Genomic DNA, 57,671 nt, shown 5'->3' with positions numbered 1-57,671 from the left:
GCCATCGCAGTCAGATTAATGGTATTGTACATTGCAGTGGTGGTGCACAAACCAAGGTATTACATTTCATCAATGATGATATCCACGTCATCAAGAATAACTTATTCCCTATCCCAACTTTATTTAAATTGATACAAGAGCAATCGGGTACCGATTGGAAAGAAATGTACAAAGTATTTAACATGGGGCACCGCATGGAGCTTTATGTTCCTCAGGAGATTGCCGAAAGCATTATCGAAATTTCTAAAAGCTTTAATATCGATGCGCAGATTATCGGTCGCGTAGAAAAAGGCGATCAGAAACAGGTGACTATCGAAAGCGAAAAAGGAACGTTTGTTTATAACTAAGAATTAAGATACAATTTAAAAAGGCTGCTGAAAATTAAATTTCAGCAGCCTTTTATTTATTACTCACGCGCTACAAATTTATAGAAGGTACTCTCCTCTCCATCTGCTTTTTTATCCTGATGCAAAAAATCGAGTTTATTGTCATCAAAGGTCTTAAAAAAAGTATCCCAATCCGTTTCCTTTAAATCTGAGGAACTGTCGCTATGCTTTGGAAAATGAATTCTTAAAATACCACCACCTTTGCTTTTTGCTGTATCTGCAACTATTGCCGGTACACCGCCATGTTCCTCTGCCCAGGCTTTTATTGTAGCATGATCATGGGTCTGTTTCGAAGTGCTCATTGTTTTAAATATTAGTTTTAAATAAATAGACTAATATTAAAATTATTTTTTGGTAGAAATGGTTTTAGTTTATTGCAAAAAAAGACGATCAAATGATCGGGGATTTTCATTAAATAACGACCAATTGATATTTTACCAAAGGATCACTTTAAACCAATTTGAGCTACCCATATATTAATTTGTAATCAAAGTTTGGAATTAATACTTGTACCCTATTCCTGATGAAAGTGTAAAAGATGATGAATTATAATATCTATAATTACCATATTCCGAACTATATTCAGTCAGAGCTGTTCCTAAATATACTGAGTGACTTCCAATGGGTGCTATAATTTCACTAGGATATCCCCCATTGCCTTCAAGACTACCAAAACTATTAATATATCTTATTCTAACGGGATTAACTAAATCGATTGGGGTATTAAAACTTGCATCGTTATAAAATTCTAAAGAGATAAAGTATTCAAATCTTGCGTCTTCATTTGTAATACTACTATTATAATATGAGCCATCTTCGTTATAGACAGATACAAGTTTGACATAAATTGGTCTATACAAATAATTCACCCCATCAATATCGCCTTGTGAAAGAAAAAAGTGATCATTCCAGGTAGAGCCATCTTTTCGGGTCATTTGGGGTGAAGTATTTCCGTTTACGCTAGCCACAGAGGCATAAGAGCGATATAACATGATAGAATTAAAATCAAAAGTTCCTATTTGAAATCCAGATCTACCCTGCACATTATAAGTAGCATATTGATAAGTCCAATCAGAATTGATGTTTGAAAAATCTATATTAATAAATTGATCCCGATCAGCTCTGGTCTGCTCGTGCATTAAACCAACTGCATGTCCTATCTCATGAACTATAGTGGTAAAACTAGCATTGTCCTCTAATTTAATCTCCTGTCTACCTCCAATCATACCTAATTGAGATGAGCCAGATCCCTGGGCTGGTGCGCCAGTAAAATCAACGTAATTAGCTTGGTTTGTACGTTGAACAAAACGAATTGGTGTGTTAGACTCCCACTCATTTATTGCTAATCCTATATTAGTACTATTTATGGTATTACTGATACTATAATAAATAATCCCACTTGGCCATAACTTTTGATACTCAGCCGTAAAAGTACTTCTAGGTGTCGTTTCTTTGCCATCACCAACTTTATTGTATTCTAAATAAGCAATCTGGTCTTTTGATAAAATAACATCACCCCCAACAACATATTCTCCTTTTTTGTTAATTGCTACAGTTACTTCTCCACCGTTTTTTAAGTGATAGGTAATGGTTTTTCCAGGAGCTTCTAATTGCTTCCCCTTAATTGATGCTTCTTTTTTACACGCACTCACAAAAATAAGGAGCGCAGCAAAAATGTAATAGATTTTTTTCATGTTAAGATGTTTTTAGCGTTTAAATCAATATTTATTATTAGCGTAAACAGTTACCATTAACAATAAAAGCACGGGTTTGGGATCGATTTAAATTAGAAATTAGGCAGGGAATCGTTTATATAAGACGAAACGTTAATATTCTAATAAAGGAAGAGGGTTGTTTTCCAAAGAGAGCGTGCATTTTTCATAATAGTTTTTTGTTTTCCATTATAAAAGTACACATCAACTATTAATCAATTATTATTTTTACATGAAGTAGCGGTTTTATTACATGAACTACCACTTAAAACATACAAAGTGGTTTATTTAAAAACGTTGTTAAAAACAAAAGCCCCGATCAAATGATCAGGGCTTAACAATAAATTTATTAAGTATTAGTTAAAGTTATAACGAACTCCAAACTGCATGTAATAAGTAGACAATATAGTTTGGGTTGTACCAAAAGTTTCCTTAACAATATCACCCGATGAATTCGCCAATCTAAAAGTTGGTTTAGTTCCGGCAGCAATAGATGAAATATTTTGAGGAACAAGAATTGCAGCATTATTTACGAAGTTTTGATTACCCCATTTACGGTTCAACAAGTTACCAACATTAAAAATATCAACTGTAAATTGGAAAGAGTTTTTGGTTTTTCCAAAATCCTTGAAAACCTCTTGTGTTAATCTAAAGTCGAATTGGTTTCTCCAAGGAGAAGCCCCACCATTACGCTTTGCATACTCGCCTCTATGTTTGCTTAAGTACTTGTCTTGACTGATATAAGACTCAAATAAATCAGCTTGCTCTTGCGCACTATATGCCCTAGCATAGCCATTCGTATTTGCAGGTATGGCTGAGAAGTCAGTTGCAGTAAACTCACCTTGTTTAGGAATATAAATTAGGTCATTTCCAGATACACCATCACGATTGTAATCACCGTTATATGTATAAGAGAATCTTCCTTGTTGAGTACCTTCGTAGAATAACGAAAATGATGTTGCTAAATTACCAAAGTACGCTTTTCTATATGAAATATTAGCCACAATACGATCAGGATTCAAGTTGCTTGAATAACTTAAAGTAGGGGTATTGGGATTACCGGAAGTTTGAGGTAATGACCACAAATTAGCTAGCTGGTCACCACTTTGATCTCCATAATTGCGTTGATCTGAACGGGTGTAAGCAATCATTGCCGATAAACCACTTCTAAACTGCTTAGTTAATTGAGCTGTTACCATCCAGTTATAACCACCTTTAACATTGGTCATCTGAATTGCATTGAACCCTGTAATTGTCCCATTGGCTCCACCACTTGGGGTTCCTTGAGTAACAGGTAAACCAGATGCATTGATAGGGTTATAATATTTATCAGTATTTGCTGCTGGATAGAATAATCTAGTATCTCCGTAACCAGTAATTTGGATACCTGGATTAACCAAATTTAAGTTTTTAGCAAAAGCTACGTTAAGATCACGACCATAAATTCCTTCCAAAGTTCCAACAACACCCCAAGGTAACTTAACATCAAATGCTAAACTTGATTTCCATGTTTGCGGAAATTTAAGATCTGGAGCCATCACACTAATACCAGAAGAAGGGATTGAACTTCCCGCAGGAGGAGCTGTTGTAGTTAATTGAGGCGCAATACTTTGATTAAATAATGGAGCCGCGTTACCTACATAGCTTTGAGTATATTGCAATAACCCAGCATCACCCGATTGAGATACAATCCATACAAATGGAATTCGACCTGTAAAAATACCAGTACCACCACGTACCTGGAATGAACGGTCACCCATTACATCCCAGTTAAAACCGAAGCGAGGAGAGAAAGAAATTTTGTTTTCAGGTAAAACTCCTGTATCGACTTTTTGACCAGCGAAATTCAATCCAGCTACCAATGGGTGCGTTTTGATTTCTGTCACATCAGGATAGCTAGCTCTCTCCACTCTTAAACCTGCCGTTAATTTTAAACGGTCTGTTACAGTGAATTCATCCTGAATGTAAGCAGAATATTGTGCGAATTTAAAGCTTGGATAAGCTTGAGAACCATCGGCAGTTAAAGGGTAAGTAACAGTGTATTGAGCTGGTCTCTGATTTGTAATGAAATCATTCCAAGATCTGAAAGTATAAAAACCAGTTCCAAAACGTTGGAAACCATTTTTCGTTGTACTATATTCAGCCTGAACTCCCAATGTTAAATTATGTTTACCTAAAGCTAAACTCAAATCATCGCTATAAGTATATGAAGTTACATCTCTTAAATTGCCGTAAGAAAACGGCTCATAACCAAAAGAGGTTAAAACATTACCCAAATTTGCACTTGTTCCTGTACCATCTAAGATGTCAACCAATGGAAATGGAGAACTATCTGTGGTACGAGGGTCATTTTGGTGAGAATATGTAGCTCTTAGAACGTTGGTTACTTTACTACCAAAATTAGAGTTCAACTCAGCAACACCAGAATATAGGTTAGCTGCCTGAAAATAATTAGAATTTGCAAAAGGTAAACCAGCATTTCTAACTGTACCTGACCTTGCGTTTAGATAAGAATAACCAGTAACGGTACCAATTGGCGAACCACCTGTAGAGGTACTAGCAGAAGCAGGAGTTTTACTTTCTACTTGGTTGTAACGTACACTAAAACGGTGGTTTTTAGTAATATTCCAATCTAAGCGCGCAAACATTTTTTCATTGTCGCTTATATTTGAATAACCTTGATATGGACCGGTTACATAGTTATACCTTGTCAAAAGGTAAGAACTAACTTGGTTTAAAAAGCCTTCCGTAGCCTGTACAGTGTTTGGATTAGCAGGACTATACGGAGTAGCTGCAGTTGCTGCAACACGTTGGGTACCTGGCTGAATAGTATGTTTCTTTTCATAATTTACGAAAAAGAACAATTTATCCTTTACAATTGGCCCACCTAAACTAAAACCATAATTTTTCTCGTCAAGTCTTTGTAAAGTAGGGATCCTGTATGTTTCGCCTATCCTTTTCCCCTGTTGCTCTTCGCCACGCATCGTATAAAAGGCATTACCCGAAAAATTATTAGTACCAGACCGCGTTACTGCCGTAACCGAACCGCCGGTAAAACCTGTTTGACGAGCGTCGTAAGGCGTTACATTGATCGAAATCTGCTCTAACGCATCAATTGAAATTGGAGAACCACCAGCAGGAATGTTCTGACCAATACCAAATTGGTTATTAAAATTAGCACCATCAACAGTAAAGTTGTTTGAACGGTAGTTACCACCACCAATTGACGTACCGTTAGCTTGTGGCGTTAAACGGGTTAAATCGTTAACACTACGAGTAATCGTTGGAAGAGATTGGATTTGATCTTTATTAATTACGGTTGAGGTTCCATTTTTATTAGAATTCAATATGCTACTTGTGCTTTGCCCCACAACTTTCACTTCTGCAAGGGTTGCACTATTATCAACCAATGTCAAATTCAAAACATAAGGTTCACCTAATTTTAAATAAACTTCAGTTTGTTTCTCTGGTCTGTAACCAACAAAACTAACTTCAATGGTATAAGGACCACCAACCCGCATACCACCAATGGTAAAACGGCCATCGTTATTTGTAGATACGGAATAAACAGTCCCAGTTGGTGTATGTGTTGCTTTAACACTCGCACCAGGTAAGGCGCCTTTGGCATCCTTAATCGTTCCTGTCATTGATGATGTGGTTACCTGTGCATTTGCACCAATGGTAAAACCTACAAACGCAACAATAACCAGTACTAATCTTAAAAGTAAAGATTTCTTCATACTTTGTTTTTTAAATGTTTTTTGTTGTTGAATAATAACTATTAGGGATATTAATGCTGCAAATGTACCCAATAAAATTTAACACATTTTAACATCCAATGTTAAATAATCATTAAGTCAGGCAAAACTTTTCAACATTTAACACATATTGCATGGATTATAACTTTCAGTTTATCAATACTTTGATAAAAAAGCTAAATTTTTAATAACGAAACAATCAGTTGATTATAATTTAAGCATAAAACTTATGTTAACATTGGTATTTTTCAAATAATACATACTAACAACAATTTTTAAGCCTTAAACATCTTGATTATTTAACTTTTTGTTAATTAACCAATATATTATTCTGCAAATCAACCAGATTATAATTAATATTCTGATGCAGAATTGCTACAACAATATTCAATCATTGTAAATTTTAACAGCTATCTCAATATTGGCTTAGCCAATTGACATTTTTTTTTTAGTTTTGAGCGCTTGTTAAAGGAATATGGTCTTTTAACTTTTTGTAATGTGAAAATAGGAAACTATAGCCACGAGATTAATCTGCTCAAAGCAGAGACTCCTTTACCCGAAGATTACAGTAATACAGAACAATTAAAAACAAATCTCTTTAAAATTAGATATGAACCGTCCATAATTAAACATCTATAAAATGATGATCTAATTATGGTAAGCTCCATCTGACAGATAAATAACAAATTAAAAAAAACAGATGAATTACGACGTTATTGTGTTAGGCAGCGGCCCAGGTGGTTACGTAGCTGCAATCAGAGCTTCTCAATTGGGACTAAAAGTTGCAATTGTTGAGCGTGAATCATTAGGTGGTATTTGTTTAAACTGGGGCTGTATCCCTACTAAAGCACTTTTAAAAAGCGCTCAGGTTTTCGAATATATTAATCATGCTGCTGATTACGGAATTACTACTGCCGGAGCAACTGCAGATTTTGCTGCTGTGGTAAAACGCAGCCGTGGTGTGGCTGATGGCATGAGTAAAGGCGTTCAATTTTTAATGAAGAAAAATAAAATTGACGTAATTATGGGTACTGGTAAAGTAAAACCAGGAAACAAATTAGAAGTTAAAGGTGCAGATGGTTCTCAACAAGAACTAAGTGCTAAAAATATCATCATTGCTACAGGCGCACGTTCAAGAGAATTACCTAACCTGAAACAAGATGGCAAAAAAATTATCGGCTACCGCCAGGCAATGGTACTTCCTGAATTACCAAAAAGCATGGTAGTGGTAGGTTCTGGTGCTATCGGTGTAGAGTTTGCTTATTTCTACGCTACCATGGGTACAAAAGTAACCATCGTAGAATTTATGGATAACGTGGTTCCTGTAGAAGATGAAGACGTTTCTAAACAATTGTTACGCAGCCTGAAAAAAGTAGGTATCGACGTAATGACATCAGCAAGTGTAGAGTCTGTTGATACAAGCGGTGCAGGCTGTAAAGTTTCTGTTAAAACAGCTTCGGGCATGCAGACCATCGAAGCAGACATCGTGCTTTCAGCTGCTGGTATCGTAGCAAACATCGAAAACATAGGTTTAGAAGAAACCGGTATCAAAACGGAGAAAGGTAAAATCGTTACCGACGAATTCTACAATACTTCAGTTAAAGGTTATTATGCAATTGGCGATGTAGTAGGTGGACAGGCACTTGCACACGTTGCTTCAGCAGAAGGTATTATCTGTGTAGAAAAAATTGCTGGTCAGCATGCAGAGCCATTAGATTACAACAACATCCCTGGATGTACCTATTGCACACCAGAAATTGCTTCAGTAGGTTATACTGAAAAAGCAGCAAAAGCAGCAGGTTACGAATTGAAAATCGGCAAATTCCCATTCTCTGCATCAGGTAAAGCAAGTGCTGCCGGCGCTAAAGATGGTTTCGTAAAATTAATTTTCGACGCTAAATACGGAGAATTATTAGGCGCACACATGATCGGTGCCAACGTTACCGAAATGATTGCCGAAATCGTAGTGGCACGTAAATTAGAAACTACTGGTCACGAAATGATTAAATCTGTTCACCCTCACCCTACCATGAGCGAAGCCATTATGGAAGCTGCAGCTGATGCATACGGAGAAGTGATACACTTATAAGGTAGAAGGTTTAAAGGTGGAAGGCATAAGGTGCCACATCGATAAGTAAAACCAATATCATTTACAAAAACCCTTTAGTTAAAGCTGAAGGGTTTTTGTATTTTTAGCCAATTCCAGTCTTGATACTCGATACTAATTACTCGATACTAATTACTTGATACTACAAAAATGAAACTCCACACCATAAACACAGGCTTATTTAAATTAGATGGTGGCGCTATGTTCGGCGTTGTACCCAAGGCCATCTGGCAAAAAACCAACCCTGCTGATGCGAATAATCTTTGCACCTGGGCCATGCGCTGCCTTTTAATTGAAGAGGGTAATCAATTGATTTTAGTGGATACCGGGATTGGAAATAAACAGGATGAAAAGTTTTTCAGTCATTATTATTTGCATGGGGATGATTCGATGGAAAAATCGCTGGCGCATTTGGGTTTTAGTACAGCCGATATTACTGATGTTTTCCTTACACACCTGCACTTCGATCATGTTGGTGGGGCGATAGTAAGAGAAAACGAGAAACTGATACCAGCCTTTAAAAATGCACATTATTGGAGTAATGAAAAACATTGGCAATGGGCGATAGAACCAAATGCAAGGGAAAAAGCCTCTTTCTTAAAAGAAAATATCATGCCGATCCAGGAAAGCGGGCAGCTTAAATTTGTGGAGGAAAAAGAAAATATCGAATGGCAGAAAAATATCAATATCAGTTTTGCCTATGGTCACACCGATGCCATGATGTTGCCCAAAATTAATTACAAGGGGAAAACCATCGTGTATATGGCCGATCTTTTACCTTCAGTAGGCCACCTCCCCCTACCCTATGTAATGGCCTACGATATGTTCCCATTAAAAACATTGACCGAGAAACAGGCATTTTTAGAAGAAGCGGTAAACAACAACTATATATTATACCTCGAGCATGATCCAGTTAATGAATGCTGCACTTTACAAAGAACAGAAAAAGGAATCCGCGTAGCAGATACCTTTAACCTAAGTGATATTTAAATGATCAGACCAGCCAAACCTGCAGATGCAGAAGAAGTGGTACCGTTGATTATCCAGGCGATGGGCAAGCTGGCTAAGAAATTAACCAATGTTGAAGATGATGAAATCATTAATCGGATCTTTAAACATTTTTTCCAACAAAAGAACAACCAATACAGTTACGAAAACACCTTGGTTTTTGAAGATGAGGGCAAAATTCTAGGATCTTTAAATGCCTATGATGGCGGAAAACTCTTAAAGCTTCGCCAGCCATTTTTAGCGTACCTGGCTGAGCATTACCAGGCCAATAACAACAATCCAGGCACCGAAACCCAAAGCGGGGAATTTTACCTCGATACCATTAGTGTTAATCCGAATACTCAGGGGAAGGGAATAGGAAAACAGCTCATTAAAGCAGGAATTGATTGGGCTAAACAACTTGGCCACCACAACATCGGCTTATTGGTAGAACAAAACAATGACCGGGCATTAAAACTTTACCAGAATATGGGCTTTGTTATTCAAAATGAAAAACAATTTATGGACGGTTTGTATCACCACATGGTTTTTAAGATCAATTGTTAGCGAATAGCTTATACATGAATAACCTATATAAATCGGCTTGATGTTCTGCCTAATGACGCCTTATATTTCCTTACATTGCTTATATGGTTCATTATACTTTCTGACAACTAAGTTATGTACCCGATTCAGCTGTTTACCATTTAAGGAATATAAGATCATTGTAGCTCATTTCTTTTAAACGGGCCATTTATAAATTACTACGTTCTAACAATTAAACCACTTTTTTTTCTTCTACCAATAGCAAACTAATGCATATAATGTTTTTATAGCTCTTTTATTTTGGATCCACCAAACGCTCTACAACAAACCCTTTTCAAATTTATTTTCGTTTTTATTTGTATTTAATCTAAATAATGCCAATTTTTGTAACCGATGGAAAAAGCGTGTATCGATATTAATGAACTGGTTAACGTATTCTCAAATACCCATGGTTCTATTTATCAATCAGATAAATTAAACTGCTTTTATGTAGATTTTGGCGGTAAGTTTGCACGCTTTAATTGCCTGTCGCTTCAAAAATTAAAAAAGGTTGTAGAAGATATTGATATTGAAGCACTCCTTTTAAACACCCACAAAGCCGATTTCGAACTGGTTACCTTTAATGGTTGCGAGCACATCTATTTATTAAGTGCCTTAGAAATTATCGCTTTAAAAGATTTGTTGCAAGGCACTTTTACCATGTTCAAACTAAATCACCTCATCAGCGACTGTCTTTATAGATTAGTTTATTAGTTTATTGGCCATTAGTTTATTGGTAAGCTCAGATTGGTTAATCGGTTAATTGTGTTCAAATCGCCTAAAGGATTGTAATTTGATAATACATGGTTTATGTCCACAATTGCACATAAACATCGCTCAAACCTTAATTTTCTTAACTTCTTAGGATCAAGCGGAAAAGTTGGGGGGAATCGAATAATTTGTTTCTTTTGTAGTTTATAACAATTGCAAATTCCCTTGAACCAAGCCGAACAAGCCCTTATCAGTTTTTTATTACCAGAAGGCATTCTGGATTATTTCGAAATACTCAAAGTCGAAAAAGAGTCAAAAGAGCTTCAGATCTATCTGGAAGAGAAGAATATAGCTCCCTCTGGCTACCAGATAACTGAGCTCGAATCAAAGGGCTTTCTTCCGGAAGTTGCCATCCAGGATTTCCCTATCCGTGGACAAAAAGTTGCCTTACGTATCAGGAGACGTAGATGGACCGTAAAAAAGACTGGCAATATCATCAGTAGAGATTGGGATTTAGTAAGAAAAGGGGCTCGGATGACTACGGAATTCGGTCTTTTTTTAAAAGGAATATTTGGATAACCATCCCATTAGCTGCTATCATTTAGGGCATTATTTCCAAATAGACGGCAAACAGCTCCAGGAGCAATATAAAGAGCATATCAGTGACTATAGTAGTTGGGATCAGAAAGCGCATGCGAATGATTGGATGCTTTTTGTAAAGAATGTGAGCCCCAGGCTCAGTATTGATGAAACAGCTTTATCCAATGGAGAGCTTTATACTATTGTAACCAATAAGGAAGCCAAAGGTAGAAAGGGTGCTATTGTAGCGATGATCAAGGGTACGGTGGCCGAAAACATTATATCTGTACTGAAAAAGATTCCCGAAAGACTGAGAAAACGGGTACGGGAAGTAACCATGGATATGGCTGCCAACATGCAATTGGCCATAAAACGGTGTTTTGTAAACGCGCATCGGGTAATTGATCGTTTCCATGTTCAGAAATTGGCTTATGATGCGGTTCAGGAAGTTAGGATAAAGTATCGTTGGGAGGCTATCGATGCAGAAAATGAGGATATTGCAACGGCAAAAAAGAACAAAACTGCTTACCATCCTGAAGTGTTGGCTAATGGAGATACATTAAAGCAATTGCTGGCGCGGAGCAGGTATCTTCTGTTTAAGCATCCCTCGAAATGGACACGGAATCAAGAACTTAGGGCAGAGCTACTTTTCCAAAGGTATCCCAAATTAAAGAATGCATATAATATTGCCCAAAAATTGGGAGATATATTCAGGGGGTGCAAAAGTAAGGAACAGGCCTTTAAAAGATTGGCAATCTGGTATAATCAGGTAGAAGCATGCGGAATTGATTCCTTTAGGACTGTTGCCAGATCAATTCAATCGCATTACCTGTATATCCTTAACTTCTTTATTAACAGGGCTACAAATGCCGCTGCAGAATCTTTCAATGCCAAGATCAAAGCCTTTAGAGCAACATCGAGAGGTGTAAGGGATATTAAGTTTTTCTTATTCAGATTATCGAAAATATATGCCTAGAGTTTAACTCCCCCAACTTTTCCGCTTGATCCACTTCTTAATGGTCAGAATAATTGGTTAACCGTAGAAATTGGTAGGCTATTCCATTCGGTGCGTCATACTGAACTTGTTTCAGTATCTATCATGCCGGGAAGATCCTGAGATAATCTACCGTTGACAGATTCTTATAGAAGAATCGTCATTGCGAGGAGGAATGACGATAATCTGAGGAGATTTATTTCCTTGAAATTCACTGATAGCTGAAAACTCTCAACTCCTATCGCTATTGATACATTAGTTATTCAATATCTTCATTTGCAATTTTTCTATTTCGCTATTCGTCATTGTTTCATTGTTTATTAATTATTGGCAATGAACCTCCCATTATCCTTCTGATCCTCAAGTACTATCCGTTTCGCGTTATTTATACATTTCCCATCATCCATCTTAAATCCTCCACTCTTCTTCCCAGCTTATTTAAACTGATTACAAATAACTAATTATCAGCAATTTAGACTAATTTCATATAGCAAATAAATCACACAATATGGTTAATTTGATGTTACCTTTGTATCATTAGTTAAGCAAAGAAAATTATGAAAGACTTAATGCGCATTAAATGTTTAATATCACAGGATATCGAAACATTATTAAATCAGCAGATCAAAAAAGAAGCTCACTCTTCATCACTATATTTATCAATGTCATCTTGGTGTGACCAAAATGGATTCGATTTTTCAGCAGATTATTTCTTAAAGCAATCTGAAGAAGAAAGAGTACACCAATTAAAATTGTTCAAATATGTTTTGGATATGGGCGGAAACGCAATATCCCCAGAAGTTTCTGGCATCAAAACTGAATTTGCAGGATTTAGAGAAGTTTTCGAAGATGCTTTAGAAGCAGAAATCGCCATTACCCAAAGTTTTAAAAACCTAGCCTCTAAATGCCATAAAGAGCAGGATTTTGTAACTATGGAATTCTTGAACTGGTTCTTGAAAGAGCAACGCGAAGAAGAATACAAAGCACGCAGGGCATTAGAATTATTCGAAGTAATTGGCGAAGAGGGAACAGGAAGATGGGAAATTGATAAACATGTGAACAAAATCACCTATTCAGAAGAATAACAACAACAAAACATATATTAAAAAGCTATCCCGATTAAAATCAGGATAGCTTTTTTTTATGCACTTAGAATTTCTATGAGGGATCGTCATTGCGAGGAGGAACGACGAAACAATCTTACGATCGCTACAATCCATAGTTGTAAGATTGCTTCGTCGGCTGAAAAAGCCTTCTCGCAATGACGACTTTTCTTTAAGAACGCTGCATTTTACTACGCTTCATCCGATTGCTATCGGATCGAGATTGAGGACCAATAATAAAAAGAAAAGCTCCAGTTTTTACTGAAGCTTTCTGGTTTGGATTGTTTAGTTTATGTTGATTATGAATAAGTCTTGATGTTTTCGTAAAAAAAGCGCCGTTGCCAGCGCTTTTTTTAAACCAAATATATAATAATAATTAACGAGCATTACAAAAGTACAAACTTTATTCATATTAGCAAGTATTTTTATTAAAAATTTTAAATATTTCAATAAAAAACACATAAAACACTAAAATACATACGTAAAAAATTAATTAAACAGATATAAATCATATAAAAATTAATTTTTTATACAAAAACATTAGTTTTTTACTTACAAAATCATAATTTAAGGAAATATTTAAGCAAAATGATAGAAGATTTTATAAAAAATTACTTAAATCATCCCAAAACTTATGATGAAATGTTCTTAAATAGCGATCGTTACCGGGATCATTATTCAAACTTCATCAATAATTTCTCTAAAGAATCTCTCGATAACCTGAACAAAAAGGAAGAATTGGCTAAAAAGCTGTTCATGAGCCAGGGCATTACCTTTACGGTATATGATAGCGGCGAAGGCATCGAAAAAATCTTTCCTTTTGATATTATCCCGAGAATTATCACTTCAACAGAGTGGAGTTTTATAGAAAAAGGAATAAAACAACGACTAAAAGCGCTGAATCTTTTCTTAAAAGACATTTATAGCAATCAATTTATCTTAAAAGACCAGATTGTACCTATAAATGTAATTTATTCTTGTCCGCATTTTTTAAGAGAGATGCACAATGTAAATGTATTACACGATATCTATATCCATATTGCAGGGATAGACCTGATAAGGGATCATGACGGAACATTTTATGTGTTGGAAGACAACCTGCGAACACCTTCGGGGGTGAGCTATATGCTCGAGAACAGGGAAATCACCAAAAGGTTATTTCCCGACCTTATTCCGCAGTGCGGCGTAAGAAGTGTAACCGAATACCCTGCCATATTATATAAAAATTTAATGAGCCTCTCTCCCAGAGCCGTTTCGAACCCAACCATTGTACTGTTAAGCCCGGGCATGTATAATTCTGCGTATTACGAACACACTACCCTTGCCCGTTTAATGGGGGTGGAACTGGTAGAAGGCCGTGATCTGGTGGTTAAAAACCAAAAGGTGTTTATGAAAACCACCACAGGCCTGCAGCAGGTTGATGTGATTTATCGCCGTGTAGATGACGACTATCTTGATCCACTGGTTTTTAATCCGAACAGCGTTCTGGGCGTTGCTGGCCTAATGGGTGCCTATCGCAAAGGGAACGTAGCCATTATTAATGCAATAGGCAATGGCGTAGCCGACGACAAAGCCGTTTATACCTATGTACCAGATATGATCAGGTATTACCTGAACGAAGAACCCATTCTAAAGAATGTGCCCACCTACCAGCTCAGCAATAAAGATGAGCTGGATTATGTTTTTGCGAACATCAATACGATGGTAATTAAAAAAACCAATGGAAGTGGTGGATATGGCATGTTAATGGGGCACGCTGCCAGCGAGCAGGAAACGGAAGAATATAAAATTGAAGTATTGAAAGATCCACGCAATTTTATTGCCCAACCTACCATCAGCCTGTCTTCTGCCCCGTGTTTTATTAACGGAAAACTGGCTCCGCGCAGAATCGATCTTCGCCCTTTCGCTTTAAACGGACCAGATGGCATTTCAATTGTGCCGGGCGGCTTAACCAGAGTAGCTTTAAAAGAAGGTTCGCTGGTCGTAAACAGCTCGCAGGGTGGCGGCAGTAAAGATACATGGGTTTTAACTTCTTAGAATACAGAATATGTTAAGTAGAGTTGCATCAAGCTTATATTGGCTAAGCAGATATGTTGAGCGCAGTGATGGTATGCTGCGCATGTTAAAAACAAATTATGCTTCCTCACAAGATACCATACAGGAATTTACATGGAAGCCCGTAATCAGGATTTTTTCGTCGGATGACGAAAATGAATTATTGAATATCCAGCACGATAGCCGTGCCGTAATAGAATACCTCTTGTTAAACCGCGAGAATCAAAATTCAATTTTAAACATCGTTACCCTAGCACGGGAAAATGCTCGGAGTGTTCAGGAACACATCCCTAAAGATTTATGGCAGTGTTTAAACGAATATTACCATGCGGTAAAAGACGAGAAATTATTGTGGTACGTACAGAAAGATGACCCGGTTACAGCCTTCGATGTCTTGATTAAACAGGTAATGTTATACAACGGAACTGCCGACAGTGTGATGGAGCGCGGAGAAAGCAGAAGTTTTATGAATATTGGCAAACACCTGGAGAGAAGCATACAGTCAGTCGATATTCTCGATATTAAATTCAGTTCGATAAGCAGCAATCCAGATCTGCTGACGGATATATCCTACTGGAAACATTTATTGCTATCATTAGGTGGGTATGAACTATACCTAAAAACTTACAGGCAAGGTTTCGATGCAAAAAACATCATCGAATTAGTGATGCTCAACAATGATTTTCCTCGGTCGGTACTGTATGCCATGAACAATATTGAAAGATATTTTAACCGGTTAAAGAGCGAAAGCAATATCGAACATTACAACAACTTATCTTTTAAAATAGGGCGTTTAAAAAGCATGATTACCTATAGTTCGGTAAATACCATGAACGAAGAGCAGTTGCACCATTACCTTACAGAGATCAGGGCTGAACTTTTCGGCATCGGAAACCTGTTAAATGAATATTATTTCGCAAATTCATAAATTTTTAACCACAGATGAGCACAGATCAACACAGATACTATTCTTTTATTGATTTATGATCTGCACTTATCTTTTCACCTGCTGTAACCTATAATAATAAAAACCAATATGCCAATTTTCAAAATCAAACATATCACCAATTACAAATACGAGTTGCCTGTTCGCGATAGTGCAAATCAGATTATTTTATTCCCGATTAAGGATGATTTTCAAAAGGTGGTTAAACACGACCTGAATATCTCCGGAAGCCCGGAAATTGAAATCTTTATCGATTATTACGGCAACGAGGTAGGCACTTTTACCCAAAATGAGCCGCATACCCAACTGAAAATCTTTTCGAAAGTAAGCGTAGAAACCTTCCCGAAGCCATTGCCGCAAGACGATATGTTTAGCAGCGAGCAGTGGAACAGTTTAAACGCCCTAAAATTTGAAGTACCATATATTGATTATTTAAGACAGGAAAGTTTTGATGGTATTGTTCAATTAAAAGAAACAGCTTTGAACATTAAGAGCACTGAAGATACGCCTTATCAAACCGCTATAAAATACTGCGCTCATGTGTTCAATAATTTCGAATACATTAAAGGAGTAACGGCAGTTGATACCACTATTGAAGAAATTTTAAAGCTTAAAGCTGGAGTTTGTCAGGATTTTGCCCATGTATTAACCGCGATGCTGCGTTTAACCGGTATTCCTGCGCGCTATGTAAGCGGCTACATCTGCCCCAATAGAGATGGTATGCGAGGTGAAGGGGCAACCCATGCCTGGGCCGAGGCATATTTACCCGAGTACGGCTGGCTGGGCTTAGATCCTACCAATAACTGTATAGCCAACGAAAACCATGTGCGCCTGGCAGTAGGCCGCAATTTTACCGATTGCTCGCCAGTAAAAGGTGTTTACAAAGGTGGTTTCGAGCATATTATGGAAGTTAACGTATCAGTAGGTTATAATGATGAAGATTTTAATGATAATGAAACTTATTTTCAGCCAAAAGAAGTGAATTACACTAAACCATCCGGAACAATAACCACGGCAAGAACACAAAATAGCTATCAACAATATATGGAAGCCATCCAGCAGCAACAACAGTAATAGTTCGGAGTTAAGCGTTTGGAGCTTGGAGTGAGCCGCTAGCTAAAAAACTGAAAACTGTGCACTGAAAACTGCCAACTGATACATTTTTTTTTCTAAATTTGCGCCTTTTACAAATAACAATATGATTAAGAGACAGCAAATTAAAGATTTATTAAAGTCGACAGCATTTGACACAGAAGTAACGGTTATGGGATGGGTTAGAACTTTCCGTAATAATCAGTTTATTGCATTAAATGACGGGTCTTGCATGAGCAATATCCAGGTTGTGATCGATTTTAGTAATTTACCTGATGAGCTGTTAAAAAGAATAACTACTGGTGCGGCCATTTCGGCAACAGGTAAATTGATCGAATCGCTTGGCAAAGGACAAACTGTAGAGATTAAGGCAACAAGTGTAGAAATTTTGGGTGATAGCGATCCTGAAAAATTCCCATTACAACCAAAGAAACACAGTTTAGAGTTTTTACGCGAAATTGCACACCTGCGTTTCCGTACCAATACTTTTAATGCCGTTTTTAAAGTGCGTCATGCTTTGGCATTTGCCATTCACCAATTCTACAACGAACGTGGTTTTGTGTATATGCATACGCCTGTAATTACCGCAAGTGATGCAGAAGGTGCCGGCGAAATGTTTAAAGTAACCACTTTAGATTTCGACAATACACCACGTACAGAAGATGGTAAGGTAGATTTCTCGCAAGATTTCTTTGCCCGTGCAACCAACTTAACCGTATCTGGTCAGTTGGAAGGTGAGTTAGCGGCAATGGCTTTCGGACAGATTTATACTTTCGGCCCTACTTTTAGGGCAGAAAACTCAAATACAACACGACACCTGGCCGAGTTCTGGATGATTGAGCCAGAAGTTGCCTTTGCCGATTTAGAAGATAACATGCAGCTTGCAGAAGATATGATGAAGTATGTAATTAAATATGCTTTAGACAACTGCAAAGATGAATTAGAATTCTTAAATACCCGTTTGGCTGAAGAGGACAAACAAAAACCGCAGAATGAGCGCAGCGAATTTAGCTTATTAGAGAAACTAGATTTCTGTTTAGCCAATGAGTTTGAACGTTTAACGTATACGGAGGCGATCAGGATTTTAAAGTCTTCTAAGCCGAACCAGAAGAAACAATTTAAATACCTGATTGATGAATGGGGTGCTGATTTACAAAGTGAGCACGAACGTTACCTGGTAGAAAAACACTTTAAAAAACCGGTAATCTTAACCGATTATCCTGCTGATATTAAATCGTTCTACATGCGCCAGAATGAGCCAGATGCTGAAGGCAGAAAAACTGTTGCCGCAATGGATATCTTATTTCCGGGTATTGGCGAAATGATTGGCGGATCGCAACGCGAAGAGCGTTTAGACCGTTTAACCAAACGCATGGAAGATTTAAACATTCCACAGGAAGAGCTTTGGTGGTATTTAGATACCCGCCGCTTTGGATCAGCTCCGCACTCGGGTTTTGGTTTAGGTTTCGAACGTTTGGTATTGTTCGTAACCGGCATGACCAACATCCGTGATGTAATTGCTTTCCCAAGGTTCCCGAAAAACGCAGAATTTTAGAAGGGTTTAGGGTTTAGGGTTTAGGGTTTAGGGTTTAGGGTTTAGGGAAAACAAATAGCCCATTATCAAAGAAGTCAAGTTTTAAAAAAAACTTGACTTCTTTTTTTGCATTATTAAGCCCCTGAAATAAACTCAGGGTGACGATCGAGGGAACGAATCCCGTCATACTGAACTTGTTTCAGTATCTATCATGCTAGCTTATTATTACCAAGCCCCTGAAATGAATTACCTTCGGTGAGCTCGCTTAAGGCCCGGTTTACTATGTAGCTTTCCGCTGCGCTACAGGTCAAGGTGACGGATCGAATGGATGAGTTTGCTGATTAATCCGTTAATACCTGTTCATTACTGGCCACCTAAACCTGATTGACGCGGAAAGCCCGCATCCCGATTCTTCATCACTGTTGTCCGGAGAAATCTTTTAATAAATTTTAACCGGACAGCCGATTTACAAATGGCTGCAATATTCAGGGACTGAAATATTTTTTTTATGAATATTGAAGCTACGACGAGTTTAAAAAGCTAAAATTAGGATTATGATCAAATTTTCTCCGGACAGCCGGATTTGATTAAGAATTTTAAAAATGAAGAAATAAGGGGGGCTTGCCTTTTTAAAGTCCTTTAAAAAGGCTGTTTTAGCTTAATTCAAATGATTTTATAGTACGTTTAGGTTTTAACCGGACAACAGTGATTCTTCATCGGGAGAGGACTTGTAGCAAAAAGCAGGGCTGAACAAACCTAAGCACTACCGCCCTTGCTTTCCAAAAAACTAATGAGTTGCCATATGATAGACTTCCGAAGTTCTGCCGACGCTCAACCTATTGAAACTTCGTAAGTCATCTTTCGCTGTTATCGCCCATCATCATGCATACTATCTCCATACGGATTGGCATGTGCATAATCTACCGCCGAAACCTTATAATCGGTTGGTGCAAAGCTGGCCGAAGTGCTTAGCGCCATACCCAGCTCGTAACGTGTTGGATACGGCGTTTTTAACAAACTACCTGCCGGGATATATGGAAAACTCTCTAAATAACTTTGCATTACACTCGGACTCACCCGCCTATTGATATACGCCCGGCTTAACTGATGCGTTTCTCTTAAACCCGCAGCCCCCAATAACTCTACAGCACTCGCCACAGTTAGGTTATGAAAGTTTTTAACCCGAACGGTTTTATCTTCTACCACAAGGCCTTTCATTAAACTCTGATCTTGTGTGGCTACGCCTGTTGGGCAGGTATTGCTGTTACATTCTAAAGCCTGAATACAGCCCAAAGCGAACATCATTCCGCGGGCGGCATTACACATATCGGCACCCAATGCAATATTTTTAACCAGATCGAAACCTGTTGCCACTTTACCCGAGGCGATAATTTTAATGTGTTTTTTAAGATCAAAACCATTCAAAACATCATATACAAATGCCACACCTTCGCGCAAAGGCATGCCTACAGAATTCGAAAATTCCTGTGGAGCAGCACCTGTTCCGCCCTCACCACCATCAACAGTAATAAAATCAGGGTAAATACCTGTTTCTACCATGGCTTTACAAATGGCGTAAAACTCGCTTTTACGACCGATACAAAGTTTAAACCCTACTGGTTTACCATCAGATAAATCGCGGAGTTTCTTAACAAACTCCAACAAACCGATAGGTGTATTAAATGCCGAGTGTGCAGGAGGCGATAACACATCTTTACCTTCGGGCACTAAACGGATCCTGGCGACCTCTGGCGTTACCTTTTTGGCAGGCAGCATGCCCCCGTGACCAGGTTTAGCACCTTGAGAAAGTTTAATCTCGATCATTTTCACCTGATCGGTTTTGGCCCGCTCGGCATAGGCATCGTAATTGAAAGTTCCATCGGCATTACGGCAACCGAAATAACCTGTACCAATCTGCCAGATTAAATCGCCACCCGGCTGACGGTGATAATCGCTGATGCCACCCTCACCGGTATTGTGTGCAAAGTTGCCCATTTTAGCACCGCCGTTTAAAGCTAGAATTGCATTCTGACTTAATGAGCCAAAACTCATGGCAGAAATATTATAAATACTGGCCGAATAAGGTTTTTTGCAATCTGGTCCGCCTACAATAACACGTGGATCTAAATTTAACTCGTGGTGCGAAATAGCGGCTATACTATGGCTTAACCACTCGTAACCATTATCATAAACATTTAACTGCGTTCCGAAAGGAATGGTATCGTTATCTTTTTTAGCGCGTTGGTAAATTAATGAACGGTTTAACCTATTATATGGGGTACCATTGGTATCGCTTTCTACGAAATATTGATACACTTTCGGCCTCAACTCTTCCATAAAATACCTTAAACGGCCAAAAACCGGATAGTTCCTTACAATACTATGCTTGGGCTGGTATAAATCGTAAATACCAAGAATTACAAAAGGACCAGTAAAAATGAATGTCCACCATAAGAAGGGATGGTACAGGCCCAGCATAATGGTTAGGGCAATTAAAAATGCAGCAATTGCGACGAAAGCTTTTCTCATAATAATAGATTAGCGTATGTTTTGTTAGTACAAAGATTAGGATTATTAAACAACTGACACCATTAATTTGTTATTTTTACGCTATGCTTATTAAGATTTATCCAGAAAACCCCAACGAAAGAGCCATTGAACAAGTTGTTGAAGTGTTAAAGAAAGGTGGCTTGATCATCTATCCAACGGATACAATTTATGGTTTGGGTTGCGATATCACCAATCCGAAAGCCATCGAAAAAATCTGCCGTTTACGCGGCATAAAACCCGAAAAGGCGAATTTCTCTTTTATTTGCCACGATTTAAAACACATTTCGGACTACATTAAACCGATTGACAATACCACCTTTAGGGTGTTAAAAAAAGCTTTACCAGGTCCGTTTACCTTTATTTTTAATGCGAATAACAATGTACCCAAGTTATTGAGTTCCAATAAAAAAACAGTGGGTATCCGTGTACCCGATAACAATATTGCACGCTGCATTGTGAAAGAACTTGGCAATCCTATCCTATCTACCTCAATAAAGGATGATGATGATGTAATTGAATATTCTACCGATCCGGAATTGATCCACGAAAAATACGAAGACCTGGTTGATCTGGTAATCGACGGTGGTTATGGCGATAACGAAGCCTCTACCGTAATCGATTGTACTACGGGCGAGTTTGAAGTGATCCGTGAGGGTAAAGGAAATATTGAGGAGTATTTGTAAGATCTTCTACATTATAAAGCCATATAACGTTTTTTATCAGGCATATATTAGAGTTCTTTTTTTGAAGTGAAGGTTCTAGTTCGCTGTGGCGGCCTCCTGCCCTGCTTTACACTTTAAGTCCTCCCTATCGTGCAGACATAATTCCATTCTTCTTGCGTCATTCCCGTGAAAACGAGAACCACAAAGTGCTCAGCGAAACTAATCTTAAAGCTTCACGCGTACCCCATTAACCTTTCTTCTTGCATTAAGATTGCCAGTCAAGCTGGCAATGACAGCCAATGCTAAGGATATTGCAAAAGATAGGTCGACACTAGGTTTTCACATCGGGATTTTGGGCTTTCCGTTTCAATAGTACTAGCGATTTTCTGTTCCTAATCTGCTAAAAGATCTCTCAAAGCAGGCACTAACGTCTGTATAAACAAAAAATTACCCTATATTATATTTATTTTTCCACAATCATTCAAATTAACATTAAGTTAATCTGATAATTAGGCATTTGCATATACATTTGTTGTAAAACAAAACTTATTATATGAAAAGACCTTTACTTCTCATTTTACTTTTTCTGGTTTTCTCCAATTATTTATCTGCCCAAGTTTCATTAACGGCATTAAATACAGCTAAATCAGAAAATTTTGACGGTATGACTGCAACAGGGACTTCAACAGTTGCTGGATGGAGTGCCGTTAAAGCTAGTGGCACAAACGCTGCAACCGTTGGTTCGGCATTATCATTAACGGTTTACACTAGCTCATCAAATGCTGGCGCCGTTTACAATGCAGGAACAGCTGGAGCAGCTGACCGTTCGTTAGGAAGCCTTGCCTCTGGTTCGTTGGTACCAAGATTTGGTGCTGCATTCCAGAATAACACCGGTGCAACCGTAACTTCAATCGATCTATCGGGTGTGATGGAACAATGGAGAACAGGTTCAACAGCTACGGTTAACGAAAAACTAAATTTCGAATACAGTTTCAATGCCACAAGCATTGCCGATGTATCGGCCACCTGGCTACCACTTACCGGCATGGACATTAACGAAAAGCTAACCACAACTACCGCAGCAGCTGGTATTGATGGAAACTTAACTGCAAACCAAACCGCTATTTCGGGGAGCATCACCGCAATTACCTGGGCAAATGGTGCCACGCTTTATATCCGTTGGACTGATACTGACGATTTAGGAAGCGACGGTATTTACACGATAGACGATTTTAGCATCACCCCAAAAGGCAGTGCTTCAGCTACGCCGGTTTTATCAGCATCAAATACTTCGTTGGTTTTTGGCGATCAAAATATTAATTCAAATTCTACAGCACAAAGTTACACTTTAGGTGGAGCCAATTTAATGACAGGCGTTTCAGTAAATGCTACAGCGCCCTTCTTTGTTTCAAAAGACAATACTACTTTCAGCAATTCCATCAGCTATACTGCAGTCGAGGTTGCTGCATCGCCATTGGTATACGTGCGTTTCAGTCCAACAGTTGCTGGCAGTGCAAGCGGCAATATTACCAATACGAGCGCTGGTGCTACCCCTGTTAATGTTGCAGTAACCGGAAATGGGCTATCAACAATTTTAATGGTAAACCAAACTGCTTTCGATTTTGGTTCGCAGAATATAGGCACCAATTCTACAGCACAAACCTTTACCCTAAGTGCAACAGGCTTAACCGATGTCGTAAATATTACCACTACACCCCCTTTTTATCTTTCGAAAGATAATGTTACCTATAGCACTTCTTTAGTTTATACGGTGGCTGAGCTTGCTGCAAGCAACACGGTTTCGGCACGTTTTAACCCTACAGCAGCATCCGCAGCATCGGGTAATATCAGTATTTCGAGCACTGGAGCAAGCACAGTGAACATTACTACAGCAGGCGTGGGTACAACACCACCCGCGGCGCCAACACATATTGTCATATCAGAAATTTATGGCGGTGGTGGAAACAGCGGTGCAACCTTTAAAAACGATTATATCGAATTATATAACCCGGGTAATACAGCAGTTGATTTAACAGGCTGGAGCGTGCAGTATTTAAATGCTGCCGGAACAGGCACCTGGGCCAAAACAGATTTAACAGGCAGTATACCTGCAAAAAGTTTTTATTTGGTTCAGGAAGCTGTTGGAGCAGGTGGAACCGTTAATTTACCTACACCAGATGCAACCGGGACTTTAACCCTTTCGGGCACCACCGGAAAAGTAATTTTAAGCAGCTCAAACGTCCTTTTAACTGGCGCGAATCCATCAACTGCCGTTGTAGTTGATAAAGTAGGTTTTGGTCCAACCGCAACAGGTTTTGAAACCGCGCCTACACCATTAATTTCCAACACCACTTCTATAGAGCGTAAAGCAAGTGCTACTTCAACGGCGGCTACTTTAGCGGTTGGAGGTGCAGAAGAATTTAATGGAAACGGTTACGATACAGATAACAACAGCACTGATTTTGTAGTTACCGCACCAAACCCACAAAACTCATCGGTTAAAGAGCCAACTGGCGCCAATCATGTGGTTATTTCTGAAGTTTATGGCGGTGGTGGTAACAGCGGTGCTGCATATAAAAACGACTTTATCGAATTATATAATCCAACCCTTTCAGCTGTCGATTTAACAGGCTGGAGCGTTCAGTATGCTAGTGCTACAGGTACGGGCAACTGGGCAGCAACCACCTTATCGGGTTCTATCGCCCCCAAAGGTTTTTACCTGATCCAACTGGCAGCAGGCGCAGGTGGTACAGTAGATTTACCAACCCCTGATAAAACTGGTACACTTAATTTATCAGGTACAACTGGAAAAGTATTGTTAAGCAATTCGGTTACCCCTCAAACAGGTGCCAACCCAGTTAGTGTAAATATTATTGATAAAGTTGGTTTTGGAACCGCAAATGGCTACGAAGGCACTGCCCCTGCACCGGCTACAACCAATACCTCATCAATAGAAAGAAAAGCAAGCTCAACTTCAAACGCCACCACCATGGGCGTTGGCGGCACAGAAGAATTTGCAGGTAATGGATATGATAGCGATGAAAATTCGTTAGATTTTGTGCTGAGGCCACCAAATCCGCAAAATGCCTCGGTAACTGAGCCTGCTTCGATGTCTGGCCCATACTTAGTTGTCACACCAAAAACCTTAGCTTTCAGTAATCAGGCTATAAACACTACTTCAGCAGCTAAAACTTATGTATTATCGGTAGGTAACTTAACCAATGCCACTACTTTAACTACAGCGGCACCTTATTCTATTTCGAAAGATAATATTACCTTTTCTACCACATTAAGTTATAGCGTTGCCGATTTGTCAACCAACCAAACGGTTTACGTTAAATTTCGCCCAACAGTTGTGGGTAATTCTATAGGTGCCATTTTACATGCAAGCTCGGGTGCAACTTCGGTTTCACTTTCGTTAACCGGTCCTGCAGTTGATCCTAACCAAACGGCTTTCAACTTTGAAACCTGTACAACTGTAGGCAGTGCTGCACTATCCGATGGTTTTTATCAATACAGTGTAACGGGTGCACAAACCTGGGGTTGCACCACTACTTTCGGCCATGATGCAGCCGATCCAACAGGCGTGGCAAGCGCTGGAAATGCACTGCAGATTAATGGTTATTCGAGCGGCAATATTTTGAATGAGGATTGGTTGATCTCACCAGCCTTAAATATCACTTCATTTAACTACGCCATTTTATCTTTCTGGACAAGATCTGCTTTCGCAGGAGATAAATTACAACTCAAAATCTCGACAAACTATACCGGCTCAGGTAGCCCGGCATTGGCCACATGGACGAGTTTAGATGGTAAATTCCCTGAAACGGGTAGCAATAAATGGACGAAATCTGACAATATAGACTTATCGGCCTACAAGGGCACACCAGTTTATGTAGCCATTGTATATAATTCTACTACTTCTTCGGCAAGCCGTTGGACGGTTGATGATTTTGCGGTAACCAATTCGAACACGCCACCGGCAGTTGATATTACCACTTCACCATCAAGCCTTAGTTTCGGTTTCCAGGCAGTTAATAGCACTTCTGCTGCAAATAGCTTTGGTTTCTCTGCAGGCAACTTAACGGGTGATGTAACTTTAACCGCTCCGGCCAATTTCACTTTATCAAAAACCAGTACCGGAGCATATACCAGTACAATAACTTACCCAAAAGCCGATATCAACAATACTTCGCCAACGGTTTACGCTAAATTTTCACCAACCGTAGTAAATACCAGTTATACCGGAAACGTAAACATTGCCACTACTGGTTCGGCAAATAAAACCGTTGCCCTTAGCGGAAATACCTTCGATATTGCCAATACTTTAGAAGTCGTAAACTGGAACATCGAATGGTTTGGCAGCCCTGCTCAAGATCCATCGAACGATGTATTACAGGCCGCCAATGTTAAAACCATCATGAACAACCTCAATGCAGATATTTATGGATTAGCTGAGGTGGTAGATACTACTTTGTTTAGAAATACAGTTTTACCAGCAGGCTATAATGTGGTGTTCAGTGAGTTCGGATCGTATGCCGATGATAAAGCCGATGCTGATTACCCATTGGCGCAGAAACTGGCCTTTATGTACCGCACCGATCTGATTAAACCCATTTCGACTTTAGGCATTTTAAGAGACACCTATAACCCTGCTGTGCCAGCAACCAGTGCAGATGGAACGCCTTACAAAAACTGGTCATCAGGCCGTTTCCCTTATATGATGCAGGCACAGGTGAAGATCAACAATAAATTGGATACCGTTTATTTTGTCGAGATTCATGCCAAAGCAAACACAGGCCCAACAGCCGATCAGATTGATGCCTATAACCGCAGAAAAGGCGGGAATAAACAGTTAAAAGATTGGTTAGACGCTAACCTTGCTGGTAAAAAAGTAATCATTCTGGGCGATTTTAACGACGTATTGGATGCCGATAAAACCATCGCGCCAATGCCAGGTACCGGAACTTCATACTCAGATTTCACCCAAGATGCAGTAAATTATTTTCCTGTTACCCTACCTTTAAGTTTAGCTGGGAAACAATCTACAGCTGGATTTAATACTGTAATTGACAACGTGATCATCACGAAAAGCCTTAACCTCAACTACATTCCAGCCTCGGCCGAGGTTTTAGATGCCGTTAAAAACCTGGTAACGAATTACAGTTCTACCACAACCGATCACTATCCGATTAAAACAAGATATTTATTCGGCAATGGCGCGCCTACAATTGATGCTGTCACAAACCAAGCCGTTTGTTATTCGCCAGCCAACCAAAGCATTGCTTTAACCGGAATTTCTGCCGGTCCTGAAACCGCACAAAACACCACACCTTCTGTTACCTCTGATAACGCCAACCTGTTTGATGTATTAACGGTAGCTGCAAATGGAGCCGATAAAGGGACCATCACTTACCATCTAAAAAACAATGTAAGTGGTGTAGCCAATATTACCGTTACCGTAATGGATAATGGCGGAACAGATTTTGGAGGCGTAGACAAAACCACTAAAACCTTCAAACTAACGGTTACCTCAACCGCTACAGCAAGCATTGCGGGCACATCAGCAGTCTGCTTAAACGGAGCCGCTCAAACCATCACCTTTACCGGAGCAAACGGAACAGCGCCATATACTTTTACCTACAATATTAACGGCGGAACAAGTAGAACGGTAACGACTACCGCGGCAAGTGCATCGGTAACAGTTTCAGCGCCAAGTAATGCAGCCGGAACATTTACCTATAATTTAGTAAGTGTTAAAGATGCAAATTGCGGTCAGGCACAAAGTGGGACAGCAACTATAACTGTATACGCTTTACCTGTGGTTTCCATTAGCAGCAATAAAGGTGTAACGATTTCTAAAGGTGATGCCCTTGTTTTAACTGCAACTGGCGGTACACAATACAGCTGGACAGGTGCCGAAATCACCAATGGACAAAACACCGCATCAGCAAGCATCAGGCCAAAACAAAGCGGCACCTATAAAGTAACGGCAACCAATGCCAGTGGCTGTGTTAGCGATCAAACGATTTCGATAACCGTAACCGAAGATTATAAATTAGAAGCCAGTACGGTAGTTACACCAAATGGTGATGGTTATAACGATAAATTTATCGTAAAAAACATCGATTATTACCCAAACAATACCGTGAAGATATTCGATAAGGCCGGGCGGGTTTTGTATACCAAACAAACTTATGCCAACGATTGGGATGGAACCATAAACGGTAGCCCGTTGAGTGAAGGCACCTATTACTACATCATTGATCTCGGTAATGGCATCGGCACATTCAAAGGTTTTATCAACATCATTAGAGACTAATTACAGACATGAGAGCAATTACAAAAAAAATAAAGCAAATGCGTCACGTAACGTTTCTATTTGCAGCCGGTACATTATTTTTAGGCAGCGTGAAGGCACAGATCCTTCCGCTCAACGCACAATATTTCCAGAACCGCTATTTGGTAAATCCATCAATGGCGGGTATTGATGCAGGTTTTAACATCAACGGAAGTTTCCGCAAACAATGGTCGAACATTCCAGGTGCGCCTATTACACAAAGTGTAACCTTAGATCAACAGGTGAACAAAGTGGGCTGGGGTGTAAACATCTACAACGAGAAATCGGGCGGTATACAACGCACCAAAGCGGTTGGAACCTTTGCTTACCACCTTCCGCTAAACAGCGACGATCAGAAATTAAACTTTGGGATCTCTTTTGGTGCAAGTCAGGATAAACTGGATTTAAGCAGCGTAAGGAACAGTGATATTAACGATCCATCCATTGCCCGTTTTAACGATCGGGGTTATTATCTAGACGGCGATTTCGGGATCTCTTATACTTCGAAAGGTTTAACCGTTGAAGGTGCCGTGCCAAACATGCGTTCAGTTTTTAGAAAAGACGATTTAAACTTTGCCGATAAACCAACTTTTTATTCGGCGGTGAGTTATAAGTTCATTTTGGGATCGGGTATTAACGGAATCAGCCTAGAGCCTAAAGGTGTTTTCAGGGGCATCAAAAATTACGATAATTTATGGGATGCCGGTTTGAATGCAAATTTTGCCAACGATAAATTGTATGTAATGGCCATGTACCATAACACACAGAATGCTACCGTTGGTTTTGGCATGAACTACAAATCAACCTTATATTTCATGGCTTATTACAATACCGCAACTTCCGCAATCAGTGGTTACACCGATGGCGATTTTGAAGTGAATATCAGGGTAAATATTGGTAAGAAGCCATAATTGACAAACGTCATGCTGAATTTATTTCATCTTTTTAGCATCCTATAGATCCTGAAACAAGTTCAGAATGAAGAAAAAACGAAAAGCCGCAGCTCTCCTGATCTGCGGCTTTTTCTATTGACCGCATTCCCACCGATCTGCCTAACCCTTATCCGCCTATCGGCACCTTTCCCATGAAAGGGAAAGGACTAAAAAACAAATTACCGCATCTGCAATATGCTACCTGCCCCCTGCTATCTGGCATAGCAGATTTTCGTAGGAAAAAGCACGAAAATCTGTGCCCTTTCTATCATTACCCCTTAGCCCAAGGCAGGATCAGCGGGTGCGTGGGGATAAGCAAGGATAAGAGCCTCAATACTGCCACAATTGAGATTTCCGTAAGTTTTTACAAGAATTGCGCAGCAATCCTTTATACCTATAAGCGGACCTGTACCGATTTTTCATTAGTAGCCGAGGCAAGCCCGAGCAAAGGACAAAGAATATCCAGTGCTTTAAGATTTCCGCCTGCGTGGGAATGACAATATACCTAGAGATTTCTCATAGAAATTTCTCAATCCAATCATCCGTCATTTCGAGCGCAGCACAGCGAAGTCGAGAAATCTTTTAGGAATGCTACGTCTAAAGATCTCTCCTCCAAAGGAGTTCCTTTGGAAACACCAAGGTCGAAACGATCGATTTTACAAGAAAAACACCCTTAGAACCTAAAACAAATCCGTTTTCAACATTGTCTTCAAAATATTCGATTGTACATCGAAATTATTGAGGTGGTTCAAGAAATTGATATCAGATATTTTACCGTAACTATCTTCTAACAAATTAACAATCTCATTTGGAATGGCCGTTTTTAAAACCGCAGCATTACTTTTTAGCTTATCGTTTTTATATTGCAGTTCCTGAACAATCCGTTCCCGTTCCGAAAGATTATTAGACATATCCAAATCTTTCAAAATGGTTAAATCGCAGAATAAAAACACGTTTCGGCTTGGAAAAAACAGGTAATAACTGTCTATATCCAAAAATTTATATACTTCAATTACCAGTTCGCCCGATTTTAAACCAATATAAAATTCGGTCCGAAAATCGTACTTACACAACTTGCCCATCAATTTTTTCTCGATGGTTGCATAAACATTGGTATAAACCTGTTTACTTTGAAAATCAATCAGTTTAGCAAATTGATCTGTAGTAAGATCGAAGTAAAAATCGTTTGCGTATCTGGAACTAAAAACATTGATATTTTTAGAAAAGGGAAAATCGGAACTGAGCTCAGAAAGTACACTAAATAGTTTCCGCAGCGATAGGTTCACTTTTAACGATTGTTTCTGTTTATCATGCTGAAAACTTTTCTGATCAATAAGCGCACCTGCCATACGGTCGATAAGCTCTTCGTTCAGGTCAATTTCATCGTAAATAAGCGATACATTTTTCTCATTGCTCTTTTTAATCTTTTTGAGCAGTTCGATCACACTATCAGTAAACTGAAGATGGAAAAGATCCAATTTTTCGATCTCTAATTCTTGGTTGTTGGCAAAAAGTTGATGAATAACCTGGCTTCTTAAATAAATTTTATAAATCACCTCATCATCAAAAAACACAGAGAGCAACTGTAAACGGTTGATCTCTGCGCTTGATTTTTTGATAATATTTAAGCGGTATTCATCCATATTTTAATTAACTCACCCTCGTTACGTTCTTTTTCAACTCTGTTTCCAAAGTTTTAAGTTCGCCATCCAACACCCTTCTGCTCTGTGCACCTGCTTCATGGATCTGTTTAACCTCATTAAGCGTTTCAATCAACGATGAAGTGGTTCGTTTCAAGGTTTCCAAAGATACTACTGTTTTTTCATTCTCTTTGGCTACATCGATACTGTTTTGTTTCAGCATCTCTGCATTTTTCTGCAAAATGGTATTTGTGGTATCCGAAATTTTCTTCTGCATCTCTACGTTGGCTTTTTGCCTTTGTAAAGCAACAGCAATGGTCAATTGGTTTTTCCACACAGGAATAGTTGTAGATACAATCGACTGTGCTTTTTCTGCTATTGAAGTATTATTGTTCTGCACCACACGGATCTGCGCCAAAGATTGCAACATAATAAAACGAACAATTTTCATGTCAGCCAGTCTTTTATCCAGGCGGCTTATGAAATCCCTTAAATCGGCAATTTCATAATCCTGATAATCGGCTGGTCGGCCTTCCATCTCAGCAAGTTTGATGTTCAGCTCGTTGTATTTCATCTGCCCGGCAATAATCAGTTCTTCCATTTGGTGGATGTAACCAACATTGCTATCGAACATGGTTTGCAGAGAACTGTTGTCTTTAATTGAATTTAATCTTCCAGCTTTAATTTTATTGGTGATTTTATCAATATTATTCACCACAACATCATACTTCTGAAAAAGTTTTTTCACATCAACAACCAGGCGTTTTAAAAACGGTATTTTAGAAATAAAGTTTTTAAACGCGCTTTGCTCCAATTCTGAAACATCGATATAATTCAGTTCGGTAAGCAGTTCGTTAATTAAGCCACCAACTTCGCCACTGTTATAGGTCCGTACAGACGATAAAAACTCGTTACTGTACTTTTCCATTGAGTTTTGGGCATCGCTTCCGTAATTCAGGATAGAATTTACATCTGATGGTTCTAACGATTTTCCAATCTCATTGTATTTTAGCGTTTCTTCTGAGGTTATTTTCTCGAGATCCACATTGCCGTCTTTATCCAGTTTAACCGGAGTAAGGGCTTGGGTAACGTTCGGGTTGGTTTCCATAGTTTAAATTAATTACCAGCCTTATGGCTTATAAATAGTTTTGAGTTACAGTTTTAACGGTATCTTCGAGTTTTTTATCTTTGGTTGGTTCGCCAATGGCATTAAATTTCCATTCGCCGTTTTTCTTGTAAAAAACGCCCATTACCATCGATACGTGACCAGCAAAGTTGGCTCCGTTAGCAATATCGAATTTAGCAAAAACCTCGTTAACACGTTTCGTTGTGCCCTCATAAATGCGGATTGACGCAAAAGGGATCGTACCAAAATCATGACCTCTAAAACTATTCAATACAAAGGCAACATAGTTTACATTGGCATCCAACTGAGAAAAATCAAGTGTGATGATCTCGTTATCTAAGCCATCATCGCCACCCATATCGCCGGTTAAATCATCGCCGCTATGTTTTACAGAACCGTTTTTAGATTTTAAGTTACCGAAATAAACTACCTCTAAAAGTTGTTTGTTTTCGTTGTATAATGCACAGCTTCCATCTAAATCTACCGCTTCTTTTGAAGATCCGAAACCGAAAAGGCCTTTCTTTTCAATGGCGCCCCAGTTAATACCTACACAAACATTCTGAAGTTTGCTGCCATTACTTTTTTCCAGACTGATACGTTGTCCTTTTTGAAGATTGATTGCCATAATATTATTGATATTTGTTTAAATAATCCTGTAAACCACCTTTCATACCTACGCCAACGGCTTCAAATTTCCATTTGCCTTCGCGTTTGTAAATCCTTCCAAATTCTACTGCCGTTTCGATAGAGAAATCTTCTTCTAATTCGTATTTTAAGATCACCTCATTGGTTACGGCATCAAAAATACGGATGAAAGAGTTTCTAACCTGGCCAAAATTTTGTCTTCTGTTGTCAGCATCGTGGATGGTTACCACAATACAGATCTCGTTTACTTTAGCATCAGCTTTGGTTAAATCAATTTTGATCTGCTCATCATCGCCATCACCATCACCCGTTAAGTTATCACCTGTATGTTCTACCGAACCATCTGGAGAAATCAAATTATTGTAGAATACAAAGTTTTCGTCCGAAATCAGTTTTTTCTGATCGTTTAGTATAAAAATTGAAGCATCTAAATCGAATGCAGAACCTGTTGAAGAGCTGTTGGTATCCCAACCTAAACCTATTGTAAATTTAGGAGCATCGATATTCTCTCTTTGCCCCTTTTGCAAATTAATAGCCATATTTAAATTAATTTATAATTGTTGTTTTTGATATAGTCTTTTATAAGATGTAAATTTTTAGAATACGCTTCTATGGCATGGTAGTTATTCCCCAGGGATAGATCGTAAAGCTGATTGATAAAATCCGTACTTCTACGTTCTAAAAATAGATTAAAACTGCTCGAAGTAGTATTTAGAATGTATTTTACAATACGGGTATTAAACCTGAAATTGCCGCTATCGATAATTTCTTCCAGATCAAAAATAGATTTGATCTGATGGTAATTCAGGAAGTTCTCTACATTGGGATGAATATTTTTATTGACCAGTTCGGCAAAATAAAGCATGTGCATTTCGTTCTTTAGACCATATTCCTTAGCCATTTTTAAGATCATCCGCTCGTGGCTTCCGGTAATTTTAATATCATCCAAAAACAATAATGTTTTACCTGCCAGAAAATCTTTATCGATATGGAATGAGTCATTCCCAATCAGCGATAGCCTTTCTTCGGCACTTAACTCACCATAATCTTCTTTGTAGGTGATAGTTCTGTGCACTTTGGTTTCCTGTACAGCCAAACCGCCATTTTCGACCAGCCAACGGTTAAGCTGACAAACGAAATAGTTTTTCATGGCGAAGGTTGCCGTTGGAATAAAACTATAAGGACTAGAGATCACCACAATCTGATCGGTAATCACATTATCCGCCAGATAATATCGGATAAACCCATCAGCTAAATCTTTTCCGAAAGATCGGGCCACCAGGTCATCGCCAAACTTAAAGCGACTGTAATCGTCGGCACTAAAGCCAAAATCGACTGTATTGTCTATTTTATGGAGTGAATAACTATACGGTATCATAGAGTAGGTTTGAGATAGATAGGTGATTCGAATTGATGAGCATACTGTTAATTCCCATTGCTTCTGCCCCACGGACATCAGCATGAGGGTTATCGCCAACATGGATTACATCTTTTAGCATTAACTCCGGATGTTTTTCCCTATCGATGGTATCTAACATCAACTGAAAAAACCCTTTATTGGGTTTAGACATCCTTACTTCATCAGAATACAGTTGAAAATCGATAAACTGATCGATCCCCAAATGACTGATTATTTTTTTTAAGGTTTTCCCTTTTATAAAACCAGTATTGCTTAAAATATTGGTCGAACTTAAACCTGTTGATTTAAGCCGTTCCAATACGGTTAATGAACTATCACTATACAGCAAAGGCATGTGGGTAAAAACCAGTTGTTCCATGTCGTGATCAATCTCCAGCAGATCCACATCATGAAAATTGAAATCGTAATCATTGATCATACTGATGATCATTAAATACATTTCATCAGCATCTACATTTTTCCCTGTGCGCTCATTAATGGCGTTTACCATTAAATCTACCTGGCGAAAAATGACAGCAATTTCTGCTAAATTTTTATGCTTAGTATTAAATTTCTGGTAAAAATATCGTGTCCGCTCCTGTTTATACGCTGGATTTGATTTAATCAACGTTAACCAAAGATCGAATGAGTAATGTTTGTAAAAAGCCATTGCACCCTGTTTCCTAATCTGTTTATAAATTCTAATATTACAAATTTCATTGTAATATTACCAACGATTAATTGTAAGATTTATCACAGATAAGCCTTATAATTTAAGATTTTTCTAATACCTTTTCGGCATCGTCCGAAATGATGATATCGCTTTTGTGTTTTTTTGGATAGTTAAACAATAAGGAAGTTACTACGGGTATAATGAAAATGGCTACCGTAAAAACAGATACAAAAAGATCTGTTTTTTCACTTTCAATAACATGAGAAATAGGCGATTCTTTATAGAAATGTGTTACTAAAGATGAAGTAAGTTTAATTCCTAAAACAGCAATTACGATGAATGCTATCGTTTCCAAAAAGGTAAACTTCTCCATCAGTTTCACAAATGCCTGCGCTACAAAACGCATAGCCAAAATCCCGATAAAAACGCCGATATAGATTAACCAGATATGATCGGTAAAAGCTACGGCCGCAAAAACATTATCGATAGAGAAAGCCAGATCCATTACCTCTACTAGAGCAACCGTTGCCCAAAAATTACCCATTAAACCTACGGTAGATTTATAAATCCAGCTTTTGCTTTTGTCTACCTCCTCTTCATCTTCCTTGCCTTTGTTGTTCTTTTTTCTAAAATAATCGAAAGCGAGGTATAACAGGTATAAGCCACCAAGTGGTTTTAGCCACCAGATTTGCACCAACCAAGCCGCCAGGAACAAACAGATCCCCCTGAATACATAGGCACCAATAATACCATATTTTAAAGCTTTTTCTCTTTGCGATTTTGGCAGATCCATTACCATAGTAGCCAAAACAGCAGCATTGTCTACCGAAAGCAAACTTTCGATCACAATTAAATTCAAAATAATTAATAGTCCGGCCTGTATATCGTCACCTAAAATCGTGTGCAAAAAATCCATTGAGCGTGTGTGTATGTTTTAAATTAAAGTTTTAGTTGACAGCAAAGAAACAAAATTTTATCAATCCCAATGCTTCAATCTTTTTATTTATTTGAATCGTTTTATTGATTAGATACTTAATCAATAAAACTGTTACGTAATAGGACTGAAATTTTATTTGCTGATCATCAATTGATAAATATTACCTTTTTCTCCCGCCAGAACAATCTGTTTACCTTTTTTGGCTTTTTGAACGGCATTAAAACTTTTATCAGAAATGTGTTTCCAGTTTTGACCGCCATCAGTAGAAATATCTGTCCCTGAAGTACCAGTAGCAATTAAAGTTTCAGCATTAATATAGGTTACAGCCGATCGGAATCCTAAAACCGGGGTAGCTGGCTTTTGCCAGGTTTTGCCCCCATCGCTCGTTAAAAGAATATTATTGGTATTTTCTTTATCTTTTAAGTAGTTACCACCAACTGTTACACCAATTTTCTCATTCAAAAAATCGATAGAGAAAGGACCTGTACTATTTTCACCCTGCAAAATAGGCCATTTAAATACTTGCCAGTTTTTTCCATAATCTGGAGAAAAGTAAATGTTAGATACTGTTCCGCCTGATGCAATCCAGGTTTTACCACCAGGCAGTGCTTTAATAGTTGTACCACTGGCTGCAAAACTCGCTTCACCTTTTGTTAATTTAGTTTTGAGGTTTGCAGATATATCCTGCCAGGTTTTACCTGCATCTAGGGTTTTAAGCAACTGCATATTATCATTAATAGGATCGCCAAAAATGATTCCTTTATTTTTATCCCAGAAACTTAGCCCGTCCAAAAATATAGCTGAATCTACATTTTTATAATTTTCTGTCCAGGTTTCACCACCATCTACGGTTTTCAGAATGTATGCCGGCGATGCAATGCCCACTATAATGGCCTGTTTATCGTCGAAAGCTTCAATATCCCTGAAATCGATTTTTTCGTAACCTTTTGGTTTTAACCATTTCCAGGTTATACCACCATCAGTTGTTTTACCTACCGATCCATTACTACCACTTACCCAGGTAACCTGATCTGATACGACACTTAACCCGCGTAAACTGGTTTTGGTATTTTCATTCAATGGTTTAATGGAATACGACTGTGCAGCGCAAAAAAAAGGTGCCGCTAAAAGGCACCATAAAATTTTCTTCATCTATAAATTATTTTACTCGTCTAAAAGTTTCTGATCGGCCTAAAAGTGAAATACCTACATAACCACGTACATTTAATACATCGGTACTTTTTAAAGACATGTTACAGCTGTAAGTTTTGCCACTTTTTGGATCGTAAATTGTTCCATCAGTCCACTTGCCATCATCGTAAACAAAATCTTTTAATATTTCCAGATTCAATAATGCGCGTTTCTGTAGTTTTTCGTCAGGATTTTTAGCATCTAGTTTAGGTTTACCATTTAAATTGGGTTCCTTCATCCAGGCTAACTTTCCATAATATTTATCGCTTTTCTTATAGATTTCTATTTGCCCTTCACCCGACGGGTTAAGCCATTTGCCTATGATAGCATCTTTGTTCTGTGCAAATGCAGAAAACGATACTGCAACAAAAAGCAGCATTAAAAATGGTAACTTCCTCATATTTTTTATTTCTAGTTAGTTTTTAAAGATAATAATTACACCTTATATCGAAACACTAAATAAAGAGAAAAAGTATGAAATTTTTTAAAAACTATAAAATTTACTTTGAAAAGATCGGCAGATACTTAGCCCGATAAGCATAAAACAGGAATAAATTAAACAGGAGCATTACGGCAACCATCGGCAAATCTTTCGGACCTAAAAATGCGTGGTAAAGAAAAATGTTTAAAGTAACCGGGAAAATTATTAGTGCAGCTAAAGGAGCTGTACGACCAATAAGCAATAGGACACCACCAACCAGTTCTGTTATTTTGATCAATGGAAAAAGGTACACAGAGGCCATTAAGCCAGTCATAAAACTTGTTTGTGCCGCTGTCATTTCCGGAGCCTTCGGCATTATATTAAGAAAATAGCTTACAGAAGCAAAAAGATACATGGCGGCTAAAAGCACGCGTACAATAATAACTGCAATTTTCATAGTGGTTTAATTTTTGGTTTCTAGATTTAAAAATAATAAAAGTTATTTATAGTTCATTGGGCATTTGTTCATTAGTCATTGGTACACTGGGCATTGATACATGGGTGTAATAATAAATTAATCTGTTTTGGTTGATGGTTTTATGGTTAATAGCCATAGCCCATTAACCATGAGCCAGTGACCATTTATATTATCTAATTCGCTCATTATATTACCGCACCCGCGATTTATATTATTACTATACACTCAATTAATAAAAAAGACATGAACTAAGGACTCAGGGTTATTCCCTATTATAATCACGTATTAATTGTTGCCATTGTTTTGTTGGTTTTTTCTCCTTTGAGATGGTTAATTATTATTTGGCTCTATTAGTTTAACCCAATTATTTACCAATTGCTCAAGCGCAGGTTGTTTTGCTTTAATATCGACCATACTGTAAAACCTTGCTTCACGCCTATCTTTCCAATTGCCTTGTAATAAAGATGGATCTTCGATCATATTTCCATCGTAAAAAATAAAAATGACCTGCACATATCCTTTTGCCCTGAGGTTAAAAGCAGCCAGATCTTTTACATAATAATAACTGGGCGCATTCCATTTTACCCTTTCTTCCAGTTTAGGGTTGGCATTGAGAATTATGTTTCGCAACCGCTCGATTTCCGCCTTAAAAGGATGATCTAACTTTTTCATGTAGTCCTCAACCTCATTTACTTTCGGCATGTTTGCTTCATTGCTCATCTGCAAGTTTTGTTAATTTGATATCCATCCATGCTACCCAGTTTTTACCATCAAATTGTTCCCATGCCCCTTCAATAGTATTGGCTTTGAAATTTCCTTTAAATCTTTCAGTATCGGCAAATATTAAAATGATATCATCGTAAATTTTAAGGGTAGATATTGAAATATTGCCTTCATTATCGAACGATTGCGACCTAAAAACATCCTCCATATCATCATAGTGGGTAATTTCTAACGATCGGATCTTTTTATCACCAAACATGATATCTACCTGATGCATTAAGAAAAAACCACCATCAACCCATTCGTAGGTATCAGTTCCAGTGATTATATCACCTGATTTTGTTAAACCTTCTGTTTTCCATTTGCCGATATAGGGATTTAGCAGATTAAGCCTGTTGTTTCTCATAAATTTAATTAAAAATCAATTGCTATCCAGTTCGCTATAAATTTTATTTAACTGATGTACGTGTCGTTGCGTATGATAAATCACAAAATAAACTGCCTCTAGGCGGGTTAGAAAACCATAACCGGGCAATTCATAGGAGCTGCAGGTCTTCGTTAAATCCAGGTCAGCTATAGAAGCTGAAATCCCATCTCTGATCTGTTTTAAGTTGTTTAATAATTCAGGCTGATTATATGTCCTGTCTTCAGGATAAATCTCTTCAGGCGAATCGTACTTCACATTGAAATTTAAAAAGTCGTTCCTAATTTGCGCTACCATAAAATCGGCTGGTTTATCTGTTTCGGTTACTGGTCCATTTATAACCTGTAGAAAGCCCGAATTTGATAAAATCATATGTTCAGCCAGTTGGCCGGCTGTCCAGCTTCCCTTAAATGGTACTGCATTAATTTGTGCAGTATCAAATTTCGATAACGTATTTTCTAACGCCGACAGCGTTTCGTTGGCTTCTTTTATTATCTTTTCCATAGCTTACATGTAATTCATTCCAGGATAGTTTAATAACCTGCGCCATAGGGCAATCTGCCCAATGCAATTGGCTTCCCGGTAACTGTTGAAGCTGATCATTTCAAACAGTGTGATCTCCATTCCGGGGATATTGAGTTTCTCTTCCAGTTTCTCGTCGGTAGCCTGGGTTAAAGCCTCCTGTAACTTTGGAGAAATTTCTTTCCAATCTTTAATGAAATCTGCAAGTGAAGGGTAAGTGGCATCATCTACAATTCCTTTGTTATCGGCAAAAAGTTCGCCGGTTATGGACGGAAGATCGATACCGAATGATTTGGCCAGAAAATAGCGGCCATGCACCACACTTCCGGTAATCCAGGCAATGTGATTTGCTTTCGTATCCAATCTTTTCTGTGCATCCTTTTGGTCTATCCCATCTAAAGCCCTTAGTAAAAAATCTGTTTGCATTTCATACAGCACTATAAAGCCGTACATTTTGCTACTCGTTGGGGTGGTTTTCATATGTTTATTAATTAGCTGATTAACTGGAAATAAAGTTAGTTGTTAATTTAGCCGAACACCGTTGCCGTAAAAGTCAATCTTAAGGGGCATTTCAGACAATTTTTATATATTTACGATACTTAAATTTTTAACCAAATGATACAAGTAGGTGTTTTACTCCCCCAAAATTTCAGATTATTAAGCATAGCGGCTATTTTAGATGTATTTGATACTGTGAATGGATTTTATCGGAAAGATGAGCTCGAAACCCCATTTAACATTAGTTTAATTGCACTTGAGGATAAAAATTATAACTTTAGTGAGCATCCTTGTGTGCCCCTACAAAAAGCTGCACATCTTGATCTTATTTTAGTGCCTTCATTTGCAACCAACGATATTAAAGATTCTCTCGCAGCAAACCGAAACTATATCCCCTGGTTAAACAAACAACATGCAGCAGGCGCAGAAATTGCTACTTTTTGTACTGGTGCATTTTTACTTGCAGCATCAGGACTGTTGGATGGTAAAGCGGCGACCACACATGTTGATGCCTGCTCGGCCTTTTCTATGGCATTCCCCTTGGTTCATTTAAAGGCTGATAAAACGGTAACACAGGATGGAAAATTATTTACAAGTGGTGGGGCAACCTCTACTTTTCATTTGTTATTGCATCTTTTACAGCTTCATTGTGGAAAGGATATGGCTGTTAAGGTAGCTAAGATTTTTGCAATCGATATGGACCGCGTAAACCAATTGTACTTTAGTACTTTCCAGCCTATCCGTCATCACAATGATGATATTGTTGCCTCTGCCCAAGAAAAAATTGAAAATAATTATCAGGATGTGGCTACCATCGAAGAAATGATTAAAGATATTCCTTCCAGTAGAAGAAATATTGTACGCCGCTTTAAACAGGTGATTGGTATTACGCCTATCGAGTATCTTCAACAAACCCGTATCGAAGCAGCTAAAAAGTTATTGGAGCAAACTGCCCAGCAAATGACAGAGGTAATTTATAACTCTGGCTATAATGATCCCAAAGCATTTAGGAAAGTGTTCAGAAAATCAGTTGGGATGACGCCGACTCAATACCGCGATAAATTTCAAGTCAGGTAACCAGATAACTGGAGGATAGCAAATCGACACCGCACAACAACTAAGCTAATAGTTTTCAACATTAAAATTAATTATGTTAATAATTAGAATAAAATAAATGCATCGCCCTATATAATTTAAGATAACTTAACGTTATAATTACACTAACCAAATAACTATTTATATGAGCACATTCCTTTTAATCACAGCTGTATTTTATATTATTTCTTTTGGATTAATGTTGTACTGCTATTTCTCCGCTGAGCAGATTCCCAGCGATGATGAAAAATTTTAATCAGTTCTTTTCCCGTCATCAAAATTAACGTCTCCCTTTAAGCCAATACATTAAACTTTCTCACAGAAAGACAATGAAATGTTGTGGCCAAGCTGACCTCTCTAAAAAATCTATTATTTATTGGCGATCCACTTAATTAAGTAGGGAGCGGCTCCTGTATACCATAAAACTGCGGAGATTAAAAATATAGCTATCAGGATCCATAAAATCGGCCACCCTTCAAATTTATGTTTTGAACCAGGGGTGTAAGACTCATTAAGGTTATTATGGTCATTGTCCATCCTATCGCCCTTTTTCACCGGTTTCGGATTAGAGATATTGCTCATAAAATATTCAGTTAGAAATACAAACTTAAGCTATAAACCTATAAATCAAAAATTAGTTTTAACATTCTTGTATTTTAAATCGATAAAAGATAAAAGTCATTAAAACTTCAGCAATAGATATTTGGTTTAAACAAAACTAAGCAGGAAAACTTAAATAAAGCGGCAAATATTGTAGAACTAGGAAGTCATATTTTAAAAAATAGACTTCACTGGATATAACTATTGCTTAGAAAAGGCTTGTTGATATTTTAGCGGGGTTTTCCCTGTTATTTCTCTAAAATACTTATGGAAACTGGTGAAATTATAAAAGCCGCAGTCGTAGCAGATCTCTTTAACGGTCAGGTCATTTTCGATCAATAATTTACAGGCCTGTCCTACCCTAATCTCGTTCAGAAACTGTGTATAAGTTTTTCTACTTTTAGTTTTAAAGAATTTACAGAAAGAATTGGGGCTTATTTTAGCTACCGCAGCAATTTCTTTTAGTTCTATTTTATTTTTGTAATTGCTGATGGTATAGTTATAAATAGATTGAATTCTGTCTTTTTCGTTCTTCAGAAAGTTTGGCTTAAATCCTAGCGAAACCAGCATATTTTTTTCTTCACAATTGGCTATTTCGGTTAATACTTCCAGTATTTTTATAATCCGCATGGTTCCCGTAGCCTCAATAATCAGCGGCATTAAACCAGCAATTCTCTCTTTTGAAATTCCTTGTAACTGAATTCCCTGTCGCGATTGAAGCAAAACTTTTTTGATCTCCTGGTTTTCGGGAAGATCTAGAAAATCCTTGCCTAAAAAATCTTCTTTAAAATGGATCGCATAAACTTCAACTGTTTCTCCACCCAATTCATCGAAAAACTCTGGGTCAAATCGCCAGTAGTGTGGCAAATTGCTTCCGAGTAAAACAACATCGCCATCCTTAAAATTTTTAATGCTATCGCCAATAAACTGCGTTCCTCTGCCTTTTTTAACGTAGATTAATTCTAATGCAGAGTGGTAATGCCAACGATTGTTTATATCGGGCATAATGTCTCTTCGAGCGCTAAAAGAATCTACCGAATTAGTAGATACATTAAGTAAATGCGGTTTCATAAAATCTTAAAAAATCAATCTAATATGCAAAATTATTTTGCAATGTAAAAAATCGAGCCAATATCATTTAATAATTAGATCATAAAGTTAAATTTTTATTAACGCCTAACGGTTTAATTTGTAAAGGAACAACTAACCAGAAACATTTTATGTAAAGTTGGATTATTTGCCATCCATTTCAGATGATTACACAGCATTAAAAATACCCAGTTATGGATACAGGGTATTGACGGGTCATCTAAAACAGCCGATATCGAAAAATCATTGGTAATTGGTGCTTACCATGCCAGAAGTTTAACTATTTTTATTTTAGCAAAAGCTGCTTAAACCATTTATAACCAAATAAACATGAGTCAAATTACACCCACGAACTTTAAAGTATCCGATCTACCAAAAAGTGGCAAAGGATACCTATTTCCATTAATTTTAGTCACCAGCCTCTTTTTCTTCTGGGGTTTTGTCCACAATCTTGATCCTGTATTAATTCCGCATTTACGCAAAGCTTTTCAACTAAATGTTTTCGAATCTACCCTGGTCGATTCATCGGTCTTTATCGCCTATTTTTTATTGGCTTTACCTGCAGGTTATATCATGCGCAAGTATGGGTATAAAAGCGGTATCATATTGGGACTTGTTTTGTTCGCCATTGGCTGTTTATTATTTATACCCGCAGCCAATACCGCACAATATATATTTTTCTTAGGTGCACTTTTTATTATTGCCTGTGGTTTAACCTTCCTTGAAACAGCGGCAAATCCTTATGTTACCGTACTGGGACCACCAGAAACAGCTACTCAACGATTAAACTTTTCTCAGTCATTTAACGGTTTAGCTGCATTTTTAGCACCTGTGCTCGGCGGTAAATTTATTTTTACCGAAGTAAAATATACCGATGCTCAATTGGCGAAAATGTTGCCTTTAGAAAAGCAGGCTTACATACTAGAAGAGGCATCGACTGTAAAAGCACCTTATCTAATTTTAGGTATCCTGATTATTGTAGTAGCCATCCTATTTATTTTCACCAAGCTGCCCGATATTAAGGAAGAAGAAAATACCCAGGAAAAAAGCAGCTTTGCACATGTATTAGGCCATAGCCATTTGCGTTGGGCCATTATTGGACAGTTTTTTTATGTTGGTGCACAAGTTTGTATACTGAGTTTATTTATCAGTTTCGTCACCTCATCGGCAGGTATCAATCAGGATGCAGCCAAATGGTATGCTGGTGCGGCAGGCTTGGCTTTTATGGTCGGCAGGTTCGCCGGAACTTTTTTCATGAGATATGTAGCTGCCCATAAACTATTGATGCTTTACGCATTAATTAGTGCAGTACTTACCCTCGTATCTATTTTTGCAAGCGGCATGGTTACCGTTTATGCTTTAATCGGTGTCTCTTTCTTTATGTCGATTATGTTCCCAACCATATTCTCACTGGGTATAGCAGGTTTGGGTAAAGATACAAAATTGGGCTCGTCGTTAATTGTGATGTCTATTGTTGGCGGTGCGTTTTTACCACCGGTATTGGGTTTAATATCAGATGCGACACACAATATACAATATGGATATTTAGTCCCTTTCTTATGCTTTTTAGTGGTTTTCTACTTCGGCTGGAAAGGATGGAAACCCAATCACGTTGAAAACGAAATTAGTTTAGAAGTCTAATATTAAAATGAGCAATCATCAGTTAGTTTTTCTATTTTTCACCACAGATGCGCACAGATAAACACGGATTCTTATATCTGTGTGCATCCTTTTTATCTCCAGTAAAATCAGAATTAGTTGTGGTTAATAATAAGGAGATGAGTTAATAATTGATGTATTCATACAATAAAAACGGAATTATAATAGATGAAAAAATTAGTCATCAAGATTAACAATGCTGATAATGTTTTGGTTGCGTTACAAGATTTACCTAAAGACACCAAAATAGTGCATGAAGGGAATACCTACGTTACTGTTGATGAAATCCCTGCCAAGCATAAATTTTTTATGCAGGATATGAAAGCAGGCGATGAGGTAATGATGTACGGCGTTTTGGTTGGAAAGGTACAGTTTGATGTAAAGGCTGGCATGCGGATGAATGTAGAGAACACCAAACATGCTGCAGAGCCATTTGCTTATCGCAATGTTAATTACAAATGGGAAGCGCCTGATGTAAGTAAATATGCCAACCGCAGTTTTAATGGTTATCACCGTAAAAATGGTGCAGTGGGCACCGCAAACTATTGGTTATTTATCCCGACTGTATTTTGCGAAAACAGAAATCTGGATATTATTAAAGAATCGCTTTATAGTGAATTGGGTTATGCGGTAGATGACAAATATAAATCTTATACCCACAAACTGGTTCAGGCCTTCGAAAAGGGTGAAGACATTAATCATATTAGTTTTGAGCCTAAAGTAGATAAAGCCAGCCGCACCTTTAAAAATGTAGATGGAATTAAATTTCTCACACATAATGGGGGTTGTGGCGGAACACGTCAGGATGCTGATACTTTAAGCAAATTATTGGCGGCTTACGCCCATCACCCCAATGTGGCCGGTATAACTGTTTTAAGTTTGGGTTGCCAACATTTGCAGGTAGAAGATTTTAAACGCGACCTGTTTGCACTTGATCCTGATTTTGACAAACCACTTTTAATTTTCGAGCAGCAAAAAGCACAAAGCGAAGAACAATTGATCCAAAATTCAATCCGCAGTACTTTTGAAGGATTGATGTTCATTAACAAACAAGAACGTGCGGCAGCCCCGTTAAGCAAAATGTGTGTGGGTGTAAAATGTGGTGGTAGCGATGGTTTTAGTGGTATCTCAGCTAATCCGGCTGTTGGTTATTGTGCCGATTTATTGGTGGCCTTAGGCGCTAAGGTCTTATTGGCCGAGTTCCCGGAACTTTGTGGCGTAGAGCAGGAAATGATCGATAGATCTGTTGACCAGCCAACTGCTGAAAAATTCATCCGTTTAATGACAGAATATGATGATCTGGCACATAAAGTTGGTTCTGGCTTTTACATGAATCCTTCTCCGGGCAATATTAAAGATGGTTTAATTACCGATGCGATTAAGTCGGCAGGTGCTGCACGTAAAGCGGGTTCCGCTCCTATTGTAGATGTTTTAGATTATACTGAACTCGCTACTAAGCCTGGCTTAAGCTTGGTATGCACGCCGGGGAATGATGTAGAAGCGACCACAGGTAAAGCTGCTGCAGGAGCAACCTTAATTTTATTCACCACCGGTTTGGGCACGCCAACAGGAAATCCGGTTTGCCCCACCATAAAAGTGGCTACCAATTCGATCCTGGCGAAACGCATGAGTGATATTATCGATATCGATACTGGAGCAGTGATTAATGGCGAAAAAACCATTAATGAAATGGGCGAAGATATATTGGAATACTGTATTAAAGTAGCCAGCGGCGAAGAAATCCCTAAAGCGGTACAGCTTAATCAGGATGATTTTATTCCCTGGAAAAGAGGTGTAAGCCTTTAATTCTATGGAGGATGGATAATTAAAATGAAAGTCCTAGCATAAATCCGTCATTCCCGCGCATGCGGGAATCTTAAAGCACCCCATTATTTAGCATTAAGATTCCCGATCATCTGGGAATGACGTAATTCAAACAAAATTATTAACCAGATATGAATTTAAATTTAGAAGGCAAAATAATCCTGGTAAGTGGTGGTGCCAAAGGTATTGGCGCGGCAATTGTTAAAACTTTGGCTATTGAAAATGCTTTTCCCATTATTATTGGCCGCAATGAAAACGACAACCTGAAAATGCTTCAGGAAATAACAGATTTAGGCTTAAAAGCAGATTATTTTACTGCAGAACTCACCGCACCTGAAAGCTGTAAAACCATTGTTGATGCAATATTGACAAAATATGGCAGAATAGATGGTTTAGTGAACAATGCTGGTGTTAATGATGGTGTTGGCCTCGAAAATGGAACTTATGAAGGTTTCATGGAATCGCTGCATAAAAACGTGGTGCATTATTACCTCTTGGCTAAACATGCCCTACCTGCACTTAAACAGAGCAAGGGTTCGATATTAAATATCGGCAGCAAAACTGCAGAAACCGGACAAGGTGGAACATCTGGTTATGCAGCATCGAACGGTGCCAGAAACGCCTTAACACGCGAGTGGGCAGTAGAATTATTGCCTTTTAGCATCCGTGTTAATGCGATTATTGTTGCCGAGGCCTGGACACCGTTATACGAGAAATGGATCAACTCTTTCGAAGACCGTGATGAAAAATTGAAGAACATTACTGACAAAATCCCTTTCGAAAACAGAATGACCAGCGTGGATGAGATTGCCAGCATGGCGGTCTTTTTATTATCAGATAAATCGAGCCACACTACAGGCCAACTGATCCATGTGGATGGCGGTTATGTGCACTTGGATAGGGCTTTGTTGTAGATGTGAATCCTTGGTCTGTGTCCGCACAGACCTAAACATAAAATAAACTTAAAGTGTTCTGTGGAGACACGACACAGAACACGGATTAGAAAGAGTCTGTATCATAAATAGATTGTCATCCTGTCCAAAGGACTCCTACGGAGAGCTTGTCGAAGGGCCTGTTTTGAATGCCTTACAAGGCGTTTCGACAGGCCCAATGTGACAAATTAATTCCTCGGTCCGTGTCCACACAGATCGAAACATAAAACAAGCTTAAAGTGGGCTGTGGAGCCACAGACCGCGGAATTACTTTCTCTGTCGAAGCAACCGATAAATTCTGCACCAAAACCGAAAATCTCCTGAAATAACAGGAAAGACCATCCATTTTAATCCCGTTTTAAGATGAGATGGTTATTTTTGTCGGATGCTAAAGATTGGAATAGCTGAAGACGACCCTAAAATTGCTGAACTTTTAAAATCGGCACTCGAAGAAAACGATTACCAGGTGCTTACCGCTGCCAACGGAATCGATGCGCTGGAGCTTTTCTTAGTCCAAAGCTTTAACCTGTTCATTGTTGATGTCATGATGCCTGGTATTAATGGCATCCAACTTTGTAAATACATCCGTGGAAATGCTGTGCAAACGCCGATTTTAATGCTTACCGCTTTGGGTGCTATTGATGATAAGGTTACAGGCCTAGAAGCTGGGGCTGATGATTATCTGGTAAAACCTTTCCACCTGAAAGAACTCCTGGCTAGAGTGGCTGCACTTTTACGTAGACAACCTATCGTTACGGCTCAAACTGACCACAAATTATATTTCGAAGACCTGGTGCTCGATACCTACAGTAAGGAGGTTAGTCGAGCAGGAAAAACAATCGAACTTAGCGCCAAAGAATTTGTGTTGCTCGAACTTTTTATGCACAACCCCAACCGTTTACTCTCGCGGCAATTTATAGCAGAGCAAGTCTGGGACATCAGTTTCGAAACTGGAACCAATGTAATTGATGTGTATATCAATTTCTTGCGAAAAAAGATTGAAAAGGGTTTTGAACGGAAGCTCATCCACACCAAAATCAATATGGGTTATATCCTGAAATAATGAAAATAAAGGATCGTATAGCGTTATATTTTACACTGATCAGCACCTCGTTGCTGTTTGCTGTACTTTGCACCGTGTATTTTACTTTCATGAAATTTTTGGAAGCAGATTTCTTCGAGCGCCTTACCGACCGCACTATGGTTACGGCCAAACTTTACCTCGAAGCCGACGAAATTAGTCGGGATGCATTGAACAATGTGCGCCATAAATACCTGCAAAAGTTAAACGGCGAAGTTACCCGCATTTATGATAATAAAAACAAGGCAACATTTATCGGCGATTCTGCTCAATACTGGACCAATGCCACCATCGACCGCGTACGAAAAAGCGGCCACTTAAAATACACGAATGGCCAACGTCAGGTGGTGGGCATTTATTATAAAGATAATCAGGGTAATTTTGTGATTCTGGCTTCAGCAGATGACCAAGGCTCTCACAACAGGTTGGATAAACTACTAAAGATCATGATTTTTGTGTTCATCCTTATTTCGCTCATCGTGTTGTTGCTGAGCAGATGGATTGCGCAAAAAATGCTAAAACCCCTTCAGAAGTTTTTGCAGGAAGTAAAACAGGCAGGCTCGCAGAACATGGAATTCAGGGTAGAAGAAAAGCACAATAAAGATGAAATCAACCTGATTGCCAAAAGTTTTAACCACTTGATGGAAGAACTGGAACAAGCTTTTATTTTACAGAAAACCTTTGTTGCCAATGCCTCTCACGAACTTCGGACACCCGTAACCCGGATTATGATGAATGCCGAGTTGGCTTTATCCAAAGAAAGAGACCATGCAACTTATGAAAAGGTAATTGGTTCTATGCTCGAAGATGCCGAGAAAATGGAACACATCATTACCGGATTACTCGCTCTCGCAAAAATGGATCTAGAACTGATCAATTCTCAACTTATTCCAATCAGATTAGACCATCTGCTTCTCAAAATACAATCTGAGTGGAAAGCACAGAAAAACCTTGATCTTAAAATTACTTATCAAAATCCCACTGATCCAAAACCTGAAATATTGGCTAATACCATCTTATTACAGATCGCCCTGGATAATATCATTTCGAATGCTTTTAAATTTTCCGACAATCAACAGGTAAGCATTGTTGTTGAAGCAACTGAAAATGATTTCTTCATTAACATTACCGACAAAGGAACGGGTATTCCTACTGGAGAACAGGAAAATATTTTCAAGCCTTTTTATACACGGGCAAAAGATTTTGGCCGTAAGGGCGAAGGAATGGGACTTTATATGGCCCAAAAAATTATCGATCTGCTAAAAGGTGAAATAACCGCCACAAATCTTGAAAAAGGTGGTTGCACTTTTACGGTAAGGTTAGCAAAACTTTAGCGATTAGTAGTCTCTCTACATGCGTCACTCTGAATTCATTTCAGGGTCTTAATTGCAGGAAAATATTAAAATAAATACCTTCAGGTTCTAAAATTCAAGCGTCATTCCCCGCAGGCGGGAATCTTTAAGCTTATTGCATTACGATTCTTGTTAACGCTCGTTTCTAACGAGCGTTGAATAGAATATCGTTTACAACGATAAAATCGTGCAACTATTTATGCGCTCGTTTGGAAACGAGCGCAAGCCTGGCTTCCACCTTCAACTTTAATTCGCTTTTAATTTCCGTTTAATCCCCCTTTAATTCGGCAAGGATAGCTTTGCTGTATGAGAAGAATATGTATGTTGCTCATTTTCTTTTTGGCCATCAGGCCTGGAGCAACTTTTGCACAAACCGATACGCTAAGCTTAACCCTTAGCAAAGCAGAAAGCCTTTTTTTAAAACACAATTATGATCTCCTGGCCAGTAATTATGAGATCGATCAGGCAAAGGCCGAAATCATCACGGCCAAACTGTTTGAGAACCCTACGCTCGAATACGAAAACCTATTTTACAATCACGAAACAAAGAAATTCTTCCAAACCTCTTATGCTTACGGACAATATGCAGGTTCTATTTCGCAGCTGTTCAAACTTGCTGGCAAACGCAATAAAAACATCAAACTCGCTCAAACAGGGGTTAAACTAGCAGAATACGAATATTTTGATCTGTTAAGGACGTTGAAATTTGAACTCGTAAATACTTTTTACAAAACCTATTTCTCTGTACAATCCGTAAAAGTTTACGAGGAACAGATCAGTTCCACCAATCAGTTGCTAAAAGCTTACGATCACCAGCTAAAAATGGGCAATGTTGCCACAAAAGATGTCATCAGGATTAAATCACTGTTAATCAATCTCAAAGCCGAACAGGCTGGCTTACTGAACGACCTGGAAGATCATTACAAAGACCTTAAGCTACTCTGTGGCTTAGATGCCAATATTTCACTTTCTTTAACTGTAGATCAAGCAGATTTTAAAAACGGATTGGTCGATAAAATCCCTTACAGTTCCTTATTAGATTCGGCCAGAGCCAACCGCGCCGACCTTAAGCTAGCCAAAACCGACCTGCTTTACAACGAGCGCAATTTAAAACTGCAAAAGGCTATGGCCATTCCTGATATAGAAATCGGCCTTAGTTACGATTTAAAAGGTAATTATCCTGAAAAATATACAGGTTTGGGCATCAAAATCCCCATTCCACTTTTCTCAAGAAACCAGGGTGAAATTAAAAAAGCCCAAGTTAGTATAGCTGCAGCCGATATGAACATCAAAAAACAGGAAGCCATATTTGAGAATGAAGTATTTAACAGCTACAAAACCGCTTTACGTAACGAAAAATTATACGCAGAGATCGATCCTGCCTTTAGTACTGATTTTAATACGCTCATTTCTGCGCTCATCAAAAATTTCAAAGCAAGGAACATCAGCCTAATCGAATTTTTAGACCTCTATGATGCCTACAAAGAAAATACACTGCAACTGAACAAACTCCAGTTCGAAAGAATGAGCACCCGTGCTGAGCTCAATTATGTAACCGGTTCTAATATTTTTAAATAAATTCCATGCAAAATCTCTATAAAAACACTGTAATCATTGCCGCAACCAGTTTATTCTTTGCTTGTAGTGAGCATAAAACAGTCGTACCAAACGATAAATTTGCCATTACCGATTCACTGATCAACCGTTTACTGATCGATACCGTGCAACAGGCCAATAGCAAAACTGAACTGATGTTTTCGGCCAAAATTGCAGCAAATGAAGAACGCCGATCGGAGCTTTTCCCTATGGTAAGCGGCACCGTAAACCGCGTTGGCGTAAGGCTGGGCGATCAGGTTGTTAACGGGCAAACACTTGCTACAGTAAACAGCGCTGAAATGGCCGGATTTGACAAAGAAGTCATTACTTCAAATGCTGAGCTCAAAAATGCCGAACGATCGTTAAAACAGACCGAGCAGCTTTTCCAAAGTGGTTTATCCTCGGCAAAAGAGCTCGAAGAAGCCAAAAACGATTATCAGATCAAAATGGCAGAAACCAAAAGGGCAAATGCAGTCTTAAAACTGAACGGTGGCAGCAGCACAGGATTATACGCCATCAAATCGCCAATAAATGGTTATGTGATCGAAAAAAATGTAACCCAAAATATGCAGTTGCGCAGTGATAATGACAAAAGCCTCTTTACCATTGCCGATCTTTCTAACGTTTGGGCGATGATCAACATTTACGAATCGGATATTTCAAGGGTAAAGGCTGGCGACGAAGTAAATTTATCTACGCTCTCCTATCCCGATAAAGTTTTTAAAGGAAAAATAGAGAAATTATACAATCAGGTAGATCAGGACAGTAAAGTGCTGAATGCACGGGTAGTCATCCCAAATCCGGGATTTCTCTTAAAACCAGGCATGCTCGGAACGGTAAAAGTTTCAACAAATTCTGCCATCGATCTTCCGATATTAAACTCACGGGCAGTCATTTTCGATGAAAACAAAAATTATGTGCTCGTCTTAGGTCAGGACTACAAAGTGAGGATCCAGGAGATCGAAATCGGCCGCAAAACGGCCGACAAAACTTACATCAGTAAAGGTGTACAGGCCGGCGACCGCATCATTGCCTCTAAACAGGTATTCTTGTTCGAAAGTCTAAAAACTCAATAATTTTTTCATTCGCTAGATTTTAAAAATGAATAAATTCATAAAAAGCATTATAGGCTTTGCACTGAAGAACAAATATTTCATCTTTTTTGCCACTTTTATTTTAATTCTTGCCGGTTATTTAAGTTTCAAACACACTGTCATTGATGCATTTCCAGATGTCACCAATACCAACATCACCATCATTACCCAATGGCCAGGCCGAAGTGCCGAAGAGGTAGAAAAGTTTGTAAGCAGACCTTTGGAGATTGCCATGAACCCTACAGAAAAGCGTACCAGTATCCGCTCTTCTTCATTATTTGGCCTTTCGATTGTAAAAGTAAGTTTTGAAGATGATGTAGATTATGCCGAAGCACGGGTGCAAGTAAACAACCACCTGGAAGAAGCCAATCTGCCCGAAGGAATCCAGCCAGAAGTACAGCCACCTTATGGGCCTACTGGCGAGATATTCCGTTATACCTTATCTAGCGATATAAAATCTGTGCGCGAGTTAAAAACCTTACAAGACTGGGTGATACAAAGAGAATTATTATCCGTTTCGGGCATTGCCGATGTAGTAAGTTTTGGTGGGGAGGTAAAAACCTACCAGATTACTGTTGATCCACAAAAAGCCATCCAATATGGCGTGAGCGCAACGGAACTCTTCGAAGCGGTATCTAAAAGTAATATCAATGTAGGTGGCGATGTAATTGTACAAAGTGGTCAGGCTTATGTGGTACGGGGTATTGGTGTGCTCAATAATATTGATGAAATCAGAAATGTAGTGGTTGACAATATTAATGGCACTCCAGTTTATGTTAAAACCATTGCCGATGTAGCCGAATCGGCTTTGCCACGGTTGGGACAAGTTGGCCGTGATAAAGATCCAGATGTGGTTGAAGGCATTATTGTGATGAGGAAAGGCGGTAATCCAAGTGAAGTAATTGCCAGACTGAAAGAAAAAATAAATACAATCAATGCCAGTATTTTGCCTGATGATGTGAAAATCAAACCCTTCTACGACCGCGAAGATCTGATTAATTATTCTATACACACAGTGATGGGCAACATGCTTGAGGGGATTTTATTTGTTACCCTGATCGTATTCCTCTTCATGGCCGATTGGCGCACTACCTTAATCGTTTCTATTATCATTCCATTAGCACTTCTTTTTGCGTTTATCTGCCTCAAATTAAAAGGCATGCCGGCCAACCTGCTTTCTATGGGTGCAATTGATTTCGGAATCATTATAGACGGGGCAGTAGTAATGGTTGAAGGAATTTTCGTCGTGTTAGATGTAAAAGCAAAAAAACTGGGCATGGAAAAGTTTAATAAAATGAGCAAACTCGGCTTTATAAAAAAAGCCTGTCTCGAAAACGGGAAAGGGATTTTATTTGCCAAACTGATCATTATTACCGGTTTGCTCCCCATTTTTACCTTCGAAAAAGTGGAAGGTAAAATGTTCTCTCCCCTGGCCTGGACTTTAAGTTTTGCCTTATTGGGTGCTTTAATCTTAACCTTCACACTTGTACCCGCCATGGCCAGCGTACTTCTAAAAAAGGATGTAAAAGAGAAACACAATATCTTTTTAGAATGGATTACCAAAGCAACACTTAAATTTTACGATCTCTGTTTCAAAAAAAAGAAACTGGTTTTTGGAATTTCTATTGTAGTGCTATTTTTAGGTGTTTTTAGTTTTAAATTTTTGGGGACAGAATTTTTGCCAAGTTTGGATGAAGGCTCTATTTATGTGCGTGCTACTGGTCCATTGAGCATTTCTTTAAATGAAACCAAAAAGCTTTCGAACGAAATGCGGAAGATCTTTTTAAGTTTCGAAGAGGTAAAACAGGTAATGTCGCAAACCGGCCGGCCAAACGATGGAACGGATGCAACGGGTTTTTACAATATGGAATTCCACGTGGATATTTACCCCCGTAAAGAATGGAAGCGCAAACAAACCAAAGAACAGTTGATTGAGCGTATGCAGGAGAAATTAAAGAGTTTTCCGGGCATTAGCCTGAATTTTTCTCAACCGATATCAGACAATGTAGAAGAAGCAGTTTCGGGTGTAAAGGGGTCGATTGTAGTTAAGCTGTTTGGCGAAAACTTCGAGTACATTGAAGAGGAAGAGGAAAAAATAGAAAATATTTTAAAAACGGTAGAAGGTATTGAAGATTTAGGCATACTCAGGAATTTGGGGCAACCGGAACTACAGATTAACCTCGATCAGAAAAAAATGGCCTTATATGGCGTAAGAACAGCTGATGCCAATGCAGTGATCGAAATGGCGATCGGTGGTAAAGCCGCTACGCAGATTTATGAAGGTGAACGCAAATTTGATCTCATCATCCGTTATCCCGAAGATTTCAGGAACGACGAAAGTTCCATCAGTAAATTACGTATGCCTACACTATCGGGTTCAAATGTTCAATTGGGCGAAATCTCGAGCATCCGTAAAATTACCGGGCCAAGTATGATCTATCGTGATAAGCACAAACGTTATGGAGCGATTAAATTCTCGATCAGAGGTCGTGATATGGGCAGCGTAATTGCCGAAGCACAGGAAAAAGTAAATGCAAAAATCAAATTACCACAAGGTTATCAACTGGAATGGGCGGGAGATTTTGAAAACCAGCAAAGGGCTATTGCCAGGTTAGCACAGGCAGTTCCGGTAAGTTTATTACTGATATTTTTTATTTTGTTTGTGCTTTTCGGCAATATCAGAGATGCTTTATTGGTGTTGAATAATGTTCCCTTTGCCATGATTGGTGGTATATTGGCACTTTTAGCTGCTGGTGTAAACTTTAACATTTCAGCAGGCATAGGTTTTATAGCATTATTCGGGATCTGCGTACAAAATGGTGTAATTCTTATCACCCGTTTCAAAACCAACATTGCCGAGTTGAAACACCACCCCAGCTGGACATTTACCGATGCCATGCGCGATGGAATTGCCAGTAGATTCAGGCCCGTATTAATGACGGCTTTAATGGCCGCTATTGGTTTAATGCCTGCAGCACTTTCTACCGGAATCGGTTCCGAAGCCTCTAAACCTTTGGCCATTGTAGTTATCGGTGGGTTAATTACCAATACCTTATTTAACCTTTTTGTGTATCCAATTGTATTTTATTGGTCGTACAGGAGAAAGGTACATAAAGCGATGAGAGATGTAAAAATGTAAGATGGATTTCAATGTTTAATCAACGACAAAACAGCTTTTCAGTAGCGTTTTGGTTCTCTGCACCGTATAAGCTGTAAATTAAAGCTTTATGAAAAAGATAATAGTACTCCTTTTAACGGTTGCAGGCATTATTGATGTATCCTGCAAAAAATCAGACAACAATAATGAAGGGCCGAGCGAAGTTTACGGCAAATGGAAGCTGACGGAAACCATGTTTGATATTGGTAATGGAAAGGGTAAGTATACAAAAGTAAATGGTGAAATTAAATATCTTACTTTAGAAAAATCGGCAGATAAAGCTGGGAAATTTAAAGGGGATGCCCTTCCAGATTTATTTTCATTCAGGATTTTGGATAGTGTAAAAATGGAGGTTTACAGCAACACTTACAAAATGCCGTTGACTTATTATTACAAAGTTTCGGCAAAATCGCTTCAACTTAATCCTCCCTGTATTGAGGGTTGTGGATACCGTTTCGTGAGGGAAAAGTAAAAATAGCTAATACCATTCCAGTCTATATCGTAAGCAAAATTAGATATATATTATATAATTTCGCGTTGTTACGAGATTGGATATAAGCGAGCCGAAGCAATCTATGGAAATGGTCTAGTGATTATTGCCTAAAGGGATAAAAACTAAAAGAGCTCATACAAATAGATTAAACCAGAATTACAGAATAGCCCAAGTGTTCAGTTATTCTAAATTTAAAACTCAAAATTCAGAACCCTATTCGTATTCTTCCTAACAATTTTGTATTTTGATTCTCCAGAGTTTTTCAAGATAAAGTCTCCTTTTTTAACGGTGTAGTTAAATTCTCTGCCCAGAACTGTTAAATGGAAGCGTTCTCCATTAACATATACTGAAGGAATACCTTTATCTCCGATTTCTAAACTATCAATTCGTCCTTTAAATGCGCTATTTATCAAACTATTTTCGTGCCTTTTGAAAATAAATAAATTAATCGCCAGAAACGATCCTAAAAGAATAATGAAAATGATTATTTTTTTTGACATTTAAACTGGTTTAATGCGAAGTAAACTTAAGCTATTAAACTATCCCATATCACCTGATAAACATCTGGTGCATGTAAGGTTTTATCAATTGCTTTTGAAGTAACCAAAACAGGTTTAAATTTATCGGCTACATTAATGCTGCCATGCGACCCTTTCACCAGTGTAGCATCGAGTGGAATTACATCCATCACATAACGGAAGCCGGCTTTCTTTCTTAAAAGTTTATAGCCTGCCCTCAATTTAGAGGTCATGAACATTTCTACGGGATCGTAACCCGGTTTTTTATGGATATCAACTACCCTAGCATAATCGGGTGCTTTGGCATCATCCAGCCAGAAATAATAGGTAAACCAACTGTTTTCCTTCGCCATAAGAACCAGATCGCCAGAACGTTCGTGATTAATGTGGTGTTTCTCCTGTTCTGCCTGATCAAGCACCAATTCGATATCAGGTACATTTTTCAGTAAGGCTTTTACCTGCTCTGTTACACTTTTATCGTTGATATAAACATGCGCTACCTGGTGGTCGGCTACGACAAAAGCTTTTGAAGCACCTGGATCAAGCAATTCCAGCCCTCTTTCTTCACGGATCTGGATCAGACCGTTTTCCCTGAACAAACGGTTAAGGTAGATCGGTTTATCTACAGGCGAAATGCCATATTCGGAAAGTAAAATGATGCGAGCACCCCTGCTTTCGTAAAAACGCACCAATTCTTCTACCACCTGATCGATTTCCTTCAGTTCTGTACTGATTTTATCCAGCTCAGGGCCAAACTTTTGCAGGCAGTAATCTAAATGTGGTAAATAAATTAAAGTAAGCGTAGGATTGTGCAGCTTTTCAGTTTCCATTGAGGCATCTGCAATCCATTTTGTTGATTTAATATTTGCGCCAGGGCCCCAAAACTGAAACAAAGGAAATTGCCCCAGTTTAGCCTGTAAATGGTCCCGCAATTCGGCAGGTTGCGAATAACAGTCGGGCAGTTTACGGCCATCGGCAAGGTAATTTGGCCGTGGTGTTACCGAAAAGTCGGCTGTTGAATACATGTTGTACCACCAGAACATATTGGCACAGGTAAAATTCGGATCTTCCTTTTTAGCCTGATCCCATATTTTTTCCGCATTTACCAGTTTGTTAGACTGTTTCCAGAATTTAATTTCCGCATCAGCATGATCGTACCATCCATTCCCTACAATACCATTTTCTGATGGATATTTACCTGTAAGATAACTCGACTGCACCGCCGTTGTAACTGCAGGCAATAAGGGTTCTATGGTAGTTAATTGGTTTTCAGCAATATATTTCTGAAGAAAAGGTGTATGCGCTCCAATTACGGAAGCAGATAGGGCTACGATATCGATAACAACTGTTTTATGCATGTTCTTATTTATAATAAATTTTTAACCCAAGCCAGTTCCCTGATAATTGAATCGTTTAAAGGCGCTTTTAAAGCTGTTGGTAAAACTTCCCAGGTATAGGTTTCTACTTCCAA

The 57,671-nt window shown here is 38.5% G+C and carries 47 protein-coding genes (2 of these 47 cut by a window edge); 25 read left to right on the top strand and 22 right to left on the bottom strand.

The genetic code is table 11. The annotated features are described in order from the left end of the window. Positions 1-347 carry the 3' end of an AIR synthase related protein gene (locus tag EYS08_RS06250; RefSeq protein WP_131029191.1) on the top strand. It extends 835 nt beyond the left edge of the window, so only the last 347 of its 1,182 coding nucleotides appear in the window; its start codon lies beyond the left edge, outside the window; it ends in the stop codon at positions 345-347. 59 nt (positions 348-406) lie between these two features. Here the strand turns inward: EYS08_RS06250 and EYS08_RS06245 are convergent, their stop codons facing one another. From EYS08_RS06245 to EYS08_RS06235, 3 genes are all read right to left on the bottom strand, one after another. Next, positions 407-688, bottom strand: a complete 282-nt coding sequence (locus EYS08_RS06245; RefSeq protein ID WP_131029189.1) for a hypothetical protein — start codon at positions 686-688, stop codon at positions 407-409. A gap of 198 nt (positions 689-886) precedes the next feature. Continuing rightward, complete coding sequence (locus EYS08_RS06240) at positions 887-2,080, bottom strand: M12 family metallopeptidase (protein WP_131029187.1); 1,194 nt, start codon at positions 2,078-2,080, stop codon at positions 887-889. Positions 2,081-2,454: 374 nt separating this feature from the next. Beyond that, the gene (locus EYS08_RS06235) at positions 2,455-5,838 is read right to left on the bottom strand and encodes a TonB-dependent receptor (RefSeq protein WP_131029185.1); all 3,384 of its coding nucleotides are present in this window, start codon (positions 5,836-5,838) and stop codon (positions 2,455-2,457) included. Between the two features lie 718 nt (positions 5,839-6,556). On the opposite strand from EYS08_RS06235, the gene lpdA reads away from it, so the two are divergent. The 11 genes from lpdA (at position 6,557) to asnS (ending at position 18,570) form a co-directional block, all read left to right on the top strand. Further along, positions 6,557-7,945 carry a dihydrolipoyl dehydrogenase gene (gene lpdA / locus EYS08_RS06230; protein WP_029275810.1) on the top strand — a complete coding sequence of 463 codons (1,389 nt, stop codon included), beginning with the start codon at positions 6,557-6,559 and terminating at the stop codon, positions 7,943-7,945. Positions 7,946-8,113: 168 nt separating this feature from the next. Further along, positions 8,114-8,953: an MBL fold metallo-hydrolase gene (locus tag EYS08_RS06225; protein ID WP_131029183.1), complete on the top strand. Its 840-nt coding sequence runs from the start codon at positions 8,114-8,116 to the stop codon at positions 8,951-8,953. Continuing rightward, positions 8,954-9,517, top strand: a complete 564-nt coding sequence (locus EYS08_RS06220) for a GNAT family N-acetyltransferase (protein ID WP_131029182.1) — start codon at positions 8,954-8,956, stop codon at positions 9,515-9,517. Between the two features lie 372 nt (positions 9,518-9,889). Then, positions 9,890-10,249, top strand: a complete 360-nt coding sequence (locus EYS08_RS06215; RefSeq protein ID WP_029275814.1) for a hypothetical protein — start codon at positions 9,890-9,892, stop codon at positions 10,247-10,249. 222 nt (positions 10,250-10,471) lie between these two features. Then, positions 10,472-10,825 (top strand): ISAon1 family transposase N-terminal region protein, encoded by a 354-nt coding sequence (locus EYS08_RS06210; protein WP_131029180.1) that lies wholly within the window; start codon positions 10,472-10,474, stop codon positions 10,823-10,825. Beyond that, a complete protein-coding gene (locus tag EYS08_RS06205; protein WP_244215866.1) occupies positions 10,818-11,801 on the top strand; it encodes an ISAon1 family transposase in 984 nt (327 codons plus the stop codon). The genes EYS08_RS06210 and EYS08_RS06205 overlap by 8 nt, the downstream gene beginning before the upstream one ends. Positions 11,802-12,376: 575 nt before the next feature. Beyond that, positions 12,377-12,904 (top strand): ferritin, encoded by a 528-nt coding sequence (locus EYS08_RS06200; protein ID WP_057934873.1) that lies wholly within the window; start codon positions 12,377-12,379, stop codon positions 12,902-12,904. Positions 12,905-13,510: 606 nt separating this feature from the next. Then, a complete protein-coding gene (locus EYS08_RS06195) occupies positions 13,511-14,959 on the top strand; it encodes a circularly permuted type 2 ATP-grasp protein (RefSeq protein WP_131029178.1) in 1,449 nt (482 codons plus the stop codon). A 10-nt stretch (positions 14,960-14,969) separates the two neighbouring features. Continuing rightward, positions 14,970-15,905 carry an alpha-E domain-containing protein gene (locus EYS08_RS06190; RefSeq protein WP_131029176.1) on the top strand — a complete coding sequence of 312 codons (936 nt, stop codon included), beginning with the start codon at positions 14,970-14,972 and terminating at the stop codon, positions 15,903-15,905. 108 nt (positions 15,906-16,013) lie between these two features. Beyond that, positions 16,014-16,997 carry a transglutaminase family protein gene (locus EYS08_RS06185; RefSeq protein WP_131029174.1) on the top strand — a complete coding sequence of 328 codons (984 nt, stop codon included), beginning with the start codon at positions 16,014-16,016 and terminating at the stop codon, positions 16,995-16,997. Between the two features lie 124 nt (positions 16,998-17,121). Continuing rightward, positions 17,122-18,570 carry an asparagine--tRNA ligase gene (asnS, locus tag EYS08_RS06180; RefSeq protein WP_131029173.1) on the top strand — a complete coding sequence of 483 codons (1,449 nt, stop codon included), beginning with the start codon at positions 17,122-17,124 and terminating at the stop codon, positions 18,568-18,570. Positions 18,571-19,416: 846 nt separating this feature from the next. Here the strand turns inward: asnS and EYS08_RS06175 are convergent. Next, positions 19,417-21,078, bottom strand: a complete 1,662-nt coding sequence (locus EYS08_RS06175) for an FMN-binding glutamate synthase family protein (RefSeq protein WP_131029171.1) — start codon at positions 21,076-21,078, stop codon at positions 19,417-19,419. A gap of 83 nt (positions 21,079-21,161) precedes the next feature. Between EYS08_RS06175 and EYS08_RS06170 the strand changes: the two genes are divergently transcribed. The 3 genes from EYS08_RS06170 to EYS08_RS06160 all read left to right on the top strand — a co-directional run bounded on the left by EYS08_RS06170 (position 21,162) and on the right by EYS08_RS06160 (position 29,012). Beyond that, the gene (locus EYS08_RS06170; protein ID WP_086545539.1) at positions 21,162-21,782 is read left to right on the top strand and encodes an L-threonylcarbamoyladenylate synthase; all 621 of its coding nucleotides are present in this window, start codon (positions 21,162-21,164) and stop codon (positions 21,780-21,782) included. Positions 21,783-22,314: 532 nt separating this feature from the next. After that, the gene (locus EYS08_RS06165; protein ID WP_131029170.1) at positions 22,315-28,083 is read left to right on the top strand and encodes a lamin tail domain-containing protein; all 5,769 of its coding nucleotides are present in this window, start codon (positions 22,315-22,317) and stop codon (positions 28,081-28,083) included. A 38-nt stretch (positions 28,084-28,121) separates the two neighbouring features. Continuing rightward, positions 28,122-29,012 (top strand): PorP/SprF family type IX secretion system membrane protein, encoded by an 891-nt coding sequence (locus EYS08_RS06160; protein ID WP_165456388.1) that lies wholly within the window; start codon positions 28,122-28,124, stop codon positions 29,010-29,012. Positions 29,013-29,713: 701 nt separating this feature from the next. Here EYS08_RS06160 and EYS08_RS06155 read toward each other — a convergent pair. From EYS08_RS06155 to EYS08_RS06090, 14 genes are all read right to left on the bottom strand, one after another. Further along, positions 29,714-30,676: a hypothetical protein gene (locus EYS08_RS06155; RefSeq protein WP_131029166.1), complete on the bottom strand. Its 963-nt coding sequence runs from the start codon at positions 30,674-30,676 to the stop codon at positions 29,714-29,716. 7 nt (positions 30,677-30,683) lie between these two features. Beyond that, on the bottom strand, positions 30,684-31,781 hold the full coding sequence (locus EYS08_RS06150; protein WP_131029164.1) for a toxic anion resistance protein: 1,098 nt from the start codon (positions 31,779-31,781) through the stop codon (positions 30,684-30,686). Positions 31,782-31,809: 28 nt separating this feature from the next. Next, positions 31,810-32,424, bottom strand: a complete 615-nt coding sequence (locus EYS08_RS06145; protein ID WP_116251228.1) for a TerD family protein — start codon at positions 32,422-32,424, stop codon at positions 31,810-31,812. A 4-nt stretch (positions 32,425-32,428) separates the two neighbouring features. Next, a complete protein-coding gene (locus EYS08_RS06140; protein ID WP_131029163.1) occupies positions 32,429-32,983 on the bottom strand; it encodes a TerD family protein in 555 nt (184 codons plus the stop codon). Positions 32,984-32,985: 2 nt separating this feature from the next. Beyond that, positions 32,986-33,822: a phosphoribosyltransferase family protein gene (locus EYS08_RS06135; RefSeq protein ID WP_131029161.1), complete on the bottom strand. Its 837-nt coding sequence runs from the start codon at positions 33,820-33,822 to the stop codon at positions 32,986-32,988. Then, positions 33,809-34,513 (bottom strand): HAD family hydrolase, encoded by a 705-nt coding sequence (locus EYS08_RS06130; RefSeq protein WP_131029159.1) that lies wholly within the window; start codon positions 34,511-34,513, stop codon positions 33,809-33,811. Before EYS08_RS06130 ends, EYS08_RS06135 begins: the two co-directional genes overlap by 14 nt. Positions 34,514-34,616: 103 nt before the next feature. Further along, complete coding sequence (locus EYS08_RS06125; protein WP_131029157.1) at positions 34,617-35,432, bottom strand: TerC family protein; 816 nt, start codon at positions 35,430-35,432, stop codon at positions 34,617-34,619. A gap of 153 nt (positions 35,433-35,585) precedes the next feature. After that, entirely contained in the window at positions 35,586-36,605 is a 1,020-nt protein-coding gene (locus EYS08_RS06120; RefSeq protein WP_131029156.1) for a WD40/YVTN/BNR-like repeat-containing protein, read from the bottom strand. Between the two features lie 7 nt (positions 36,606-36,612). Next, positions 36,613-37,044 carry a DUF2147 domain-containing protein gene (locus EYS08_RS06115; RefSeq protein ID WP_131029154.1) on the bottom strand — a complete coding sequence of 144 codons (432 nt, stop codon included), beginning with the start codon at positions 37,042-37,044 and terminating at the stop codon, positions 36,613-36,615. A 100-nt stretch (positions 37,045-37,144) separates the two neighbouring features. Then, positions 37,145-37,522, bottom strand: a complete 378-nt coding sequence (locus EYS08_RS06110) for a DoxX family membrane protein (RefSeq protein ID WP_131029152.1) — start codon at positions 37,520-37,522, stop codon at positions 37,145-37,147. A gap of 351 nt (positions 37,523-37,873) precedes the next feature. Next, positions 37,874-38,263 (bottom strand): DUF1801 domain-containing protein, encoded by a 390-nt coding sequence (locus EYS08_RS06105; protein ID WP_244215865.1) that lies wholly within the window; start codon positions 38,261-38,263, stop codon positions 37,874-37,876. Continuing rightward, positions 38,253-38,672: a hypothetical protein gene (locus EYS08_RS06100; protein ID WP_131029150.1), complete on the bottom strand. Its 420-nt coding sequence runs from the start codon at positions 38,670-38,672 to the stop codon at positions 38,253-38,255. Before EYS08_RS06100 ends, EYS08_RS06105 begins: the two co-directional genes overlap by 11 nt. 15 nt (positions 38,673-38,687) lie before the next feature. Next, complete coding sequence (locus EYS08_RS06095; RefSeq protein ID WP_131029148.1) at positions 38,688-39,194, bottom strand: DinB family protein; 507 nt, start codon at positions 39,192-39,194, stop codon at positions 38,688-38,690. A gap of 3 nt (positions 39,195-39,197) precedes the next feature. Next, positions 39,198-39,692, bottom strand: coding sequence for a DinB family protein (locus EYS08_RS06090; RefSeq protein WP_131029146.1), 495 nt, complete (start codon positions 39,690-39,692; stop codon positions 39,198-39,200). Between the two features lie 135 nt (positions 39,693-39,827). On the opposite strand from EYS08_RS06090, the gene EYS08_RS06085 reads away from it, so the two are divergent. Next, entirely contained in the window at positions 39,828-40,787 is a 960-nt protein-coding gene (locus EYS08_RS06085; protein ID WP_131029144.1) for a GlxA family transcriptional regulator, read from the top strand. Positions 40,788-41,606: 819 nt separating this feature from the next. Here the strand turns inward: EYS08_RS06085 and EYS08_RS06075 are convergent. Further along, entirely contained in the window at positions 41,607-42,476 is an 870-nt protein-coding gene (locus EYS08_RS06075) for an AraC family transcriptional regulator (protein ID WP_131029143.1), read from the bottom strand. 348 nt (positions 42,477-42,824) lie between these two features. Here EYS08_RS06075 and fucP point away from each other — a divergent pair, with 348 nt between their 5' ends. The 9 genes from fucP to EYS08_RS06025 all read left to right on the top strand — a co-directional run bounded on the left by fucP (position 42,825) and on the right by EYS08_RS06025 (position 55,661). Beyond that, the gene (gene fucP / locus EYS08_RS06065) at positions 42,825-44,135 is read left to right on the top strand and encodes an L-fucose:H+ symporter permease (protein WP_131029141.1); all 1,311 of its coding nucleotides are present in this window, start codon (positions 42,825-42,827) and stop codon (positions 44,133-44,135) included. A 186-nt stretch (positions 44,136-44,321) separates the two neighbouring features. Further along, the gene (locus EYS08_RS06060; RefSeq protein WP_131029140.1) at positions 44,322-45,959 is read left to right on the top strand and encodes a UxaA family hydrolase; all 1,638 of its coding nucleotides are present in this window, start codon (positions 44,322-44,324) and stop codon (positions 45,957-45,959) included. Between the two features lie 149 nt (positions 45,960-46,108). Continuing rightward, on the top strand, positions 46,109-46,891 hold the full coding sequence (locus EYS08_RS06055) for an L-fucose dehydrogenase (protein ID WP_131029138.1): 783 nt from the start codon (positions 46,109-46,111) through the stop codon (positions 46,889-46,891). Positions 46,892-47,294: 403 nt separating this feature from the next. After that, positions 47,295-47,972, top strand: coding sequence for a response regulator transcription factor (locus EYS08_RS06050; protein WP_131029136.1), 678 nt, complete (start codon positions 47,295-47,297; stop codon positions 47,970-47,972). Further along, entirely contained in the window at positions 47,972-49,324 is a 1,353-nt protein-coding gene (locus EYS08_RS06045) for a HAMP domain-containing sensor histidine kinase (RefSeq protein WP_131029135.1), read from the top strand. Before EYS08_RS06050 ends, EYS08_RS06045 begins: the two co-directional genes overlap by 1 nt. 324 nt (positions 49,325-49,648) lie before the next feature. Then, positions 49,649-50,920 (top strand): TolC family protein, encoded by a 1,272-nt coding sequence (locus tag EYS08_RS06040; protein ID WP_244215864.1) that lies wholly within the window; start codon positions 49,649-49,651, stop codon positions 50,918-50,920. Positions 50,921-50,925: 5 nt separating this feature from the next. Then, positions 50,926-52,014: an efflux RND transporter periplasmic adaptor subunit gene (locus EYS08_RS06035; protein WP_131029133.1), complete on the top strand. Its 1,089-nt coding sequence runs from the start codon at positions 50,926-50,928 to the stop codon at positions 52,012-52,014. Between the two features lie 25 nt (positions 52,015-52,039). Next, complete coding sequence (locus EYS08_RS06030; protein WP_131029131.1) at positions 52,040-55,171, top strand: efflux RND transporter permease subunit; 3,132 nt, start codon at positions 52,040-52,042, stop codon at positions 55,169-55,171. Between the two features lie 88 nt (positions 55,172-55,259). Beyond that, positions 55,260-55,661, top strand: coding sequence for a hypothetical protein (locus tag EYS08_RS06025; RefSeq protein WP_131029130.1), 402 nt, complete (start codon positions 55,260-55,262; stop codon positions 55,659-55,661). A 212-nt stretch (positions 55,662-55,873) separates the two neighbouring features. Here EYS08_RS06025 and EYS08_RS06020 read toward each other — a convergent pair whose 3' ends face one another. The 3 genes in view from EYS08_RS06020 to eboE are tightly spaced (at most 26 nt apart) and all read right to left on the bottom strand, a layout consistent with a single transcriptional unit that may run on beyond the window. Then, complete coding sequence (locus EYS08_RS06020) at positions 55,874-56,182, bottom strand: hypothetical protein (RefSeq protein ID WP_131029128.1); 309 nt, start codon at positions 56,180-56,182, stop codon at positions 55,874-55,876. A gap of 26 nt (positions 56,183-56,208) precedes the next feature. Then, positions 56,209-57,558 (bottom strand): alkaline phosphatase family protein, encoded by a 1,350-nt coding sequence (locus EYS08_RS06015; protein ID WP_131029126.1) that lies wholly within the window; start codon positions 57,556-57,558, stop codon positions 56,209-56,211. 8 nt (positions 57,559-57,566) lie between these two features. Beyond that, a protein-coding gene (eboE, locus tag EYS08_RS06010) for a metabolite traffic protein EboE (protein ID WP_131029125.1) crosses the window boundary here: on the bottom strand, positions 57,567-57,671 show its final stretch. It continues 1,101 nt past the right edge of the window; 105 of the gene's 1,206 nt are visible here — the last part of the coding sequence; the start codon falls outside the window, past its right edge; its stop codon occupies positions 57,567-57,569.

Origin of the sequence: Pedobacter kyonggii, from assembly GCF_004310665.1 — a bacterium.
Classification (GTDB): Bacteria; Bacteroidota; Bacteroidia; order Sphingobacteriales; family Sphingobacteriaceae; genus Pedobacter; species Pedobacter kyonggii.
The sequence above is the reverse complement of the archived record's forward strand: the minus strand, read 5'-3'. Positions and strand labels throughout refer to the sequence as shown.

What these genes read in the sequence shown, in the direction of transcription:
- EYS08_RS06155 (WP_131029166.1), bottom strand. Translation starts at nt 30,676, where the DNA reads ATGGATGAATACCGCTTAAATATTATCAAAAAATCAAGCGCAGAGATC.
- EYS08_RS06030 (WP_131029131.1), top strand. Translation starts at nt 52,040, where the DNA reads ATGAATAAATTCATAAAAAGCATTATAGGCTTTGCACTGAAGAACAAA.
- EYS08_RS06150 (WP_131029164.1), bottom strand. Translation starts at nt 31,781, where the DNA reads ATGGAAACCAACCCGAACGTTACCCAAGCCCTTACTCCGGTTAAACTG.
- EYS08_RS06190 (WP_131029176.1), top strand. Translation starts at nt 14,970, where the DNA reads ATGTTAAGTAGAGTTGCATCAAGCTTATATTGGCTAAGCAGATATGTT.
- EYS08_RS06225 (WP_131029183.1), top strand. Translation starts at nt 8,114, where the DNA reads ATGAAACTCCACACCATAAACACAGGCTTATTTAAATTAGATGGTGGC.
- EYS08_RS06050 (WP_131029136.1), top strand. Translation starts at nt 47,295, where the DNA reads ATGCTAAAGATTGGAATAGCTGAAGACGACCCTAAAATTGCTGAACTT.
- EYS08_RS06245 (WP_131029189.1), bottom strand. Translation starts at nt 688, where the DNA reads ATGAGCACTTCGAAACAGACCCATGATCATGCTACAATAAAAGCCTGG.
- EYS08_RS06115 (WP_131029154.1), bottom strand. Translation starts at nt 37,044, where the DNA reads ATGAGGAAGTTACCATTTTTAATGCTGCTTTTTGTTGCAGTATCGTTT.
- EYS08_RS06075 (WP_131029143.1), bottom strand. Translation starts at nt 42,476, where the DNA reads ATGAAACCGCATTTACTTAATGTATCTACTAATTCGGTAGATTCTTTT.
- EYS08_RS06135 (WP_131029161.1), bottom strand. Translation starts at nt 33,822, where the DNA reads ATGATACCGTATAGTTATTCACTCCATAAAATAGACAATACAGTCGAT.
- EYS08_RS06025 (WP_131029130.1), top strand. Translation starts at nt 55,260, where the DNA reads ATGAAAAAGATAATAGTACTCCTTTTAACGGTTGCAGGCATTATTGAT.
- EYS08_RS06185 (WP_131029174.1), top strand. Translation starts at nt 16,014, where the DNA reads ATGCCAATTTTCAAAATCAAACATATCACCAATTACAAATACGAGTTG.
- EYS08_RS06100 (WP_131029150.1), bottom strand. Translation starts at nt 38,672, where the DNA reads ATGAGAAACAACAGGCTTAATCTGCTAAATCCCTATATCGGCAAATGG.
- EYS08_RS06110 (WP_131029152.1), bottom strand. Translation starts at nt 37,522, where the DNA reads ATGAAAATTGCAGTTATTATTGTACGCGTGCTTTTAGCCGCCATGTAT.
- EYS08_RS06175 (WP_131029171.1), bottom strand. Translation starts at nt 21,078, where the DNA reads ATGAGAAAAGCTTTCGTCGCAATTGCTGCATTTTTAATTGCCCTAACC.
- EYS08_RS06235 (WP_131029185.1), bottom strand. Translation starts at nt 5,838, where the DNA reads ATGAAGAAATCTTTACTTTTAAGATTAGTACTGGTTATTGTTGCGTTT.
- EYS08_RS06220 (WP_131029182.1), top strand. Translation starts at nt 8,954, where the DNA reads ATGATCAGACCAGCCAAACCTGCAGATGCAGAAGAAGTGGTACCGTTG.
- EYS08_RS06095 (WP_131029148.1), bottom strand. Translation starts at nt 39,194, where the DNA reads ATGGAAAAGATAATAAAAGAAGCCAACGAAACGCTGTCGGCGTTAGAA.
- EYS08_RS06130 (WP_131029159.1), bottom strand. Translation starts at nt 34,513, where the DNA reads ATGGCTTTTTACAAACATTACTCATTCGATCTTTGGTTAACGTTGATT.
- EYS08_RS06035 (WP_131029133.1), top strand. Translation starts at nt 50,926, where the DNA reads ATGCAAAATCTCTATAAAAACACTGTAATCATTGCCGCAACCAGTTTA.
- EYS08_RS06240 (WP_131029187.1), bottom strand. Translation starts at nt 2,080, where the DNA reads ATGAAAAAAATCTATTACATTTTTGCTGCGCTCCTTATTTTTGTGAGT.
- EYS08_RS06060 (WP_131029140.1), top strand. Translation starts at nt 44,322, where the DNA reads ATGAAAAAATTAGTCATCAAGATTAACAATGCTGATAATGTTTTGGTT.
- lpdA (WP_029275810.1), top strand. Translation starts at nt 6,557, where the DNA reads ATGAATTACGACGTTATTGTGTTAGGCAGCGGCCCAGGTGGTTACGTA.
- EYS08_RS06120 (WP_131029156.1), bottom strand. Translation starts at nt 36,605, where the DNA reads ATGAAGAAAATTTTATGGTGCCTTTTAGCGGCACCTTTTTTTTGCGCT.
- EYS08_RS06140 (WP_131029163.1), bottom strand. Translation starts at nt 32,983, where the DNA reads ATGGCTATTAATTTGCAAAAGGGGCAAAGAGAGAATATCGATGCTCCT.
- EYS08_RS06015 (WP_131029126.1), bottom strand. Translation starts at nt 57,558, where the DNA reads ATGCATAAAACAGTTGTTATCGATATCGTAGCCCTATCTGCTTCCGTA.
- EYS08_RS06160 (WP_165456388.1), top strand. Translation starts at nt 28,122, where the DNA reads ATGCGTCACGTAACGTTTCTATTTGCAGCCGGTACATTATTTTTAGGC.
- EYS08_RS06165 (WP_131029170.1), top strand. Translation starts at nt 22,315, where the DNA reads ATGAAAAGACCTTTACTTCTCATTTTACTTTTTCTGGTTTTCTCCAAT.
- EYS08_RS06045 (WP_131029135.1), top strand. Translation starts at nt 47,972, where the DNA reads ATGAAAATAAAGGATCGTATAGCGTTATATTTTACACTGATCAGCACC.
- EYS08_RS06105 (WP_244215865.1), bottom strand. Translation starts at nt 38,263, where the DNA reads ATGAGCAATGAAGCAAACATGCCGAAAGTAAATGAGGTTGAGGACTAC.
- EYS08_RS06020 (WP_131029128.1), bottom strand. Translation starts at nt 56,182, where the DNA reads ATGTCAAAAAAAATAATCATTTTCATTATTCTTTTAGGATCGTTTCTG.
- EYS08_RS06145 (WP_116251228.1), bottom strand. Translation starts at nt 32,424, where the DNA reads ATGGCAATCAATCTTCAAAAAGGACAACGTATCAGTCTGGAAAAAAGT.
- EYS08_RS06085 (WP_131029144.1), top strand. Translation starts at nt 39,828, where the DNA reads ATGATACAAGTAGGTGTTTTACTCCCCCAAAATTTCAGATTATTAAGC.
- EYS08_RS06040 (WP_244215864.1), top strand. Translation starts at nt 49,649, where the DNA reads ATGAGAAGAATATGTATGTTGCTCATTTTCTTTTTGGCCATCAGGCCT.
- EYS08_RS06055 (WP_131029138.1), top strand. Translation starts at nt 46,109, where the DNA reads ATGAATTTAAATTTAGAAGGCAAAATAATCCTGGTAAGTGGTGGTGCC.
- EYS08_RS06200 (WP_057934873.1), top strand. Translation starts at nt 12,377, where the DNA reads ATGAAAGACTTAATGCGCATTAAATGTTTAATATCACAGGATATCGAA.
- fucP (WP_131029141.1), top strand. Translation starts at nt 42,825, where the DNA reads ATGAGTCAAATTACACCCACGAACTTTAAAGTATCCGATCTACCAAAA.
- EYS08_RS06195 (WP_131029178.1), top strand. Translation starts at nt 13,511, where the DNA reads ATGATAGAAGATTTTATAAAAAATTACTTAAATCATCCCAAAACTTAT.
- asnS (WP_131029173.1), top strand. Translation starts at nt 17,122, where the DNA reads ATGATTAAGAGACAGCAAATTAAAGATTTATTAAAGTCGACAGCATTT.
- EYS08_RS06215 (WP_029275814.1), top strand. Translation starts at nt 9,890, where the DNA reads ATGGAAAAAGCGTGTATCGATATTAATGAACTGGTTAACGTATTCTCA.
- EYS08_RS06125 (WP_131029157.1), bottom strand. Translation starts at nt 35,432, where the DNA reads ATGGATTTTTTGCACACGATTTTAGGTGACGATATACAGGCCGGACTA.
- EYS08_RS06090 (WP_131029146.1), bottom strand. Translation starts at nt 39,692, where the DNA reads ATGAAAACCACCCCAACGAGTAGCAAAATGTACGGCTTTATAGTGCTG.
- EYS08_RS06170 (WP_086545539.1), top strand. Translation starts at nt 21,162, where the DNA reads ATGCTTATTAAGATTTATCCAGAAAACCCCAACGAAAGAGCCATTGAA.